The sequence below is a fragment of the Cellulosimicrobium cellulans genome, from assembly GCF_016921195.1.
Classification (GTDB): domain Bacteria; phylum Actinomycetota; class Actinomycetes; order Actinomycetales; family Cellulomonadaceae; genus Cellulosimicrobium; species Cellulosimicrobium cellulans_F.
Window position 1 is genome coordinate 1 of record NZ_JAFGYF010000015.1, and the last position, 57,671, is coordinate 57,671.

46 protein-coding genes and 2 tRNA genes (1 of these 48 running past the window's edge) are annotated in these 57,671 nt (G+C 74.6%); 28 read left to right on the forward strand and 20 right to left on the reverse strand.

The genetic code is table 11. From position 1 onward, the window contains the following. Positions 1-295 precede the first annotated feature (295 nt). From JN535_RS19200 to ddaH, 3 genes are read right to left on the reverse strand one after another with little or no spacing between them, the layout of a single operon-like run. Positions 296-1,579: an aminotransferase class I/II-fold pyridoxal phosphate-dependent enzyme gene (locus JN535_RS19200; protein ID WP_205207412.1), complete on the reverse strand. Its 1,284-nt coding sequence runs from the start codon at positions 1,577-1,579 to the stop codon at positions 296-298. Positions 1,580-1,589: 10 nt separating this feature from the next. Further along, positions 1,590-2,849: an ornithine--oxo-acid transaminase gene (gene rocD / locus JN535_RS19205; protein ID WP_205207413.1), complete on the reverse strand. Its 1,260-nt coding sequence runs from the start codon at positions 2,847-2,849 to the stop codon at positions 1,590-1,592. Next, entirely contained in the window at positions 2,846-3,763 is a 918-nt protein-coding gene (gene ddaH / locus JN535_RS19210) for a dimethylargininase (RefSeq protein ID WP_205207414.1), read from the reverse strand. The genes rocD and ddaH overlap by 4 nt, the downstream gene beginning before the upstream one ends. 305 nt (positions 3,764-4,068) lie before the next feature. Here ddaH and JN535_RS19215 point away from each other — a divergent pair, with 305 nt between their 5' ends. Further along, the gene (locus JN535_RS19215) at positions 4,069-4,917 is read left to right on the forward strand and encodes a PadR family transcriptional regulator (RefSeq protein WP_240201476.1); all 849 of its coding nucleotides are present in this window, start codon (positions 4,069-4,071) and stop codon (positions 4,915-4,917) included. A 148-nt stretch (positions 4,918-5,065) separates the two neighbouring features. Here JN535_RS19215 and JN535_RS19220 read toward each other — a convergent pair whose 3' ends face one another. From JN535_RS19220 to JN535_RS19240, 5 genes are all read right to left on the reverse strand, one after another. Further along, positions 5,066-5,527, reverse strand: a complete 462-nt coding sequence (locus JN535_RS19220; RefSeq protein ID WP_205207415.1) for an SRPBCC family protein — start codon at positions 5,525-5,527, stop codon at positions 5,066-5,068. A 50-nt stretch (positions 5,528-5,577) separates the two neighbouring features. Next, a complete protein-coding gene (locus JN535_RS19225) occupies positions 5,578-6,513 on the reverse strand; it encodes a hypothetical protein (RefSeq protein ID WP_205207416.1) in 936 nt (311 codons plus the stop codon). Positions 6,514-6,529: 16 nt separating this feature from the next. Then, positions 6,530-7,048 (reverse strand): OsmC family protein, encoded by a 519-nt coding sequence (locus tag JN535_RS19230; RefSeq protein ID WP_205207417.1) that lies wholly within the window; start codon positions 7,046-7,048, stop codon positions 6,530-6,532. 161 nt (positions 7,049-7,209) lie between these two features. Next, the gene (locus tag JN535_RS19235; RefSeq protein ID WP_205207418.1) at positions 7,210-8,646 is read right to left on the reverse strand and encodes an NAD(P)/FAD-dependent oxidoreductase; all 1,437 of its coding nucleotides are present in this window, start codon (positions 8,644-8,646) and stop codon (positions 7,210-7,212) included. Positions 8,647-8,824: 178 nt separating this feature from the next. Then, complete coding sequence (locus tag JN535_RS19240; RefSeq protein ID WP_205207419.1) at positions 8,825-10,438, reverse strand: MDR family MFS transporter; 1,614 nt, start codon at positions 10,436-10,438, stop codon at positions 8,825-8,827. 154 nt (positions 10,439-10,592) lie between these two features. On the opposite strand from JN535_RS19240, the gene JN535_RS19245 reads away from it, so the two are divergent. Beyond that, the gene (locus JN535_RS19245; RefSeq protein WP_307869000.1) at positions 10,593-11,408 is read left to right on the forward strand and encodes a thymidylate synthase; all 816 of its coding nucleotides are present in this window, start codon (positions 10,593-10,595) and stop codon (positions 11,406-11,408) included. Positions 11,409-11,413: 5 nt separating this feature from the next. Beyond that, positions 11,414-12,034 (forward strand): dihydrofolate reductase, encoded by a 621-nt coding sequence (locus JN535_RS19250; protein ID WP_307869001.1) that lies wholly within the window; start codon positions 11,414-11,416, stop codon positions 12,032-12,034. Between the two features lie 57 nt (positions 12,035-12,091). On the opposite strand, the gene uriH is transcribed toward JN535_RS19250, so the two are convergent. Then, entirely contained in the window at positions 12,092-13,060 is a 969-nt protein-coding gene (gene uriH, locus JN535_RS19255) for a uridine-preferring nucleoside hydrolase UriH (protein ID WP_205207420.1), read from the reverse strand. A gap of 116 nt (positions 13,061-13,176) precedes the next feature. Here uriH and JN535_RS19260 point away from each other — a divergent pair. After that, a tRNA-Arg gene (locus tag JN535_RS19260) sits at positions 13,177-13,249 on the forward strand. Positions 13,250-13,282: 33 nt separating this feature from the next. On the opposite strand, the gene JN535_RS19265 is transcribed toward JN535_RS19260, so the two are convergent. After that, positions 13,283-13,657 (reverse strand): hypothetical protein, encoded by a 375-nt coding sequence (locus JN535_RS19265; RefSeq protein WP_205207421.1) that lies wholly within the window; start codon positions 13,655-13,657, stop codon positions 13,283-13,285. A gap of 42 nt (positions 13,658-13,699) precedes the next feature. Beyond that, positions 13,700-14,788, reverse strand: coding sequence for a hypothetical protein (locus JN535_RS19270; protein WP_205207422.1), 1,089 nt, complete (start codon positions 14,786-14,788; stop codon positions 13,700-13,702). Between the two features lie 819 nt (positions 14,789-15,607). Here JN535_RS19270 and JN535_RS19275 point away from each other — a divergent pair. Both JN535_RS19275 and JN535_RS19280 read left to right on the forward strand, forming a co-directional pair. Continuing rightward, positions 15,608-19,702, forward strand: a complete 4,095-nt coding sequence (locus JN535_RS19275) for a hypothetical protein (RefSeq protein WP_307869003.1) — start codon at positions 15,608-15,610, stop codon at positions 19,700-19,702. 374 nt (positions 19,703-20,076) lie between these two features. Continuing rightward, positions 20,077-20,316: a hypothetical protein gene (locus tag JN535_RS19280; RefSeq protein ID WP_205207470.1), complete on the forward strand. Its 240-nt coding sequence runs from the start codon at positions 20,077-20,079 to the stop codon at positions 20,314-20,316. Between the two features lie 236 nt (positions 20,317-20,552). Here the strand turns inward: JN535_RS19280 and mscL are convergent, their stop codons facing one another. The 3 genes from mscL to JN535_RS19295 form a co-directional block, all read right to left on the reverse strand. After that, positions 20,553-21,020, reverse strand: coding sequence for a large conductance mechanosensitive channel protein MscL (gene mscL / locus JN535_RS19285; RefSeq protein ID WP_205207424.1), 468 nt, complete (start codon positions 21,018-21,020; stop codon positions 20,553-20,555). Between the two features lie 155 nt (positions 21,021-21,175). Continuing rightward, on the reverse strand, positions 21,176-21,910 hold the full coding sequence (locus tag JN535_RS19290) for an SAF domain-containing protein (protein WP_205207425.1): 735 nt from the start codon (positions 21,908-21,910) through the stop codon (positions 21,176-21,178). A 156-nt stretch (positions 21,911-22,066) separates the two neighbouring features. Next, entirely contained in the window at positions 22,067-22,372 is a 306-nt protein-coding gene (locus JN535_RS19295; RefSeq protein ID WP_205207426.1) for an FmdB family zinc ribbon protein, read from the reverse strand. 285 nt (positions 22,373-22,657) lie between these two features. Between JN535_RS19295 and JN535_RS19300 the strand changes: the two genes are divergently transcribed. Next, the gene (locus JN535_RS19300) at positions 22,658-25,201 is read left to right on the forward strand and encodes a penicillin acylase family protein (protein ID WP_240201483.1); all 2,544 of its coding nucleotides are present in this window, start codon (positions 22,658-22,660) and stop codon (positions 25,199-25,201) included. Between the two features lie 12 nt (positions 25,202-25,213). On the opposite strand, the gene JN535_RS19305 is transcribed toward JN535_RS19300, so the two are convergent. Beyond that, positions 25,214-25,846, reverse strand: coding sequence for a 5-formyltetrahydrofolate cyclo-ligase (locus JN535_RS19305; RefSeq protein ID WP_205207428.1), 633 nt, complete (start codon positions 25,844-25,846; stop codon positions 25,214-25,216). Between the two features lie 179 nt (positions 25,847-26,025). Between JN535_RS19305 and JN535_RS19310 the strand changes: the two genes are divergently transcribed. The 6 genes from JN535_RS19310 to JN535_RS19335 all read left to right on the forward strand — a co-directional run bounded on the left by JN535_RS19310 (position 26,026) and on the right by JN535_RS19335 (position 34,112). Beyond that, the gene (locus tag JN535_RS19310) at positions 26,026-28,272 is read left to right on the forward strand and encodes an NTP transferase domain-containing protein (RefSeq protein ID WP_205207429.1); all 2,247 of its coding nucleotides are present in this window, start codon (positions 26,026-26,028) and stop codon (positions 28,270-28,272) included. A gap of 79 nt (positions 28,273-28,351) precedes the next feature. Beyond that, positions 28,352-30,808 carry a GH36-type glycosyl hydrolase domain-containing protein gene (locus tag JN535_RS19315; RefSeq protein ID WP_205207430.1) on the forward strand — a complete coding sequence of 819 codons (2,457 nt, stop codon included), beginning with the start codon at positions 28,352-28,354 and terminating at the stop codon, positions 30,806-30,808. A 144-nt stretch (positions 30,809-30,952) separates the two neighbouring features. Beyond that, positions 30,953-31,603: a GNAT family N-acetyltransferase gene (locus JN535_RS19320; RefSeq protein ID WP_205207431.1), complete on the forward strand. Its 651-nt coding sequence runs from the start codon at positions 30,953-30,955 to the stop codon at positions 31,601-31,603. A gap of 61 nt (positions 31,604-31,664) precedes the next feature. Then, positions 31,665-32,933: a hypothetical protein gene (locus tag JN535_RS19325; RefSeq protein WP_205207432.1), complete on the forward strand. Its 1,269-nt coding sequence runs from the start codon at positions 31,665-31,667 to the stop codon at positions 32,931-32,933. Between the two features lie 74 nt (positions 32,934-33,007). After that, a tRNA-Ala gene (locus JN535_RS19330) sits at positions 33,008-33,080 on the forward strand. Between the two features lie 180 nt (positions 33,081-33,260). Next, positions 33,261-34,112 (forward strand): formylglycine-generating enzyme family protein, encoded by an 852-nt coding sequence (locus tag JN535_RS19335; protein WP_240201485.1) that lies wholly within the window; start codon positions 33,261-33,263, stop codon positions 34,110-34,112. Positions 34,113-34,193: 81 nt separating this feature from the next. Here the strand turns inward: JN535_RS19335 and JN535_RS19340 are convergent, their stop codons facing one another. Then, positions 34,194-34,688, reverse strand: coding sequence for a DUF4190 domain-containing protein (locus tag JN535_RS19340; RefSeq protein WP_205207434.1), 495 nt, complete (start codon positions 34,686-34,688; stop codon positions 34,194-34,196). Positions 34,689-34,877: 189 nt separating this feature from the next. Between JN535_RS19340 and JN535_RS19345 the strand changes: the two genes are divergently transcribed. Further along, on the forward strand, positions 34,878-36,506 hold the full coding sequence (locus JN535_RS19345; RefSeq protein ID WP_205207435.1) for a hypothetical protein: 1,629 nt from the start codon (positions 34,878-34,880) through the stop codon (positions 36,504-36,506). Between the two features lie 96 nt (positions 36,507-36,602). Next, a complete protein-coding gene (locus tag JN535_RS19350; protein WP_205207436.1) occupies positions 36,603-38,108 on the forward strand; it encodes a family 20 glycosylhydrolase in 1,506 nt (501 codons plus the stop codon). A 4-nt stretch (positions 38,109-38,112) separates the two neighbouring features. On the opposite strand, the gene JN535_RS19355 is transcribed toward JN535_RS19350, so the two are convergent. Continuing rightward, the gene (locus JN535_RS19355; protein ID WP_205207437.1) at positions 38,113-39,864 is read right to left on the reverse strand and encodes a dolichyl-phosphate-mannose--protein mannosyltransferase; all 1,752 of its coding nucleotides are present in this window, start codon (positions 39,862-39,864) and stop codon (positions 38,113-38,115) included. Between the two features lie 34 nt (positions 39,865-39,898). On the opposite strand from JN535_RS19355, the gene rsmI reads away from it, so the two are divergent. Beyond that, positions 39,899-40,789, forward strand: a complete 891-nt coding sequence (rsmI, locus tag JN535_RS19360; protein ID WP_205207438.1) for a 16S rRNA (cytidine(1402)-2'-O)-methyltransferase — start codon at positions 39,899-39,901, stop codon at positions 40,787-40,789. A gap of 19 nt (positions 40,790-40,808) precedes the next feature. On the opposite strand, the gene JN535_RS19365 is transcribed toward rsmI, so the two are convergent. After that, the gene (locus JN535_RS19365) at positions 40,809-41,408 is read right to left on the reverse strand and encodes an isochorismatase family protein (protein ID WP_205207439.1); all 600 of its coding nucleotides are present in this window, start codon (positions 41,406-41,408) and stop codon (positions 40,809-40,811) included. Positions 41,409-41,535: 127 nt separating this feature from the next. Between JN535_RS19365 and JN535_RS19370 the strand changes: the two genes are divergently transcribed. From JN535_RS19370 to JN535_RS19400, 7 genes are all read left to right on the forward strand, one after another. Further along, positions 41,536-42,006, forward strand: a complete 471-nt coding sequence (locus JN535_RS19370) for a MarR family winged helix-turn-helix transcriptional regulator (protein ID WP_205207440.1) — start codon at positions 41,536-41,538, stop codon at positions 42,004-42,006. 128 nt (positions 42,007-42,134) lie between these two features. Beyond that, entirely contained in the window at positions 42,135-43,316 is a 1,182-nt protein-coding gene (locus JN535_RS19375) for an aminotransferase class I/II-fold pyridoxal phosphate-dependent enzyme (RefSeq protein ID WP_205207441.1), read from the forward strand. Between the two features lie 58 nt (positions 43,317-43,374). Beyond that, positions 43,375-44,622, forward strand: a complete 1,248-nt coding sequence (locus JN535_RS19380; RefSeq protein ID WP_205207442.1) for a PQQ-dependent sugar dehydrogenase — start codon at positions 43,375-43,377, stop codon at positions 44,620-44,622. A 360-nt stretch (positions 44,623-44,982) separates the two neighbouring features. Next, positions 44,983-46,266 carry a G5 domain-containing protein gene (locus JN535_RS19385; RefSeq protein WP_307869007.1) on the forward strand — a complete coding sequence of 428 codons (1,284 nt, stop codon included), beginning with the start codon at positions 44,983-44,985 and terminating at the stop codon, positions 46,264-46,266. Positions 46,267-46,452: 186 nt separating this feature from the next. Next, positions 46,453-48,246 carry a methionine--tRNA ligase gene (metG, locus tag JN535_RS19390; RefSeq protein WP_205207443.1) on the forward strand — a complete coding sequence of 598 codons (1,794 nt, stop codon included), beginning with the start codon at positions 46,453-46,455 and terminating at the stop codon, positions 48,244-48,246. Positions 48,247-48,248: 2 nt separating this feature from the next. Beyond that, positions 48,249-49,271 (forward strand): TatD family hydrolase, encoded by a 1,023-nt coding sequence (locus JN535_RS19395; protein WP_205207444.1) that lies wholly within the window; start codon positions 48,249-48,251, stop codon positions 49,269-49,271. A 176-nt stretch (positions 49,272-49,447) separates the two neighbouring features. Then, a complete protein-coding gene (locus JN535_RS19400; protein WP_205207445.1) occupies positions 49,448-50,614 on the forward strand; it encodes a ubiquitin-like domain-containing protein in 1,167 nt (388 codons plus the stop codon). Between the two features lie 67 nt (positions 50,615-50,681). Here JN535_RS19400 and JN535_RS19405 read toward each other — a convergent pair whose 3' ends face one another. Beyond that, positions 50,682-51,080, reverse strand: a complete 399-nt coding sequence (locus JN535_RS19405) for a VOC family protein (RefSeq protein ID WP_205207446.1) — start codon at positions 51,078-51,080, stop codon at positions 50,682-50,684. Positions 51,081-51,210: 130 nt separating this feature from the next. On the opposite strand from JN535_RS19405, the gene JN535_RS19410 reads away from it, so the two are divergent. The 4 genes from JN535_RS19410 to JN535_RS19425 all read left to right on the forward strand — a co-directional run bounded on the left by JN535_RS19410 (position 51,211) and on the right by JN535_RS19425 (position 56,029). Then, positions 51,211-52,236 (forward strand): helix-turn-helix transcriptional regulator, encoded by a 1,026-nt coding sequence (locus JN535_RS19410; protein WP_205207447.1) that lies wholly within the window; start codon positions 51,211-51,213, stop codon positions 52,234-52,236. Between the two features lie 332 nt (positions 52,237-52,568). Continuing rightward, positions 52,569-54,020 carry a transglycosylase family protein gene (locus JN535_RS19415; protein ID WP_307869008.1) on the forward strand — a complete coding sequence of 484 codons (1,452 nt, stop codon included), beginning with the start codon at positions 52,569-52,571 and terminating at the stop codon, positions 54,018-54,020. Between the two features lie 123 nt (positions 54,021-54,143). Then, positions 54,144-55,082, forward strand: a complete 939-nt coding sequence (rsmA, locus tag JN535_RS19420) for a 16S rRNA (adenine(1518)-N(6)/adenine(1519)-N(6))-dimethyltransferase RsmA (RefSeq protein ID WP_205207448.1) — start codon at positions 54,144-54,146, stop codon at positions 55,080-55,082. Beyond that, the gene (locus JN535_RS19425; protein ID WP_205207449.1) at positions 55,079-56,029 is read left to right on the forward strand and encodes a 4-(cytidine 5'-diphospho)-2-C-methyl-D-erythritol kinase; all 951 of its coding nucleotides are present in this window, start codon (positions 55,079-55,081) and stop codon (positions 56,027-56,029) included. The genes rsmA and JN535_RS19425 overlap by 4 nt, the downstream gene beginning before the upstream one ends. A 69-nt stretch (positions 56,030-56,098) precedes the next feature. Here the strand turns inward: JN535_RS19425 and JN535_RS19430 are convergent, their stop codons facing one another. Further along, the gene (locus tag JN535_RS19430) at positions 56,099-57,130 is read right to left on the reverse strand and encodes an acetylxylan esterase (protein WP_205207450.1); all 1,032 of its coding nucleotides are present in this window, start codon (positions 57,128-57,130) and stop codon (positions 56,099-56,101) included. A gap of 365 nt (positions 57,131-57,495) precedes the next feature. Between JN535_RS19430 and JN535_RS21670 the strand changes: the two genes are divergently transcribed. Next, positions 57,496-57,671 carry the beginning of a DUF1349 domain-containing protein gene (locus JN535_RS21670; RefSeq protein ID WP_205207451.1) on the forward strand. The gene runs 1,696 nt beyond the window's last position, so the window shows 176 of its 1,872 coding nt (coding positions 1-176); the start codon lies at positions 57,496-57,498; the stop codon falls past the right edge of the window.

Sequence of the window (57,671 nt, forward strand, 5' to 3'; positions counted from 1 at the left end):
CGTCGTGGTCGGGCCTGGCGGGAGCCGCGAGGAACGAGCGGCGGATGGTAGACGCGGCACCACCACCCACCCCGACCACCCAACCCAGCCACACGCCGTCGGGCCCAAGAACCAGGGTTCTACCTCACGCGACCACGGTTCTATCCCGCGGGACCAGGGTTCTCTCTCGCGGGACCAGGGTTCTCTCTCGCGGGACCAGGGTTCTCTCTCGCGGGACCAGGGTTCTCTCTCGCGGGACCAGGGTTCTACCTCGTGGGACCGGGGTTCTATCTCGGGAGGCCGCGTGGCTCGACGACTACTGCGCGGCGGCCTCCGCGGCGGCGAGGAGGACGCAGGTCGCGACGCCGTCCATCGCGACGCGGACCTCCTCGATCGGGGGGAGCGTCGGGGCGAGGCGGAGGACCTTGTCCTCGGGGTCCTTGCCGTACGGGAACGGGGCGCCGGCGGGGGTGAGCGCGATGCCGGCGGCCTTCGCGAGCTCGACGACGCGCGACGCGGTACCGGGGACGACCTCGAGGCTGACGAAGTAGCCGCCCTGGGGCTCGGTCCACGACGCGACGCCCGTGCCGCCGAGTCGGTCCGCGAGGATGCTCGTGACGGCGTCGAACTTGGGGGCGATGATGTCGCGGTGCTTGCGCATGTGGGCGCGCACGCCGTCGGCGTCGCCGAAGAACAGCGCGTGGCGGAGCTGGTTGACCTTGTCCGGACCGATGGACTGCGCGGACAGGTGCTTCTTGTACCAGGCGACGTTGGCGGGCGACGACGCGAGGAACGCGACGCCCGCACCGGCGAAGGTGATCTTCGACGTCGAGGCGTAGAGGACGACGCGGTCGGGGTGGCCGGCCTCGGCGGCGAGCGAGATCGCGTCGGCGCTGCGGACCTCGTCGTCGGTGAGGTGGTGCAGCGCGTACGCGTTGTCCCAGAGGATGCGGAAGTCGGGCGCGGCGGCGGGCACGGACACGAGCGCGCGCGCGACCTCGTCGGTGACGACCGACCCGTCGGGGTTCGCGTAGGTCGGCACGACCCACATGCCCTTGATCGTCGGGTCCTCGGCCACCAGAGCCGCGACGGCAGCCGCGTCGGGGCCGTCCGCGGTCATGGGCACGGTGACCATCTCGATGCCGAGGGCCTCGCACACGGAGAAGTGGCGGTCGTACCCGGGCACGGGGCAGATCCAGCGGACCTTCTCCTCGCGGCCCCACGGGCGCTCGGACCCGGGGACGCCGAAGAGCGTCGCGTACGCGAGCGTGTCGTACATGAGCGTGAGGCTCGCGTTGCCGCCCGCGAGGAGCTGCTCGACGGGCACGCCGAGCAGCTCGGCGAAGATCTCCCGGAGCTGCCGGAGCCCGTCGAGGCCGCCGTAGTTGCGCACGTCGGTGCCGTCGGCGTCGGTGTGCACGCCCTCGCCCGGGAGCGCGAGCAGGGCCTCGGAGAGGTCGAGCTGCTCGGCCGAGGGCTTGCCGCGCGTGAGGTCCAGCTTCAGCCCCAGGGCCTGCAGGTCGGCGTACGCGCGACGCAGGTCGTCGAGGGACGACGCGAGGGTGGAGGTACCGGGTGCGGTGTGCTCGGGCGTGGTCACCCTCCGGACTCTACCGATCCCGCGCGAGGTCCGTCAGGGCGTCCTCCAGGGCGGACAGGCCGGTCTCGAGGTCGTCGGCGGAGATGGTCAGCGGGGGAGCGAGCCGGATGGTCGAGCCGTGCGTGTCCTTGGCGAGGACGCCGCGCGCGAGCAGCGCCTCGCACAGGTCGCGACCGGTCCCGCGGGCCGGGTCCAGGTCCAGCCCCGCCCACAGCCCGAGGCCGCGGGCGCCGGCGAGCAGCCCGGCGTCCACGAACCCGCCGAGCCGGTCCTGGAACCGCGCGCCGAGCTCGCGCGCCCGCCGCTGCGGCTCGCCCGTCGCCAGGAGGTCGACGACCGCGAGGCCGACCGCGCACGCCAGCGGGTTGCCGCCGAACGTGCTGCCGTGCGTGCCGGGCGTGAGCACCGCGAGCACGTCGCGCCGGCCCACGACCGCGGACACGGGCAGGATCCCGCCGCCGAGCGCCTTGCCGAGGGTCACGAGGTCGGGGCGCACGCTCCACGTCTCGGTCGCGAGCGTCGTACCCGTGCGGCCGAGGCCGGACTGGATCTCGTCCGCGACGAGCAGCACGTCGCGCTCGGCGGTGAGGGCGCGGACGCGCGGCCAGTAGTCGGCGGGCGGCACGACCACGCCCGACTCGCCCTGCACGGGTTCGAGCAGCACCGCGACGGTCGAGTCGTCGACCGCCGCGGCGACGGCGTCGGCGTCGCCGTACGGCACGACCCGGAAGCCCGGCGTGTACGGGTCGAACCCGCGGCGCGCGTCCTCGTCGTCGGAGAACGACACGATCGTCGTCGTGCGGCCGTGGAAGTTCCCGGAGCCGACGACGACCGTCGCCTCTCCCGGACGCACGCCCTTGACGTCGTACCCCCACTTGCGCGCGGTCTTGATCGCGGTCTCGACCGCCTCGGCGCCGGTGTTCATGGGGAGCACCAGGGAGTCGGGCCCGCCGGTGGTGAGCGGTCCGACGAGCGCGGCGAGCGCGTCGGCGAACGGGTGCAGGACGTCGTGGTCGAACGCGCGCGACGTGAGCGTGACGCGGCCGAGCTGAGCGGTCGCGGCTGCGACGAGCGCGGGGTGCCGGTGCCCGAAGTTGAGGGCCGAGTAGCCCGCGAGGAAGTCGAGGTAGCGGTGCCCGTCGACGTCGGTGACCCACGAGCCCTCGGCGGTCGCGACCGTCACGGGCAGCGGGTGGTAATTGTGGGCGAGCGCGTCGCGCGGGTTCCCGTCGGCCGTCCCGTCGACCGGGCGGACGTCCTGCGCGGTCACGACGCGCTCCCCGGCGTCGCCACCGGCGACCCCGGCGTCGCCTCGCGGATCTCCAGGGTGCAGCACTTGGCGCCGCCGCCCCCGCGCAACAGCTCGGACGTGTCGACCGCGAGCGTCTCGTAGCCGCGCTCGCGCAGCGCTGCGGCGAGCCGCTCGGCGCGCGGCGCGTGCACGACGTACCTCCCGTCGCTCACCGCGTTGAGGCCCAGCACGACGGCGTCCTCCTCGGTCGCGAGGAGCGCGTCGGGGTACCGCTCGCGCAGCACCTCCTGCGCTGCGGGCGAGAACGCGGGCGGGTAATAGACGACGTCCACGGACGCCTGGCCGGTGAGGCCTGGGTGCGTGCCGCCGTCGAGCGCCCGGGCACCCGCAGCCTCGCCGGAGTCTCCGCGCAGCACGGTGAGCGCGGTGTCGAGGTGGTAGAAGCGGGGGTCGACGAGCTCGAGCGTCACGACCTCGCGCCCCCACAGCGCGGCGGCCTCGGCGTGCGCGGCGCGGTCTGTGCGGAATCCCGTCCCGGCGAGCACGACGTCGCCCGCCACGAGCAGGTCGCCCTCGCCCTCGTTGACGTGCTCGGCGAGGTGGGTGACGTACCCGTGGTCGGCGAACCACTTGAGGTAGGCGGGGCCCTCGGGCCCGCGCTCGGGGTGCGTGAAGCGCGCGGAGTAGACGAGGCCGTCGACGACGGTCGCGCCGTTGGCGGCGTAGACCATGTCCGGCAGGCCCGGGACGGGGTCGATCGTCTCGACGGTGTGGCCGAGGTCGCGGAACGTGTCGCGCAGGCGCTCCCACTGGGCGACCGCGAGCGGGGTGTCGACCGGGGTGCGCCGGTCCATCCACGGGTTGATCTCGTAGCTCACGGTGAAGTACGTGGGCCGGCACATGAGGTAGTGCCGGGGCTGGCCTGGGCGCATCGCCGCCTCCTCGCGGGAGCCGGGCTCGCCGGGGTGGTGCGGCCCGGGTGGTGGCCGGACGGGGGAACCCGTCCGGTGCTGCTGGTGGGCTGCCGGTTGGCTGCTGGATGCCAGCGTACGTCCGCCGCCCGGGCGCGTCCTGGGACGACGCGCGCTGCCCCGGGATGTTGACAGCGATATTCTATCGATATATCGTTACCGTATCGCTGAGCCCGAGATGAGGCTCGCGTCCACCGCGAGGCCGCACCGGCCCGCCACCGCTCCGCGGATCACCCGGAGCCCCACGAACACAGGAGACACATCCCATGAGCTACGCACACCAGCACCGGGGCAGGACCCCGGAGAACGTCCAGAACATGTCCCAGCCGTTCGGCGAGCGTCCCGGGTCGCGCCCGGACCGCCGTCGTCGTGACGGCTTCCCGCCCGTGCCCGACGACGCGGCCTGGTTCCGCGGTGACGGCCCCTCCGGCCGTGGTCGGGGCGGCGCGCGCCGCGGCGGTGGCCGCGGGTTCGGCGGCCCGGCCGACGGCGGACGGGGCTTCGGCCCCGGCTTCGGCCCGGGTGGCCCCGGGTTCGGCCCGGGCCACGGCGGCCGCCGTCACGGGGGACGCGGCCCGGGCCGCGCCGGTCGCGGCGACGTCCGCGCCGCCGTCCTGCTGCTCCTCGCCGAGCAGCCCATGCACGGCTACCAGGTCATCCAGGAGATCGCCGAGCGGAGCGAGGGCCAGTGGCGCCCGAGCCCCGGCGCGGTCTACCCCGCGCTGAACCTGCTCCAGGACGAGGGGCTCGTCGAGCTCTCGGCCGACGGCGGGCGTCGCCTCGCGACGCTCACCGAGGCGGGCACCGCGTACGTCGCGGAGCACGCCGCCGAGCTCGGCGACCCGTTCGCCGACGCCGCCGGTCGCGGTGGGCGCTCGCGGCGCGAGCTGCGCGCGGGCGTCGAGGCCGTCGCCGCGGCGGTCCACCAGGTCGCCCGCACGGGCACGGACGGGCAGGCGAAGGCCGCGGCGGAGCTCCTCGAGCGCACGCGCCGCGAGCTCTACCTGATCCTCGCCGGCCCGGCCGCGACCGGCGCGGCGCCCGACGCGGGCGACCCCGCGTCGTCGGGCGCGCCCGTGGAGGACGCCCCGGTCGAGGACGAGCCGACGGCCTGACCTCGCCGACCGCGCCGACCCTGCCGAACCCGGGGTCGCTCCTCATCCGCAGCCGTGGGTGGGGAGCGGCCCCGGGTTCGGCGCGTCTCGGGAGGGCGCGCGGCCGCAGAGGCTCCGGACCCGGGCCTCCTGGCGCCGGCCGGCCGTGTCAGCGGTGGGCGGACAGGCGGGTCTCGAGGCGACGCAGCGAGACGTGCATCATCGCGCGCAGGGCGAGCCCGACGACGGGCGCGGTCGCCGCGCGGGGGACCGGGCCGGCGAGGTAGGCCTCCTCCCACCACACGACGCGGCAGCGGCCGCGGCCGAGCGGCACGACGTCGAACCCGGCGTCCCCGAGCAGCACCGGCCCGAGCTTGCGCACGCGCGTGGTCCCGGTGCGCTCCGCCGCGACGGACGGGCGGTCGAGCGACTCGACGACCATGCGGTCGGTGAAGCCGCGGCCCGTGCGCCCGACGCGCGGACCGCTCACCATCGTGAAGCGGTCGCCGACCTCCGGGCCGCGGGTCGCGGGGGTCGCCATGACGGTGAGGGGGATCCAGCGCGGGTGGGTGCGCGGGTCGGCGACCCACGCGAACGCCACGGACGCGTCGACGTCGAGCTCGCGCGCCACGGCGACCCGCCGTACGGGTCGCCGCGGTCGGGGCGCCCCGTCGGCGCCCGTCACTCCGCGTCGCGCGCGGGGGAGCGGTCCCGCCGCGCGCGCCCCGGCAGGAGGCGACGGCGTCGCCGCGGGGTCGCCGCGTCGTCGGGCACGGGGACGAGCCGCGGCGGCGCGTCCTCGACCGGTGACTCCACGACCTCCAGGAGCCGCCCGAACACCGTCGGCGGCGGCCCGAACGCGCGCCGGGACTGGCCGATCACGCCGTGCCCGAGCGCGCGTGCCCCCGCGACGCCGACCACGGCCCCGACGCCGAACGGCACCAGCCGCCCGATCGCGAGACCCGACTGCTTGGCGAGCTGCGTGCGCAGGAAGCGGTTGCCGAGCGCCTTGTTCACCTTGACCAGTGTCCCGGCGGGCATGCTCGTCAGCAGGACCTTGCCCCAGGCGAGGCCGGAGCCCTGGGTCGCGCGCTCGACGTCGCGCGCGCCCTTCTCGCCGAGCACCGTGGCGAGGAGCAGGGCGCGGCGGCGCGCGACGTCGTCCACGGCGATCCCGTGCACGTCCGCCACCGCGAGCGCGAACGCGGCCGAGGACGCGAAGAACGTCGCGATGTCGCTCGACGTCAGCGCGATCCCGACGCCCGTCCCGACCGCCGGGAACGCCGCCGCCGCACCGACGGCGCCGCCCGCGGCCTGGATGACCATCAGGTACTCGCGCTCGAGGATCCGCACGATCTGGGCCGGGCTCGCCTCCGGGTTCCGGCGACGGACCGCGTCCACGTGCGCGCGGACGACGTGCGACGGGATCGTCACGGCCTTGTCGAGCGCCGCGTCGAGCAGGGGCGTGGGCCGGTAGGCGGCCCAGTCGACGGCGTCCTGCGTCGAGACGTCCGCGCGCGTGCCCGCGGGCGGCGGCGTGCCGTACGCAGGCGTGCCGCCACGCGGCACAGGGGTTCTCGAGGGGTCCTGCTGGTGCGCCATGGCGTCTCCCGTCATCGCGTGCGGCTCCGCGTCACTCGCGGGTCTCGACCTCCCGGCCGGCGCCCTCCGGCTGGAAGAGGTACTCGACCTCGGCCCCGGCCTTGACCGTCCTCCCTACCGTGCACGCCTTGTCGATCGCTCGCGCGGCGACCGTGACGAGGCGGTCGCGCGCGTCGTCGTCGAGCGAGGTGAGGTCGATGTCGTACGTGCCGGTGATCTTCGGGTAGCGCTCCTCCTCGAGCAGCTTGGCGCCCTCGACGTGGATCGTCACCGCGTAGTCGTCGCCGAGCCGGCGCGCGAACGTCCGGTCCGTGCTCATGCCCGCGCACGCGGCGAGGGCGATCTTCAGCAGCTCTCCGGGGGTGAACACCGCGCCCTCGCTCGCCGGGCCGATCGACACCTGGGCGCCGCGCGCCGAGTGCCCCGTGTACGTGCGGGTGCCCGTGCGCTCGACCCAGAGCGCGTCGGCCGGCGCGGGGGACGGTGCGGGCACGTCGCGCTCCGCCTCGTCGGCGGGGCTCAGGCTGGTCTCGGAAGGCTGCGTCGTCATGCGTGAATCCTCGCACTCGTCGGGTCGCGGCGTCCGGGAGGTCCGCCCTCCGGGGAACGCGCGGCCGGCGCGGGCGATTCCCTCGTCCTGCCCGGACGAGGTCGGTCGAGCCGCCCGCGTCGCGTCGGTCGGGGCGGGCCGTGGCGCCCCGGACGGCGGGCTCAGGCCGCGCGGACGGGCTCCGGCGCGGGGCGCGGCCTCGCCGGTGCGGCGGTGTCGTCCTCGCCCGGGCGCTCGGTCCGGCGCTCGGCCGGTCGCGCGGTCGTGGCGCGCGAGGCGGGGGCGGCCGCCACGAACGCGTCGCGGGGGTGCTGCACCGCGGCGAGCGAGACGACGTCGCGCCCGAACAGCGCGCCCGTCGCCCACACGGCGACCACCCGGGCCGTGCGCTCCCACGTCGGGATCGCGAGCACGTGGTACCCGCGGTGCACGAGCCACGCGAGGCGCCCTCGCACGACGAGCCGGCGGAACTCGAACACGCCCGAGCCGAGGCCGAGCGTCGCGACGACGCCGAGGCTCTCGTGCACGTACGGCCGCGTCGGTCGCCCGCGGCGCGCGGCGACGAGGTTGCGGGCGAGGCGCCGACCCTGCCGCACCGCGTGCTGCGCGTTGGGGACGGTGAGCGCGCCCGGGCGCGGGACCGCGAGGTCGGGGACGGCCGCGCCGTCGCCCGCGGCCCACGCGTCGGGGACCGTGTCGTCCACCGTGCCGACCCGCAGGTCGGGTCGCGTGACGAGGTAGCCGCGCGCGTCGACGGGCAGGTCCGTGTGCGTCGCGACGACGGGGTTCGCCGCGTTGCCCGCGGTCCACACGAGCAGACCCGTGGCGAACGACTCGCCGGTCGAGAGCGTCACGACGCCGCCCTCGGCGGACACGAGGCCGGCCTCCAGGTGCACGTGCGCACCGCGGCGCTCGAGCTCGCGCACGACCCACCGTCCCGGTCGCTCCGTGACCTCCGGCAGGATGCGCGCGTTGCGCTCGACCAGGTGGAACCGCAGCTCCGCCGGGTCGATCTCGGGGTACACGCGCGTGAGGTCGTGCGCGAGCGAGAGGAGCTCCGCGAACCCCTCGACGCCGGAGAACCCGCCGCCGACGAACGTCACGGTCAGCAGGCGCTCGCGCTCCGGCCCCGCGGGCAGGCTCGCCGCGCGGTCGAACGACGTGAGCAGCCGGTCGCGGATCGCCACGGCCTCCTCGACGTGCTTCATGCCGATCGCGTGCTCGGCGACGCCCGGCACGGGGAACACGCGCGTCACGGCGCCCGCCGTGACGACGACCGTGTCGTACGCGAGGTCGTACGACTCGCCCGAGCGCGGTCGCACGACGACCGTGCGGCGCGCGTGGTCCACGCGCTCGACGGTGCCGTCCACGAGCCGCGTGCGGCGCAGGTGGCTGCGGTGCGCGACGGCGGCGTGCCGCGCCTCGACCGAGCCCGCGACGACCTCGGGCAGGAACGGCTGGTAGGTCATGTACGGGCGCGGGTCGACGAGCACCAGCTGGACCTCGCCGCGGCGCAGCTCGCGCCGCAGGCGCTTCTCGAGCTCCCGGGCCGCCGTGAACCCGGCGTAGCCCCCACCGACGACGACGATGCGTTCCATGACCGCCTCCTGTGCGGCGCGCCCTGTGCGCGCCTCACCCTGTCGACCGGGTGGCGGTCCACCTCGTGACATCGTGCGCCAGCGCGGTGCCGAGCGCCACGACCACCGGCGGCCACGCGAGGGCCGGGGAGCGGGGAGGCGTCGTCCGGTGACGACCGGCCGTGCGGCGGCGGGACGGCTACTGGCGAGCGCTCGCCGTCGGCGGCTGGGCTGCCCGGGACCGCTCGGCGCGCGCGACCAGACCCGCTGTCTCGGAGAGTCTCGTCTCCTTCATGAAGAACGCGATGACGAAGCCGACGACGCCGAGCGGGACGAGGTACCAGAACGCCGGGGCGAGCGCGTCCGCGTAGGCGTTCACGACGACGTCGTGCACCGCCCCGGGCAGGTGGTCCACGGTCTCGGGGGTGAGCGAGTCCGGTCCGAGCCCCTTCGGGACCTGCCCGGCCGGAACGCGTGCCATCGCGTCGTCCAGCGACGCCGTCAGGCGCGTGGTGAAGGCGGTCGAGAGGATGCTGGTCCCGACCGCCGCGCCGATCTCCCGCAAGAAGTTGTTGGTCGACGTGGCCACGCCGACGAGCTCCGGGGCGACCGAGTTCTGGACCGCGATGACGATGGTCTGGATCACGAGACCCAGGCCGAAGCCGAGGACGAAGATCATCGCGCCGAAGGTCGCCACGGAGATCTCCGCGGTGATCCGCGTGAGCCACACCAGGCCCAGTGTCGCGACCCCCATGCCGACGATCGGGAACACCTTGTACCGGCCCGTGCGCGCGATGAGCAGCCCGGAGCCGATCGCCGTGATCATCAGCCCGGCGGTCATCGGCAGCATGAGCAGGCCTGACTCCGTCGGGCCCACGCCGCGTGCCATCTGGAGGAAGGTGGGCAGGAACGACAGGGCGGCGAACATCGCCATCCCGAGCACGAAGGCGATGGAGACCGAGACGGAGAACGTCGGGCTGCGGAACAGGCCCAGGGGGATCAGGGGATCGCTCGCACGCGTCTCGACGAGCAGGAAGGCGGCCGCCGCGGCAAGGGTCGCCGCGACGAGCCCGAGGAGCAGCGGGTCCGACCAGTCGTAGCCGGGCGCATCCGTGAGCGACGTCCAGCTGGTCACCAGGACGATCCCCGCGGTGCCCACCGCGAGGAGGGCGGCGCCCAGCACGTCGAAGCGCCGGGTCGAGCGGTGGGACGGGATGCGCAGCTTGAACCACGCGATGCCGAACGCGGCGATCCCGACCGGGACGTTGATCCAGAAGCACCACCGCCACCCCGGACCTTCGGTGAACCATCCCCCCAGCAGCGGGCCCAGCACGGTGGCGATGCCGAACACCGCGCCCATGGGGCCCATGTACCTGCCGCGGTCTTGCGCCGAGACGATGTCGGCGATGATGGCCTGCGACAGGATGACCAGCCCGCCGCCGCCGAGCCCTTGGACGGAGCGCCACGTCACGAGCTCGACGAACGACCCCGACAGCGCGGAGCCGGTCGAGCCGACGACGAACAGGGCGATCGCGACGAGGAACGGGACGCGGCGCCCGACGAGGTCGCCGACCTTGCCGTAGATCGGCATGACGATCGCGATGGCGAGCAGGTAGGCGGTGACGATCCATCCCTCGTGCTCGACCGCCCCGAGGTCTCCGACGATCGTGGGCAGGGCCGTCCCGACGACGGACTGGTCGAGAGCCGACAGGAACATCGCCGCCATGAGAGCGGCGAAGATCACGTAGACGGAGCGCTTGGTGAGGGCGACGTCCGCGGCGTCTCCCGGAGATGCACCGACGGACGCTGTCATACGCGCCACGGTAGGGCGAGGGGGAACGCCGAACCACCGGAGGCCGCAGAATCACCCGGTGCCCGCCCGCTCTCGACAGGCCGACGACCGGGCGGACCGGCGGGCCAGGGTTCCGGGGGCTGCGGCGGGCGCGGCGGTGCCTAGACTGGCGGCCGTGGCCATCAACTCGAGCGGCATCCCTACCCCGTACGAAGACCTCCTGCGCGACGTCCTCGAGAACGGGACGCCCAAGGGCGACCGCACCGGGACGGGCACGCGCAGCGTCTTCGGGCGGCAGCTCCGGTTCGACCTGTCGCAGGGCTTCCCGCTCATCACGACCAAGCGCGTGCACCTCAGGTCGATCGCGTACGAGCTGCTGTGGTTCCTGCGCGGCGACTCGAACGTGCGCTGGCTCCAGGAGCGCGGCGTGAGCATCTGGGACGAGTGGGCGGACGCCGACGGCGAGCTCGGCCCGGTCTACGGCGTGCAGTGGCGCTCGTGGCCGACGCCGGACGGGCGGCACGTGGACCAGATCGCGCAGGTGATCGAGCAGATCCGGTCGAATCCCGACTCGCGCCGGCACATCGTCTCGGCGTGGAACGTCGCGGAGATCGAGAACATGGCCCTGCCGCCGTGCCACGCGTTCTTCCAGTTCTACGTGGCCGACGGGAAGCTGTCGTGCCAGCTCTACCAGCGCTCGGCCGACCTCTTCCTCGGCGTGCCGTTCAACATCGCGTCGTACGCGCTGCTCGTCCACATGGTCGCCGCGCAGACCGGGCTCGAGGTCGGCGACTTCGTGTGGACCGGCGGCGACGTGCACATCTACGACAACCACGTGGAGCAGGTGCGCGAGCAGCTCACGCGCGAGCCGTACCCGTACCCGACCCTGCGCCTCGCGCCGCGCGACTCGATCGACGCGTACGAGTACGAGGACATCGAGGTCGTCGGGTACCAGCACCACCCGACGATCAAGGCCCCGATCGCGGTCTGACGGCGGTGGGGGAGGAGACGCTCGGCGGGCCAACGCTCGGGCTCGTCTGGGCGCAGGCCCGCGACGCGGCGGGGAGGCCCGTCATCGGCGCGGGCGGCACCATGCCGTGGCACCTGCCCGAGGACCTCGCGCACTTCCGGCGCGTGACGTCGGGCCACCCCGTCGTCATGGGCCGCCGCACGTGGGACTCGCTCCCGCCCCGGTTCCGGCCACTGCCCGGGCGCGTCAACGTCGTCGTGACGCGGCAGCCCGGATGGTCGCCCGGCGAGGCCTCGCCGCGCGTCGGTGGGTCCGGTGGTGCGGTGCCCGACGGCGGTCGCCCGGCCGAGCAGGCCGACCCGCCCGTGCGCGTGGCCGGGTCGGTCGCCGAGGCGCTCGCAGCCGCCCGCGAAGCGGCGCGCGAGACCGGGTCGGGCGAGGTCTGGGTCATGGGCGGCGCGCAGCTCTACGCGTCGACGATCGCGGTCGCGGACCGCTGCGTCGTCACGGAGATCGACGCCGAGGTCGAGGGCGACACGTTCGCGCCCGCGGTTCCCGACGGGTGGGTCGCGCACCCGGGCGACTGGGCGACGTCGTCCACCGGCCTGCGCTACCGCTTCGTCACCCACACCCACGCCACCCGCTGAGTGCGTGGAACAGTCGCGCTCGAGCCTCCGGGGGCGACTTTCTCATGCACTCAGCGGTCAGGCGGGGTCGTCGAGGCGTCGGAGGGCGTCGACGACGAGGTCCCAGAAGCGGGTGTGGTCGAGGGTGACCGCGACCTGGGTGCGGCAGTCGTCGGGGCCGGGCTCGTCGCCGCGCAGGTCCGCGACGGTCATGCCGGTCGTCAGTGCGCCGTGGAGCTCGACGTCCAGCGGGGCCCGGCGCGTCGTCATGACCTCGGGGTCGATCACGGCTGCGACCGCGCAGGGGTCGTGCACGGGCGGGTACAGGAAGCCCTGCGCCGAGCGGTACGTCGCACCGTAGAAGTCGAGCAGCTCGCCGACGAACCGGGCGGGCGCGGTGTCGAACGCGGAGAGCCGGTCGCGCACGTCGGGCGTCGCGACGGCCTGGTGCGTGAGGTCCAGGCCGACCATGGTCACGGGCCACGGCTCGTCGAGCACCACGTGCGCGGCCTCCGGGTCGGCGAGGACGTTGAACTCCGCGACGGGCGTGCGGTTGCCCACGTGGTAGCCGCCGCCCATCATCACGACCTCCCGCACGCGTGGCACGATGCGCGGCTCCTTGCGTGCCGCCATGGCGACGTTCGTCAGCGGCCCCGTCGGCACGAGCGTGATCTCGCCGGGCTCCGCGCCCATGACCGTGTCGACGATGAGGTCCACCGCGTGACGGCGGTCGACGGCGCGGTGCGGGGCGGGCAGGACCGGCCCGTCCATGCCGGACTCGCCGTGGATGTCCGGCGCGACGATCCGCGGCCGGACGAGCGGTCGGTCGCACCCTGCCGCGACCGGGACGTCGATCCCGGCGAGCTCGGCGACCGCGAGCGCGTTGCGCGTGACCTTCTCCAGCGTCTGGTTCCCGGCGACCGTCGTCACGGCGACGAGCTCGACCGCGGGGCTGCCGTGCGCGAGGAGCATCGCGATCGCGTCGTCGTGGCCGGGGTCGCAGTCGAGGAGGACGCGGCGTGGTGCGTCGACAGGGGCTGTAGGCATGCGCCCATCCTCGCGCGGGGCCGGGTTCCGGCGCGCAGCCGGGACCGGAGCGTGGTGCGCTTCGCCTCGAACCGCCGCCGGCGGCTAGGCTGTCCCCGGTCCTGCCCCGGGGCCGCGCGCCTGTAGCTCAGGGGATAGAGCACCGCTCTCCTAAAGCGGGTGTCGCCAGTTCGAATCTGGCCAGGCGCACCGAACGCCCCTCTGCTCGCCGCGCGGGCCGGCTTAGCCGACGACGCGCACCGCGACCACCTGGCACTGCACCGGGTACGACTCCGCGCACACGTCGGCCCACACCTCCACGGCGTCGCCGTCGACCAGGGCGTCGCCGTCCACCCGCGCGCCGTCCGCGTCCAGGACCACGGTGCTCGCCGACAGGAGCGACATGCCCTCGTAGTAGGGGTCCGAGGCATCGACGAGCCGCGGCGCGCCCTCGTCACGGTCGACGGTCCCGTCGACGTCGGCGGGCCGGTCCGGAGGCGCGGTGGCCCCGTCGGGGTCGTCGGCTGCGCACCCCGCCAGCAGCGGGGTGAGCCCGACCAGGAGGGTCAGCGCGAGGGCGGTCGCGCGGAGGGCGGGAGCGTACGGGAACCGGCGCATCCTCGGATCCTCCCACCGCCGCCGTGGCGCGTCCGCGCGATCCTAGGCGGTGGCGGAAGCGGAGGCGGGCGTGGACGGTGCGGGGGTCGGCGCCGTGCCGGTGCTCCCGCCGGTCTCCGCCTCGGCACCCTCGCCCGTTCCTGCGCCCGTGCCCTCGCCGGTGCCGGGCACGGGTTCCGTCGGCTCGGGCACCGGCGTCGTGGGGTCCGGCGATGGCTCCTGCGTGGGTGCCTCGGTCGGCTCCGGCGTCGGCGTGGTCGTCGGCCCGTCGGTGGGTGCCGGGGTGGGCGTGGTCGACGGCGCGGGCGCCGGCTCCTGCGTCGGCACGGTCGACGGGTCCACGGCCGGGCTCGACGGCGCGGGCGTCGGGGGGTCGTCCGTGCCGGTCGAGCGCTCGCGGCTGATCGTCGTCCCCGAGCCCTCCACGCCTCGCACGGCGTCGGAGATCGGCTTGCCGATCGCGAGCTCGACCACGAGGACGACACCCATCACGACGACGAACAGCGCGAGCGCCGAGACGGTCAGCACCCGCCCGCGGCCGTAGCGGTCGACGAGCCGCAGCCAGGCGTTCTGCGGCTGCTCCGGGTCCGTGCCCGGCTCGAGCGGAGCGCCGACGTCGCCCCGGTCCACGGTCTTCCCCGTCGCGGTCGTGTCGTCCGGCTCGACGGCGGCCGTCGCGCCGGCGTCGGGCGCCGCGTCGTCCACGACGACCGTCCCGCGCGGCACGCTCGCGACGGCCGTCGTGACGCTGGTGGGCGTCGCACGGTCGCGCGAGGTAGTGCCACCGGTGGTCACCTGCACGACCTTGCCGACGACGGGCACGAGCTGCTCGCGGGTCTTCTGGATCGAGCGCGTGTAGACGTAGTTCGCGACGACGGTGAGGGCGCTCGCGATGCCGGCGCCGATGATCGTGCCGGCGGTCCCGAAGTACGAGAGCAGCACCGTGGTGCTCACGGCGGCGAGCGCGCTCGCGACGACCTGCGTGAGGGAGAGGCGGGCCGGGGCCTCGCGCTCCTTCGCGGGTGTCGCCTCCGCGGCGGCGCGCCCGGCCTCGCGGCCGGCGTCGCGGGGCGCGGGGCGGGGGTCGAGGGAGCCGTCGTCGTCGGGGCGGGGAACGGGGGGCGTCGTCACGTGGTGCGGGTTTCCGGTCGTCGGCGGGCAGGACCGCCCGCCGCCACCGGCCGTGCACGACGGCCGCGCGCCAGGGACCGGCGTCGGGCCACGGGCGTCCTCCCACGGTAGGCCGCTCGTGTGGACCTCGCTCACGGGCGCCGTGCCGGGGGCTCAGAGGAACGGGAGAGATCCTGTGACGCCGCCGTTCCGAGCGCCCTGCGGGCCCGCCGGGGCCCGTCGTCGCCCCCGGCGACCTCCGGCCGCTGGGCGACGCGGAGGGCGCCCGACGACGGCGATCTATCCTGCCGAGGGTCGTGTGGACCATCGCGGGCCCTCGGGAGCCTCGCCGTGGGACAGGCATGGTGGCGTGCGTCACAGCGTGGAGGCCGTCGGTCGGGGCGCGAATTCGCGGAATCGCGTGCATGTTGTGGACAGTCGTCCAGGTGGTTCTCAGACGCCTCGGGAGACTCCGGGTGATTCATGCGTCCAGGACCGCGGGCTGTGTTGACGCCTGGCATCCTGCCGTGCAAGATAGTCCTCGACAGCGCGCATCGCCTGCCCCCTGCGCGGTGCGCGCTGTTTCACACTTCTCCGGGAGAACACCCCGGAATAGCCCGGAACGACGGCCTCGGAACACGAATTCTCGTGATCCGGGGCCGTTCGTCGTCCCGCCTCCGACGCGTCCCACGCTCGACCCGTGGGTGGGCGGCCACGGACCGGCGCCCACCGCCGGACCGGGTCGCCGACCCTCCGGCGCGCCGCGCCGGGCCTCGCGAGGCGGACGGTTAGCGTCGGAGGGTGAATGCCGCAGCCCGCACCAGCTCAGCCGCCCGGAGCGTGGCCGATCCTGCTCGGCTGCCCGCGACCGCTCCCGACGGGACGGACCAGCCCGACGCGCCGGACGACGGCGTGACCCCGTCCCGCCCCGTGCTCGTCCCCGAGCCCACCACGGCCGACCTCGTCGGCGAGGCGGTGGCCCGGTGGCGCGCGGGCCTCGTCGAGCTCGCCGGAGGATCGTCGCTCGCCGACGTCTCCCTCCTGGGCGACGCCGTCGTGGACCTGACGGCGGCGCACCCCTCGGGCGTCGCGCAGCTCTTCGCCGGACGTCCGACACGCCTCTCCAACCTCTTCCGCGAGGGCGGGTCTCTCCCGGCCGCCCGCCGGCGGGCACGGGCCGTCGTGGTCCGCGCCGCCGAGCACGCCCAGCGCTACGGCGTCGCGCCGACGTACCTGGCGATCGGGGTCGCGACCTGGACCCAGAGCCTCGCGGCACCGCTGGCCGAGGACGACGTCGCGGCGCTCGCGCGGGTCGCGGGCCGCACCCCGGCGACGATCGTCCCGAGCGCCGGCGACGACGCGGCGGCCCCGGACGAGGCCGGGACCGGCAACCCCACGGACGGGGACGCGCAGGCACCCGCGGCCCCCGGCGCGCCGGGCGAGCCCGCCGGGCACGACGACGCACGGGTCCCCGACGCCGGGTACCACCTCCGGGGCGCGGTCGAGGAGACCGAGCAGGAGCCGACGTCCCGCACCGTGCGCGCCCCCGTGCTCCTGCGCCCCCTGACCGTGACCCCGCGCGGGGACGGCGAGACCGACTACGAGCTGACCCTCGAGCCGACGGCGGAGATCAACCCCCTCCTCGCGCGCACGCTGCGCGCGCACGGCGCGCTCCTCGACCCGGTGACGCTCGCGCGCTCGACGTTCACCGGTGCCGGGTTCGACCCCGGTGACGCGACCCGCCGGATCGCCGCGCTGGGCCAGGCCGTCCTCGACGACTTCGACCTGACCCATCGCGTCCTCGTCGGCACGTTCGTGCACCCCGGGCAGGTCCTCGTCGACGACCTCGACGAGCTCGCGCCCGCCCTCGAGCGGCACGAGGTCGTCGCGGCCCTCGCCGGGGACGAACGCTCCGCCGCGGCGCTGCGCGCCGAGCTGCCCGCCCCGCGCGTCGGCGACGCCGACCCGGTGCACGAGCGCGGCGCCGGCGACCTCGACCCGTCCCAGCGCCACGTCGTCGACGTGCTCGCGAGCGGGTCGCACCTCTTCGTCGACGCCCCGGCCGGGTCCGACGTCGCGGGCACGCTCGCCGCGGTCGTCGCGGAGGCCGCGGCGTCCGGGCGCCACGTCCTGTACGTCCCGGGGCACCGCCGGGCAGCGGACGCGCTCCTGGCCCGGCTCGACGAGCTGGGCCTGGGCGGCCTGGTGCTCGACATCGTCCCCGAGCCGACGTGGCGCGAGACGGCCTCGCACCGCCTGCTGTCGGCGATGGCCGCCGAGCCCGAGCCGGGGGAGGACGAGGACCTCGCGCGCACGCGCGACGCGCTGCTCGGCGCGCGCGCCCGGCTCGCGGGGTACATCGAGGCGCTGCACCTCGTGCGCGACCCGTGGGGCGTCTCCGCGTACGACGCGCTCCAGGCGCTCGCCCGGCTGACCGCCGAGCGCCCGGCCCCCGACACCCGGGTGCGGCTGACGACCGAGGTCGTGCTCGGGATCGGGCCGCAGCGGGAGCGGATCGCGGCCGAGCTGCGCGAGGCCGCGCTGCTCGGCGCGTTCACGGCGCGCGCGACGTCGACCCCCTGGTACGGCGCGTCCCTCACCACGGCGCAGGAGGCGCACGACGCGCTCGTGCGCGTCGAGCGGCTGCGCACGCACACGCTCCCGCAGCTGCGAGCCCAGGTCGAGCAGGTCGCGCAGCGCACCGGGCTGACGCCCGCGACGACGCTGCGCCAGTGGGGCGACCAGCTCACGATGCTCGGGGGGATGCGCGGGACGCTCGACGTCTTCCAGCCGCTCATCTTCGAGCGCACCGCGCAGGACATGGTCGAGGCGACCGCGACCAAGCAGTGGCGCGAGCAGCGCGGCGTCGAGATGGGCTGGTTCGCCCGGCGCCGGCTGCGCCGCCAGGCGCGCGACATGGTGCGTCCCGGCGTGCGCGTGCCCGACCTGCACGCCGCGCTCGTCGAGGTGCAGGCGCAGCGCGCGGTCTGGCAGGAGCAGTGCCCGCGCGGTGGCTGGCCGGTCCTGCCCGAGGGGTTGTCCGCCATCGAGGACACGCACGAGGCCGTGCGCATCGACGTCGAGGAGCTCGCCCCCGCGCTCGACGGCACCCCCGGCGGCAGCGACCTCCTCGACGCCCCGCTCGACGCGCTCGCGACGCGGCTGGACGCGCTCGCCGAGGACGCCGAGTCGCTCGACTCCCTGCCCGCGCGGACCGCGATCCTGCGCCGGCTCACCGACCTCGGCCTCGGCGAGCTCCTCGCCGACCTCGCGGCGCGGCGCGTCGAGCCCGACTTCGTGGGACCCGAGCTCGAGCTCGCGTGGTGGAGCTCCGTCTTCGAGCAGGTGCTCGCCCAGGACCAGGCCCTGGCCGGGCAGGACGGAGCCGGCCTGGACGCGCTCGCGCGCCGGTTCCGCGACCTCGACCGCAGGCACGTCGCGTCGCTCGCGGCACCCGTCCGCGCGGCGGTCCGCGACCACCTCGGGACCGCGATGCGCGAGCACCGCGACGAGGCCGAGGACCTGTTCACCGAGCTGCTCGAGGGCCGCCTCGTGAGCCTGCGGGAGACGGCCGAGAAGCACCCCGCCGTGCTGCGGCGCCTCCGTCCCGTGCTCGTCGCCACGCCGACCCTCGTGCCGCACCTCGTCCCCGCCACGCGCACCGTCGACCTCGTGGTGCTGGACGCGATCGAGCACGCGCCCGTCGAGCTCGTGCTCTCCGCGCTCGCCCGCGGCCGCCAGGTCGTCGCGGTGGGCGACCCGCGCGCCGCCTCGACCGACACCGTGCGCGCCCTCGCCGAGCTGCTGCCGTCGGTCCAGCTCCTCGCCGACGGGTCGCGCCGCGACCCGTTCGTCACGACGTTCCTCGCTGCGCACGGCTACGACGGCGTCCTGCGGCCGGCGCCCCTGCCGCGCGCCGAGGTCCTCGTCCAGCTCGACGTCGTCGACGGCGCCGGCATGCCCGACCCGACGTCCGGCGCGGTCGAGAGCACCCAGGCCGAGGTCGACCGGGTCGTCGAGGTCGCGATCGAGCACGCGCTCACGCGACCCGACGAGTCCCTCGCGATCGTCACGGTCACGCCGCTGCACGCCGACCGCATCCGCGACGCCCTCCTCGTCGAGGTGCGCCAGAACCCGGCGCTCGCCGGCTTCTTCTCCGGGTCGCGGGCCGAGCCCGTGGTCGTCGCCGACGTCTCCGGCGTCGCCGGGCTCGTGCGCGACACGATCGTCCTGTCCGTCGGGTTCGGCCGGACCCCGCACGGTCGCGTGCTCCACCGGTTCGGCATCCTCAACACCCCGGGCGCCGAGGCGATGCTGCTCGACTCCGTCGGCGCGACCCGGCGCCGCCTCCACGTCGTATCGTGCTTCACCGCGGGCGACCTCGACCCCGAGCGCCTGCGCGGCGCGGGCGCCCGCCTGCTCGCGGAGGTCCTCGACCTGGCCGAGCAGCGCAGCGGCGCCGCCGACCAGGTGACCCTCGGGAACGGCGTCGACCTCGGCGGCAGCCCCGACCGGCTCGTGCTCGACCTCGCCGAGCGCCTCTGGCGCGCCGGCCTCGTCGTCGAGACCGACTACGGCATCGGCGACGGCGACCGCATCCCGCTCGTCGTCGGCCACCCCGACCTGCCCGGCGAGCTCCTCGTCGCCGTGCTCACCGACGACGCCGCGTACGTCGCCGAGCGCAGCGTGCGCGTGCGGGACCGGCAGGTCGCCGAGCGCCTCGAGCGCATCGGGTGGACCGTCGCGCAGGTGTGGTCCGCCGCCGCGTTCCTCGACCCCGCCAAGGAGGCCGAGCGCATCCGTCGGGTCGTGCAGGCGGTGCGCGACGCGCGGCTCCCGGAGACCGGGGGCGTCGCGCAGACCGGCGGTGGCGACCGGATCGTCGTCGTGCCGGTGATCGACGACGACGAGCAGCACGGCGACGACGACCTCTGATTTCGGCCCGCCCGTTCGGGGTCGTCACCCTGGACGCGGGGTCGGGGAGCGACGGCCCGCGTGGTCGGGCTGGGTGCGGGTCGGGGGGACACCACCCGCGTGGTCGGGCTGGGTGCGGGGTGGGAGGCGGCGCCGGGTCTACATCCGCCGCTCGTACCTCGCGGCTCCCGCCAGGCCCGCCACGACCCGGCGCCGCCTCCCACCCCGCCACGTCGTCTCACCGTGGGCAGCGCTGCCGGCGAAGACGCGGTGCTCGCCGTTGTGCGGTGCAGCCTGTCGCGCGGCTCCCGTGTCGGGGCGTCCTCGCGTGTCTCGCCGGCTGGGGGCGGGTGTCGGGCTGACGTCGGGCGCTCCTGCGGTGCGACGATGGACGCGTGAGCACCGCGTCCGACCCGATTCCTGACCGCCCGCACGACGCGCCCGACGGCGCGGGGCCGCGTCGGCGGCCGCGCCGGGCCGTACGGCGGGGGAAGGAGAGCGAGGTCGTGTCCGGGGTGAGCGCCGACGAGCGGTCCGAGGGCTGGGGTGACGAGGCGGCGCCCGGACGTGGGGGCCGGGGCGAGAACGACGACCGGCTGCTCGGCGACGTCCCGCCGCACTACGGGCGGCACTGACCGTTCGTCACCGACCGCGCGCTCCTGAGCGTGCGCCACGACAGCGCCCACTGACGGCGGGCGCTGACGGCACTCGCGCGACGAGTCCCGCGGCCGGTCCGTGGCGGCGGTCGTCGGCCCCGCGCTGATGCGCCGAACCCGGGGTCGTTCCCCAATCTCGGCGTGAGGTGAGGAGCGACCCCGGGTTCGTCCGAGGGGCGCCGCGTGGGCTCGGGCGGCGGTGGGGTGGGGCGTGCTCAGAGGCCGCGCGGCGGTGTCGGGCCGCCGGGCGCTCCGCCCGGGCCGCTGCCCGCCTGGGCTGCGAGGAGGTCGCGGATCTCCTGGAGGACGCGCACGTCCTCCGCCGGCGCCTCGGGCTCGGGCTCGACGTCCTGCTTGCGGCGCTCGGCGAGCTTGTTCATCGGCAGGACGATGACGAAGTAGAGCGCGACCGCGATGATGAGGAACTGCAGGACCGCGTTGAGGATGCCGCCGACGGAGAGGACCGAGGCCTCCACCTCGCCATGGGCGGGTCGCAACGTGATGTCCCACAGGTTCGAGATGTCAGGCTTGCCGAAGATGGCCCCGATGATGGGGTTGATCAGGTAGGTGACGATCGCGTCGACGACCGAGGAGAACGCGGCTCCGATGACGACGCCGACCGCCAGGTCGATCGCGTTGCCGCGGAGCACGAACTCCTTGAATCCCTGGAACACGCCCTTCATGTGCTGCTTCCCTCTCAGGTCGGTGGTCCGCGTGGCGGCGGTGCCACGACAGGTGCACGCGCGATCCTCCCAACGCGGGTGCCGACGGGCAACGGCCCCGCCCGGCGGGTCGGGGACCGGCCGTCGGTCCGCCCGTCGGCGCTCGGGGTCGCCCGTCAGGGCACGAGGACGGCAGTGACGGGTGTCTGCCCGCTCACGGCCGCGAGCCGGACCGCCTCCTCGGGGCGCACGGCGACGAGCGTCACGACGTCCGTGCCTGGCCCGACCGCGCCGAGCAGCCCGCCCCCGCCCCCGCTCGCGGGCTCCGGTGCCGGCACGACGACGGCCGCACGGGCGAGGTACGGGTCGACGGTCACCGGGTCCTGGCCGTCGGTCGGCACGTCCGTCAGCGCGGTCGTGAGCGCATGGTCGCCCGCAGCCAGGAGGTCGACGCGGTCCCCCGGGCCGAGGAGGGCCGCGACGCCGGGGTCGAGCCGGACGGGCGCGACGACCGTGCCCGCGGGAGCTGCGGCGGCGAGCTCGCCGCCGGCGACGAGCGCGTCCTGGAGCAGGGTGCCCGCGGGCAGGGTGACGGTCGCGCGGCGCCCGACGACGTCGTCGGGCCGTGCCGCGGCGCCGGCCGGGACGACCTCGACGGACACGAGGTCCACGCGGAGGTCCGCCTCCGTCAGCACGGCCCCGGCCGGTACCTCCTGCGTCGTGACGACGGCGGGTGCGGTCGGTGGAGGGGGAGGACGGAGCGCCCCGACGACCACGGTGGCCGCGACCCCGCAGCACAGCGCGGCCACGACGAAGCGGGACCGCCACCACAACCCGCGCAGCAGCCGTCGCCGCGCGGGCGAGCGGTCAGGTCGCGGGTGGGGATCCGGCAGGCGGGACGAGCGGAGCATGGCGCGACGGTAGCCGCGCGCCGGGCGACGGCAGGCGCCGACCGTCGAGGACCTGTGGACGGGACGCGGCGTCGACGCCCGGACGCGCCGTGCGGAGCGGGCTGTGGTCGACCGTCACCGCCAGGGCCGTCGCGGACCAGGCCCCTGGGTGTCGGGTCAGGAGGCGGTCGAGCTTCCCGACGACGACGAGGTGCCGCTCGAGCTGCCGGACGTGCTGCTCGCGCCGGACGCCGCGGAGGCGGCGGCAGGCTTCGACGCGGCGGGCGACGTCGACGACTTCCCGCCCGAGCGCGAGTCCGTGCGGTAGAAGCCCGAGCCCTTGAACGTCACGCCGACCGAGGAGAACACCTTGCGCAGGCGGCCCGAGCACTCGGGGCACACCGTCAGGGCGTCGTCGCTGAACGACTGGTGGATGTCGAAGGCGTGACCGCAGGCGGTGCACGTGTACGCGTAGGTGGGCACGGGTTCTCCTCGTTCACGAGACGGCCGTCGGGACGGCCGCCGGCGGGTCGGGATCGGGTCGGTCTCGGCCGGGTCGTCGGTGTCAACACCGCCTGGCACTCGAAACTTCCGAGTGCTAATCATACGCGGACCGGCGCTCGCCCCGGGCCGGGTAGTCTCGCATCCGTGTCTGTGCACGAACCCGCCGAGGCCCCCGCCGGTGACACCGTCCCCGGTGCCGACCCCGCGACCCCGGTCGAGACCACGGCCCCGCCCCGGCGTCGACGGTCCGGCCGCCGGCGCGTCCTGATCGGCGTGGCCGTGCTGGTCGTCCTCGCGCTCGTCGCCGGCGCCGCTCTCGTCGTCGTCACCGTGCGTCGACCGCTGCCGCAGACCGCCGGCGAGATCGAGCTCCCCGGGCTCGAGGGCCAGGTCACGGTGCTGCGCGACGCCCTGGGCGTGCCGCAGATCTACGCGGACACCCCCGAGGACCTGTTCCGCGCCCAGGGCTACGTGCAGGCGCAGGACCGCTTCTTCGAGATGGACTACCGCCGGCACGTCACCGCGGGACGGCTCGCCGAGCTCGTGGGCGACAACCCCGACGCGATCGCCGCCGACACCGTGACGCGGACGTTCGGCTGGCGGCAGGTCGCCGAGGAGGAGTGGGACGTCGTCTCGCCCGAGACGAAGGCGTACCTCCAGGCCTACGCCGAGGGCGTGAACGCGTACCTCGAGACCCGCAGCCCGTCCGAGATCGCGATCGAGTACACCGTGCTCGGACTCCAGGTCGACGTCGTCGAGCCCGAGCCCTGGGACCCCGTCGACTCGCTCGCCTGGCTCAAGGCGATGGCGTGGGACCTCCGCGGCAACTACGACGACGAGCTGGAGCGCGCGCTGTCGTACAGCACCCTCCAGGACGCCGGGCGCGTCGCCGCGCTGTTCCCCGCCTACCCGTCCGACGTCAACGCGCCGATCCTCGATCCCGGCGAGCTCGACAACCCCCAGCAGGTCGCGCTCGAGCTCGGCCCCGAGGCTCGCGCCGCGTACGGCTCGGAGCACCTCCGGAGCGCGCTCGAGGCCGCGGACCGTGCGCTCGACGCCGTCCCCGTGCTTATCGGGCGCGGCGAGGGCACGGGCTCCAACTCGTGGGTCGTGTCCGGCGACCACACCGCCAGCGGCAAGCCGATCCTCGCCAACGACCCGCACCTGAGCCTCGGCGCCCCCGGGATCTGGGCGCAGGTCGGGCTGCACTGCAACGAGGTGGGGCCGCAGTGCGCGTTCGACGTCGCGGGCTTCTCGTTCGCCGGGTTCCCCGGCGTCATCATCGGCCACAACGCGCAGCTCGCGTGGGGCCTGACGAACATGGGCGCCGACGTCACCGACTTCTTCGTCGAGCGCGTGCGCGACGACACCTACCTGCGCGGGGACGAGTGGATGCCGCTCGAGACCCGCACCGAGACGCTGCGCGTCGCCGGGGGAGAGGACGTCGACCTCGAGATCCGCTCGACCGTGCACGGGCCGATCGTCTCCGAGGCGATCCCCGCGACCGAGTCCGCCGTCGAGACTCCCGCCCTCGACACGCGCCTGGGCGAGTACGCCGTCTCGCTCCAGTGGACCGCGCTCGAGCCGGGCCGCACCGCCGACGCGGTCTTCGCGTTCAACCTCGCGCAGGACGCCGACGACATGCAGGCCGCCGCCGCGCTGTTCGAGGTGCCCGCCCAGAACATCGTCTTCGCGACGGTGGACGGCCAGATCGGCTACCAGGCGCCCGGCAAGATCCCGGTCCGCCAGGCGGTGCCCGACGCCGAGGTGCCCTCGGACGGCACGTGGCCGCGCGACGGCTCCGACGAGCGCTACGACTGGCAGGGCTACGTCCCGAGCGAGCAGATGCCGCGCGTCGTCGACCCTGCCGAAGGGTTCGTCGTCGCCGCCAACCAGGCCGTCCTGCCCGCCGGCGTCGCGCCGTTCCTCACGACCGACTGGGACTACGGCTACCGCTCGCAGCGCATCCGCCAGCTCCTCGAGGCCGAGATCTCCGCCGGACGGCCCGTCGACGTCGACACGATGAACGAGATCCAGACGGACGACCGCAGCCCCTACGCCGAGGTGCTGGTGCCGCTCCTGCTCGACCAGGAGATCGACGACAGCTTCGCCGCCGAGGGGCAGGCGCTCCTCGCGGACTGGGACTACCGCACCGACACCGACTCCGCCGCGGCCGCCTACTTCGCCGCCGTCTGGCGCAACCTGCTCCAGCTCACCTTCTGGGACGACCTGCCCGAGTCGGCGCGGCCGAACGGCGGGAGCCGCTGGCTCGCCGTCGTGCAGAACCTCCTGGAGAACCCCACCGACCCGTTCTGGGACGACCGCCAGACCGTCAGCGTCGTCGAGACCCGCGACGAGGTCCTCACCCAGGCGCTCGTCTCCGCGCGCCTGGACCTCACCGTCGAGCAGAGCAAGCAGCCCTCCGACTGGGCCTGGGGCACGCTCCACGTGCTCGCCCTCGAGCACCCGGTCCTCGGCGGCGAGTCCATCCCCGGCCCCGTCCGCAACTGGGTCAACCCCGACCCCGTCGGCATGCCCGGCGGCTCGTCGATCGTCAACGCGACGGCCTGGGACGCGGCCTCCGGCTCGTTCGACGTGACGGCGGGCCCGTCGATGCGGATGGTCGTCGACCTCGACGACCTCGACCGCTCCACCTGGGTCACCGTCACCGGGACCTCCGGCCACCCGGCGTCCACGCACTACTCCGACCAGCTCAAGACCTGGGCCGGCGGCGAGACCTACGACTGGCCGTTCTCCACCCAGGCCGTCGCCGAGGCGAGCAAGGACGAGCTCACGCTCGTCCCGTAGTCCCGGGGTCGGCTACGGGAGCCAGCGCCAGCCGAGGGGGGTCGCGACGGCGTCGACGGTCTTGTCGTGCGACTCCACGGGGAGCGGGCGGTCGGACGCGTCGTAGACCTCCTCGGGGAACACGACGGCGACGACCTTGGTCCCGGGCCGCAGGTGCTCGAGGGCGCGGTCGTACCAGCCGCCGCCCTGGCCGAGCCGGACGCCGCGCGAGTCGACGGCGAGCGCGGGGGCGATGACGACGTCGGCCTGGGCGATGGCCTCGGCGCCGAGCGGCGGGGTGCCGGGTTCGGGCGGTCGGCCGGGGGCGCGCACCTGGAGGTCGGCCGGGCCGTCGTACAGGGCCCAGTCGCGCTGGAGGCCGGCGCCGAGCACAGGGAGCAGGACGCGCACGCCGCGCGCGGAGAGGCGTTCGAGCATCTCCGTGGTGCCGGGCTCCGCGGGGCGGGCGGCGTAGGTCGCGACGCACGTGGCGGCGGCGACCTCGGGGATGGTCTCGACGACGTCGGCGATCGCGGCGGCCGCTTCCTTGCGGAGCCGCTCGGACCGCGCCTGGCGGTTGGTGCGGATGGCCTTGCGGAGGATCTCCTTCGCGTCCTCGGCTTCGATGCTTCCGTGCAGGGGGTACGGCTGGACCGGGCCATTCATGTCCCTATTGTCACCCGGCCCGCGGTTCCGTGCGGACGCCGCGCGGGTGACCTTCGGCCGTGGTGGGCCGGATCGGGTTCCTTCGACGGGTCTCGGGTGCCTATGATCGGGGTGAGCCAGTAGTTCGGACTCCTGACAAATGAGTCGTTGTCCGACGGAGGTCGACCAGTGAGGACGCCATGACCGCGACGACGCCCGCGAAGCCCAGCGCCACGACCCCGCGTCCGCGCGGTGGAGCGCACAGCCGGACCGCGAGGGCCGCCGTCGTGCTCGCCGCGGGGCACGACGCCGCGTCGCGCCAGCTCCTGTCCCGGCCGCTGGGCAGCGCGACGGTCGTCGAGCTGGCCGTGGCGAACGTGCGCCGCGTGGTCGACGCGAGCCGCATCGTCGTCGTGGTGGCGCCCCACGACCCGACGGTGCGCGAGCTGCTCGGCGAGGACGTCGTCTACGTGGAGCAGGAGGCGCCGCTCGGCACGGGCGACGCGGTCCTCGCCGCGCGCGGGGCGGTCGCCTCCGTGCTGGGGCCCGGGGTCGAGGAGCCGGTGCTGGTCGCGTACGCGGACACGCCCCTGCTGCGCTCGGAGTCGCTCCTGGGCCTGCTCACGCGCCACACGCTCACCGGCGCGGACCTGTCGCTCCTCTCCGCCGTCGTCGACGACCCGGACGGCTACGGCCGCGTGGTGCGCGCCGAGGGCGAGATCACCGCGATCCTCGAGTCGTCCGAGGCGGGCGGCGTCGTCGAGCCGCGCACGGAGATCAACGTCGGTGCGTACGTCGCGGCGCCGGGCCTGCTGTTCGGCGAGCTCGAGCGCATGGCGTCCGACGGAGAGCATCGCCTCACCGAGCTGGCGCGCCGCGTCATCGGCGCGGGCAAGCGCATCTCGTCGTACCGGATCGTCGACGTCGACGAGGTGCGCGGCATCAACACGCCCGACGAGCTCGCCCAGGCGGCGGACATCGTCCTCAAGCGCCTGTTCGTCCCGAAGAAGAACACGGACACCAAGATCGTCTTCGGCACCGGCGGCTGGCGCGCGGTCATCGGCGAGGGCTACACGCTCGCGAACGTGCGCCGGCTGTGCCAGGCCATCGCGAACGAGACGATCCGCCGCGGCCTCGACGCCAAGGGCGTCGTGATCGGCGGCGACCGCCGCTTCCTCTCGCGCGAGTCGGCCATCGCCGCGGCCGAGGTCTTCGCGGGCAACAACATCGCCGTGACCCTCCTGCCCGACGACGTCCCGACGCCGCTCGTGACGTTCGCCGCGCCCTACCTCGGCGCGGCGTACGGGATCATCGTCACGTCGAGCCACAACCCGCCCGAGTGGAACGGCATGAAGGTGTTCCGTCAGGACGGCTCGCTCCCGCTCGACGACGAGACGGACCGCTACCAGGACGAGGCGAACGCGCTGTCCGTCGACGACGTCATCACGCTCGACATCGACGTGGCCCGCCGCACGGGCGTCGTCGTCGACCGGTCGCTCACCGACCCGTACGTCGACGCGATCGAGCGGATCATCGACGTCGAGGCCGTGCGCGGCTCGGACCTCCAGGTGATCGTCGACCCGATGTACGGCACGAGCCAGCTCACGCTCGGCACGATCCTGTCCGACATGCGCGTGCGCTCGGAGTTCATCCACGCGACGCACAACCCGCTGTTCGGCGGCGTCGCGCCCGCGCCGGACCTCCAGCGCCTGAGCACGCTCGTGACGATGATCCAGCAGGGCGGGGGACGCTACGACCTCGGCATGGCGACGGACGGCGACTCCGACCGCATCGGCATCGTCGACGAGACCGGCGAGTACATCTCCACGAACGACCTGCTCCTGCTCCTGTACTGGTACCTGCACGAGGTCCGCGGCGAGAAGGGCGGCGTCGTGCGCAACCTCGCGACGACGCACCTGCTCGACCGGCTCGCCGCCCACTTCGGCGAGGAGTCGCGCGAGGTCAAGGTCGGCTTCAAGCACGTCACCGCGGGCATGGAGGAGATCGGCGCCGTGCTCGGCGGCGAGTCGTCCGGCGGCCTGACGATCCGCGGCTGGATCCTCGGCAAGGACGGCATCTTCGCGTGCGCCCTGGTGGCCGAGATGCTGGCCCGCACGGGCAAGCGGATCTCCGAGCTGCGCGCGATGATCTACGAGATCACGGGTCGCCTCTCGACGCTCGAGGCGGGCGTGCCCGCGACCCCGGAGATGCGCGTCGAGGTGCCGCGGCGCCTCGAGGCGGAGCCGCTCACGCACGTCGGCCCGTACCCCGTCGTCTCGGTCTCCCACCTCGACGGCACCAAGATCCTCCTCGAGAACGACAACTGGGCGCTCCTGCGGTTCTCCGGAACCGAGCCCGTCCTGCGCATGTTCGTCGAGGCGGACTCGCCCGAGAAGGCCGCCGAGCTCCTCGAGTGGCTCCGAGGGTTCGTCACCGCCGGCGTCTGACGGCACCGGACCTTCCCCCACCCCCACCCCCACCCCCACAGCCCCTAGCCCCACCCCCACGACAGGAACCAGAGCAACGATGCGCTACGGCCACTTCGACACCGCGCACGACGAGTACGTCGTCGAGCGCCCCGACGTCCCGGTCTCGTGGACGAACTACCTCGGCAGCAAGAACCTGTGCACCGTGCTGTCGCACACCGGCGGGGGGTACTCGTACTACAAGAGCTCGCAGTACGGGCGGATCACGCGGTTCCGGCAGAACGGTGTCCCGGTCGACCGGCCGGGCCACTACGTGTACCTGCGCGACGACGCGGACGGCGACTACTGGTCGGTCTCGTGGCAGCCGGTCGGCAAGCCGTTCGTCGGCCCCGGCGAGGAGCTGGACCCCGCGGGCAAGGCGGGCCGGTGGACGACCCGGCACGGGCTCGGCTACTCGACGTTCCGCGCCGAGTACAAGGGTGTCGATGCCGAGCAGACGGTCTTCATCCCCGTGGACGACGACGTCGAGGTCTGGGACGTCCGGCTGACGAACACGACGGACGAGGTGCGCGAGCTCACCGTCGGGTCGTACGTGGAGTTCAGCTTCCACACGATCACGATCGACAACCAGAACCTGCAGATGTCGCTCTACGCGTCCGGTTCCTCCTACGAGGACGGGATCATCGAGTACGACTTCTACTACGAGCCGTGGACGTACCACTTCTTCACGTCGAGCGAGACGCCGTCGTCGTACGACTCGCTGCGCGACAACTTCATCGGCCCGTACCGCTCCGAGGCGAACCCGGTCGCGATCGAGCGCGGGCACGGTTCGAACGAGTCCGCGACGACGCAGAACCACTGCGGCTCGCTCCAGCACAAGGTCACGCTCGCGCCGGGCGAGACCAAGCGCCTCGTCTACATGCTCGGCTACGGCTCGCGCGACGCGGCCGGTCGTGCGATCCAGGCGAAGTACTCGGACGTCGCGACCGTCGACGCCGAGCGCGCGCGGCTCCGCGCCTTCTGGCGCGCCAAGCAGGACAAGCTGCGGATCCGCACGCCGCACGAGGGCATGAACACGATGATCAACTCGTGGACCCTCCTCCAGGCGGAGACGTGCGTGCAGTGGTCGCGCTTCGCGTCGTTCGTCGAGGTGGGCGGTCGCGCGGGCCTCGGGTACCGCGACACCGCGCAGGACGTCATGAGCGTCATCCACTCGAACCCGACGAAGACGCGCCAGCGCATCGTCGAGCTCCTGCGCGCGCAGACGGAGGCCGGGTACGGCCTGCACCTGTTCGACCCCCAGGCGTTCGACCCCGACGCAGAGAAGCTGCCCGACGTCCCGTCGCCGACGATCGTGCCCACGGTCGACCCGAAGGACCTCATCCACGGCCTCGAGGACACGTGCTCGGACGACCACCTGTGGCTCGTGCCGTCGGTCGTCGAGTACGTCAAGGAGACGGGCGACCGCGCGTTCCTCGACCTGGAGATCCCCTTCGCCGAGGGCACGCCCGCGACGGTGTACGACCACCTGGTCAGGGCGCTCGAGTTCTCCGCGCAGCAGGTGGGCCAGAACGGCGTCGCGCTCGGCCTGCGGGCCGACTGGAACGACTGCCTCAACCTCGGCGGCGGCGAGACGTCGCTCGTGACATTCCTGCACGCGTGGGCGATCGGCGCGTTCCTCGAGATCGCGGAGCCGCTCGCCGCGGCGGGCGACGAGCGGGCCGAGGCGGACGTCGCGCGGTTCACGGCGGAGCGGGAGCGCATCGCGAAGGTCGCGGACGCCCAGCTCTGGGACGGGCGCTGGTGGATCCGCGGTTACACGCGCGACGGCGTGAAGATCGGCTCGGCCGAGAACGAGGAGGGCAAGATCTTCCTCGAGCACCAGGCCTGGCCCGTCATCGCGGGCATCACGAGCCAGGAGCGCGGCGAGGCGTCGATGGACGCGGTGCGCGAGCTGCTCGGCTCCGAGTACGGCAACCACCTCAACTGGCCGGCGTTCACCACGGTCGACGACACGGTCGGGTTCGTCACGCGCGTCTACCCGGGCATCAAGGAGAACGCCGCGATCTTCTCGCACCCCAACGCGTGGCCGATCATCGCCGAGGCGATGCTCGGGCGCGGCGACGAGGCGGTGCAGTTCTACGACGCGATCCTGCCGTACCACCAGAACGACAACATCGAGGTGCGCGGCGCGGAGCCGTACGCGTACGTCCAGTTCCTCTACGGCCGCGACCACGAGTGGTTCGGCAAGGCGCAGAACCCCTGGCTCACGGGCACGGCCGGGTGGATGTACACCGCGGTGACCAAGTACGTGCTCGGCGTGCGCCTCGCGCTCGACGGCCTCGTCGTCGACCCGTCGATCCCGAAGGACTGGGACGGGTTCGAGGTGCGCCGCGAGTGGCGCGGCGCCGTCTACGACATCGAGGTCCGCAACCCCGACCACGTGTCGAAGGGTGTGCGCTCCGTGACGGTCGACGGCGTCGAGCACGACCCGGCCGCCCCGATCCCCGCGCTGCCCGCGGGCACCGAGGCGAAGGTCGTCGTCACGCTGGGCTGACTAGCGCGACTCCCACGGCACGACCCGACGGTCCGTGCGCCACCACACGGTGGCGCGCGGGCCGTCGGTGGTGTCACCCTGTGCACCGAGGACCGGGCGCCCGCCCGTGCCCGCCGAGAGCTCCCCGAGGACGGTCACCGCCGGATGACGCACAAGATCACGCGCGGCTGGACCGTCACCAAGCCGTGGCCCGTGACCCTGCGGGACGACACGCTGGGCGGGTCGATCGTGCTGCGCCCGCTGCGCCGTCGGGACGCGAACGCGTGGATGCGCCTGCGCGCGCGCAACGCGGAGTGGCTCGAGCGCTGGGAGGGCACGTCGCCGCGCCCCGGCAGCGGGGGAGGACCGCCGACGTTCGCCGAGTACGTCCGCGTCCTGTCCGCCCAGGCGCGGGCCGGGTCGTCGCTGCCGTTCGCCGTCGAGCTGGACGGCGAGCTGGTCGGGCAGCTCACGGTCTCCTCGATCACCTACGGGTCGCTGTGCGGCGCGAGCATCGGCTACTGGGTGAGCGAGCACGTCGCGGGGAGAGGCGTCATCCCGACGTCCGTCGCCATGGCGACCGACTACTGCTTCGCGGTCCTCGGCCTGCACCGCATCGAGATCAACATCCGCCCCGAGAACGGCCCGAGCCTGCGCGTCGTGGAGAAGCTGGGCCTGCGCGACGAGGGCGTGCGCGAGCGGTTCCTGCACATCCAGGGGGCCTGGCGTGACCACCGCACGTTCGCGATCACGAGCGAGGAGGTCCCGGGCGGTCTCCTCGCGCGCTGGCAGGCGACGCGACGCGAGACCATCTGAGCCAACCGACACGCCGGAGCGCGTGCGGAGCGTGGCCGCACGCCTCGCCTACGGTCGTGATGTGGAATCGGCCTCGGGGATCGTCGCGCTCGCGGTGTTCCTGCTGTGGGTCGGGTTCTACGTCCCGCACCGGGTGCGCCACCGGCAGCAGCTGCTGGAGGCGCGCACGGACGACCGCTTCTCCGGCTCCCTGCGCGTCCTGGCCGTCGCCGGCCCGGGCGGTGGGGGGATCGGCCGGTGGGACGCGCGGCTCGACGGCGTCACGATCGTCGCCGCGATCGCCTCCGGTCCCGCCGGCGGCGGGCGTCCCCTGCTCGGGGGATCGGGGACGCAGGGCCGGTCCGAGGACCGGACGCACGAGGAGGAGGGAACGCACGCCATGGGGAGCACCGTCAGCGCGTCACCCTCGCGCGGGGCACCGCCGCGCCGTCAGCCGGCACCCGAGCAGTCCCGCCTCGCCCTCCTCGAGCGGCGCGCCGCCGCGGCGCGCCGCCGGCTCGCGCTCACCGTCGTGCTGCTCCTCGCGAGCGTCGCGGTGTGGGTCGTGGCCGCGCTCGGGTACCTCCCGTGGTGGGCCGGCGTGGTCCCGACGTCGCTCCTCGCCCTCGTGCTCGTGCTGGGCCGCCGGGCGGTGCTCGCCGCGCAGCGGTCCGACGCCGCGTGGCTGGCCGAGCGTCGCGCTGCCGCCCGTGCCGCGCGCGGGACCGTGCTCGGCGCGCCGCCCGCGCCGCGGGGCGCACGTCCGCGTGTCACCGGCCGCGCCGTGCACGGGTCGCAGGTGAGCACGCAGATGATCCCGCGCGTCACACCGCAGGACCTCGCGCGGGCGAACGCCACCGCTGCGGCGCTCTCCGGGGCGTCCGCGGCTGCCGCCTCGTCGCCGCGCGAGCGCACCACCGCGTCGACCACGACGGCGGCCGCAGACCCCGGCTCCGAGGAGCCCGCCTCTGGTCGCGACGGCTCGGGCGTGGCGGCCGTGGTCGTCACGGAGGTCTCGGTCGAGGCGGCGGAGGTCGTCGAGGTCGAGCCCGTCGACGAGGACCACGTGCCCTCGGGCCGTGCCTGGGACCCGGTGCCCGTGCCGCCGCCGACGTACACGATGAAGCCCACGGCCCCGCGCCGCGAGCCCGCCCCGCTCACGGACGAGGACGTCGTCTCGCCCGCCCTGGCCGGTGCCGCGCCCGCTCCGGTCCCCGCGGCGGAGGTCGTCGACGCCGTGCCGTCGGGCGCGCCCGAGCCCGCCGCGGGCGACGAGCGCAAGCCGTCGACCGAGACGCTCGGTCTCGATCTCAACGAGATCCTCGCTCGTCGTCGGGCCGCGGGGCAGTAGCTCCGGCGGGCCCGGCGGCCGGGAGCCGGTTTGCGAGACCCCGCCCTCGGGGTGCTAGTCTGTACCTCGCTCAAGGGGCTATGGCGCAGTTGGTAGCGCGTCTCGTTCGCAATGAGAAGGTCGGGGGTTCGAATCCCCCTAGCTCCACCGGGTGAAGGCCCCGGACCTCACGGTCCGGGGCCTTCGTCGTCCGCCAAAAGTGCTCGGACGGGGTCTCACCGGTCGGCGCGGCGCTCGCGGAGGCGCCGCGCAGGCGTGCGAGCGCCCACCTATGCTGGCCGCGTGGCCCTCACCGAGCTCGTCCCGGTCCCCGGCGGGACGTTCCGCATGGGTTCCGACCACCACTACCCCGAGGAAGGGCCCGCGCACGACCGGGAGATCGAGCCGTTCCTGCTGGAGCGGCACGCGGTGACGAACGCGCAGTACGCGGCGTTCGTCGCGGACACCGGCTACGTGACCGTCGCGGAGCGCGCGCTCGACCCGGCCGACTTTCCGGGTGCTGACCCGGCGGACCTCGTACCCGGGGGGCTCGTGTTCACCCCGACGGCCGGTCCGGTCGACCTGCGCGACTGGCGGCAGTGGTGGCGCTGGCAGCCCGGGGCGTCGTGGCGCTCGCCGCAGGGACCGGGCTCCGACGTCGACGACCGCCCGGACCACCCGGTGGTGCTCGTCGCGTTCGAGGACGCGTCGGCGTACGCGGCGTGGGCGGGCCGCCGCCTGCCGACGGAGGCCGAGTGGGAGCGTGCCGCGCGCGGCGGGCTCGAGGGCGCCGAGTTCGCGTGGGGCGACGAGCTCGCGCCGGGCGGACGGCCGATGGCGAACACGTGGCTGGGCCGGTTCCCGTACCTCAACGAGGGCTGGGGCGGGACGTCGCCCGTCGGCTCCTACGAACCGAACGCGTACGGGCTGGTGGACCTCGTCGGGAACACGTGGGAGTGGACGGCCGACACGTTCACCCCCCGTCACGTCGTTCCCGGGACGCGCGGGCCGGACGCCGGTGCGCGGCCGAACCTCCTGGCCCCGACCACGTCGCCCCAGGTCATGCGCGTCACCAAGGGCGGGTCGCACCTGTGCGCGCCCGAGTACTGCCGCCGGTACCGGCCCGCGGCCCGGTCACCGCAGTCGGACGACAGCGCGACGACCCACCTCGGGTTCCGCTGCGCCGCAGACGCCGGTTGACGGACGACGAAGGCCCCCACCGACGGCGGGGGCCTTCGTCGTGTGCGGAGAGCGGACGGAGCGCTCCGTGCGGTGAGCGTGTCAGCCGCAGGTGTACGTGACGCCGTCCTCGAAGTGCGTGCCCGGGCCGAGCTCGGCGCACTTCTCGAGGACCGCGGACGTGGTGACGCCGATGATGATGCCGACGACGATCGAGATCACCAGCATGACGGCACCGACGATGATGCCCGCGAGGGCGACGCCGTTCTTGTAGCCGGCCTTCTTCGACTTGTTGTAGGCGATGATGCTGAGGATCAGGCCCACGATCGAGAGGCAGCCGAGGAAGGACAGGACGAGGCCGACGATGCCCATCGTCTTGCCGGGGTCCTGGGCCGGGGCGGAGTACCCGGGCGTGCCGCCCTGCGGGGCGTTGTACTGCGGCGCGTGCGGCGCGCCGTACTGGGGCGCCTGCGGGGCGCCGTACTGCGGGGCCTGCGGCTGCTGGGGCTGGCCGGGCTGCGGAGCGCCGTGCGCGGACGGTCCGGACGGCGTCCCGCCGGGCTGTGGGGTCTGGTCGGGCTGGTCGGGGGTCGACATGCGATCTCCTCGGCGATGGGTTCGGGCCCGGCCAGTATGCCGGTCGAGGTCGCTCGGCGTCCCGAGCGCCCGCGGCGCGTCCGGAACACGGGTGGCCGGTTCCTCCGCCGTCCACCCGACGGGCCGACCGTCACGACTCCCACACATCCGTGGGTCGGCGGGGCGTGGGGCATGCGCGATGATGGGGGCGTGAACTCTCGGAAGGTCCGATTCGTCCCTGTCGTCCTCCCCGTCGTCCTCAGCCTCGGTGCCGCTGCGGCGCTCGGTGGCTGTGCCGCGGAGGCCGCGAAGGCCGACGGACCGTCCTCGGGCGAGACCGGGCTCGTCGCGCGTGCCGCGGAGCCCAGCGACGGCGTCCTCGTGCTGGACTCGACCGACCCCGCGGAGCTCGCACTGACGAGCAGCCAGGCGTTCTTCACGTCCGCGCCCGTCGTCGTCCTCGCCGTCGCCGACGACGAGGCGGCGCGCGCCACGGCGGCCGCCGCGGCGGTCGAGCTCGCCGCGCCCGTGCTCCTGGTCGGCGGTGCCATCTCCGACGGAGGGCTGCGCACCGAGCTCGCCCGGCTCGGCACGGTCGCGGTCGTCGAGGTCGGCGAGGCGGACGCGCCCCCGGGGCAGGAGGACGCGGGCGAGACCCCGGAGCGCGCCACGCTCGGCGACGTCGAGGGCGTCGAGCGGGTCCTGCTCGACGTGGGCGCGCTCGGCGCCGACGGGGCGCTCGACCCGCACGACCTCGACGACGTCCGCGCCGCGCTGCCCGAGCGCGGCGAGCCGGAGACGCTCACGGAGGTCCTCGCGCTCACGGAGCAGGGGAGCCTCGACGCGCCCGGCGGCCCGCAGTCCGCGGCGATCGCGACGGCCCGCGCGGCCGGGGCGGTGCCGCTCGAGGTGCCGCAGGGCGACCCGCGCTCCTCCGCCGAGGTCGTCGACGCGATCGCGGCCGCGAAGGCGCTCGCGGTCGTGGGCATCGGGGAGAGCTTCGGGTCGGCGGACGAGCTCGCGTGGCGGCTGCGCACGGCCGAGGCCGGCGACCTGCTCCCGAGCGGGTCGCAGCTCGTGCTCGCCGACGGCGTGCGGTACGTGGCGGTCGAGGCGGACGCCGTGACCTCCGGGCTCCGAGCGGTGGGGGAGCAGGCGCTGACCGACGCCGTCACGCGCGCCGAGGACGCGGCGGCGTCGTACGCGGAGGCGGTGCCGGAGGAGACCGTCGTCCCGGTGCTCGAGGTCCCGGCGACCCGGGCGTCGTCGAAGCCCGGCGAGGACCGGGACTACTCGACCGAGATCCCGACCGAGGAGCTGCTGCCGCTCGTGGACGCGGCGGCCGCGGCGGGGGTCATGGTCGTGCTGCGCCTCGAACCGGGCCGCGCGTCGTTCGACGAGCAGGTGGCCGAGTACGCGGACGTCCTCGCCCGCCCGACGGTGGGCGTGGCGCTCGACGTCGACGCGCGCCGGGTCGGTGACGGTACCCCGAGCGGCACCGTGGACGCGGCCGAGCTGGGCGCGGCGATCGACGCGGTCGGCGAGGTCGTGCGAGCCGAAGGGCTGCCGCAGAAGCTCGTCGTGCTGCAGCGCTCGGACGCGGACGCGATCCGGGGGGCGTCGGGCCTCGACCTGGGGTCGGGGGAGGCGGCCGTGGTCCTGCGGTCCACCTCGGGAGACAGCTACGGCGCGCGGGTGCGGGACTGGGGGCTGCTCCTCGACGGGCTGCCGCAGGGCGTGGCCGCCGGTTGGACGACGGGTTCGTCGGACCCGGCTCGCGACGTCGAGGGCGTCCTCTCGCTCGACCCGAGCCCGCGCTACATCGCGCCCTCGCGCTAGGCCGGAGGGGCTTGGCCGCGCCCCGAGCGGCGGGTTAGGGTGTGTCGCTCGCAAAAGCCGAATCGATTCGATCCCAGCCAGACGACGAGGTACCCGATGGTCTCGGTCATCCCCCAGCCCCAGCAGGTCGAGCCCGGGACGGGCCACGTCCCCGTCGTCACGCTGGAGGTCCACGCGCTCGGTCTCGAGCGGACCGCCCCGTGGCTCGGGGACCTGGCCGCCGCGCTCCTGAGCGGCCTCGACGGTGTCGCCGCGACGCACGACGACCCGGCGTCCGGCGCCGCGGCGGGTGCCGCGTCGCGCTCCGCGACCCCCACCGCGCTCGTGCTCCGGATCGACGAGCTGGCCGGTCCGGAGGGCTCCACGAGCCCGGAGCGGTACAGCCTGGTCGTGGACGAGGCCGGCGTGACCGCGACCGCCGCCGAGCCCGCCGGGCTGCTCCACGCGGTGCAGACGCTGCGGCAGCTCGTCGAGGCGCCCGGCCCGGGCGACGAGCCCGCGCGGGTGCCGCACGTCGTCGTGCACGACGCGCCCCGGTACCCCTGGCGCGGCCTGTCCGTGGACGTCGCGCGGACGTTCTTCGGCCTCGACGCCCTGCGTACCGTGATCGACGTCGCCGCGGCGTACAAGCTCAACGTGCTCCACCTGCACCTCACCGACGACCAGGGCTGGCGCATCGAGTCCCCGTCCCGCCCCGAGCTCGCCAAGCTCTCCTCGGGGAGCGACACGTCCGGCGGGAAGGGCGGCCACCTGTCGCTCGCGGACTTCCGCGCGCTGCAGGACCACGCGGCGGAGCGCTTCGTGCGTGTCGTGCCGGAGATCGACGTCCCCGGCCACATCAACGCGGCGACGCACGTCTACGGCGACCTCATGCCCGACGGCGTCGCGACCGACGCGTACTCGGGCATCGAGGTCGGCTTCTCGCGTCTCACGTTCGATCTGCCCGCGACGGAGCCGTTCCTGCGCGACGTCTTCACGGACCTCGCCCGCGCGACGGACGGGGAGCACGTGCACCTCGGCGGTGACGAGGTGCTGAAGATGGAGCCCGCCGAGTACGCGCAGTTCGTCGAGCTGTGCGAGCGCCTGATCCTCGAGGCCGGGAAGAAGCCGGTCGCGTGGCAGGAGGCAGCCAAGGCGCCGCTGCGCCCGGGCACTCTCGTGCAGTACTGGGACACGCACCCCATGGACCTCACGTACCTGGTCGACGCCGCGAAGGCCGGGGCGCGCGTCATCCTGTCGCCCGCGAACCGCGTCTACCTCGACATGCGCTACACGGCGGACTTCGACCCCGCCCTGGGGCAGGAGTGGGCCGGTCTGGTCGACGTGCGCGACTCCTACGACTGGGAGCCCGAGGAGGTCGTGCCCGGACTGCCGGTCGACACGATCGAGGGCGTCGAGGCGGCGGTGTGGACCGAACGCGTCCCGACGCTCGACGCGCTGTTCACCATGCTCCTGCCGCGCCTGAGCGCCGTCGCGGAGGTCGGCTGGACCGCACCGGAGCGCAAGGACTGGGACGGCTTCCGTCGCCGCGTCGCCCGCGAGGCGCACGCCTGGCGCCGCGCGGGGATCGCGTTCCACGAGTCCGCGCAGGTCGAGTGGTGACCCGTCAGATCCAGGTGGGCAGCCACATGTGCAGGCGCCAGAACCAGTACGGCACCTGCCACGCCGTCCAGATCGGGTAGAAGAACACGCTGACGGCGCCGATCGTCGTGAGCAGGACCGTGAGCCCCACCCGCACGCGCGCCCGCGCGACCGGGCGGTGCTCGGTGCGTTCGAGCGCGAGCGTCATCGCGTACACGAGCGTGAGCACGACCCACGGCGTGAACACTATCGAGTAGAACGTGAAGATGGTCCGCTCGGCGTAGAGGAACCAGGGCGCCCACCCGGCGACGATGCCGCTGAGCACGGCGAGCGCCCGCCAGTCCTTGAGCCGCACGAGCGCCCAGAGCGCGACGAGGACGGCGAGCGCCGCCGTCCACCACAGCACGGGGTTGCCGAGCGAGGTGATCGCCCGTGCACAGCGCTCCGCCTCGCAGCCGGCCTCGCCGGGGTCGTAGGAGCGCCAGTAGAACGACGTGGGGCGCCACTGGAGGATCCACCCGAGCGGGTGCGCCTCGTACGTGTGCTCGGACGTGAGCCCGTTGTGGAAGTCCCACATCTTCAGGTGGTACTCCCACAGCGACCGCAACCCGGGCGGGAGCCACTGGACCCCCTCGCCCGGGTGGTCGAGCGCCCACTGGCGCATGTACGCCCCGGGGGAGCGCAGCCACGACGTCCACGACGCGAGGTAGGCGAGCGCCGCCGTCGGAAGCATGACGAGCGCGGCCGGGATCGCGTCGCGCACGAGCGCGTCCTCCCACCAGCGCCCGACGCCCGCGGTGCGGCGCGCCGTCGCGTCCCACAGCACCGACACGACGGCGAAGACGGCGAGGAAGTACAGCCCCGACCACTTGACCCCGCACGCGAGACCGAGCGCGACCGCCGCGGCGAACCGCCACCACCGCCACCCGAGCCCGGGCCCGTAGCGCCGGATCGTCCCGCCCGCGTCGAGGATCGCCGCGCAGCGGTCGGCGAGGCGGCGCCGGGCCTGCTCGCGGTCGAGCAGCAGGCACCCGAAGGCGACGAGCACCCAGACCATGAGCATGTTGTCGAGCAGGCCGGTGCGCGAGTGCACGATCGCCTCGCCGTCCACGGCCATGAGCGCGCCGGCGACGATCCCCATCGCCGTCGACGCGAACAGGCGCCGGGCGATCCGCGCCACGAGCACCACGGCCACGACCCCGACGACCGCGGACGCGATGCGCCACGACCACGGGTTCTCCGCCCCGCCGAAGAACCTCATCCCGAGGGCGATCATCCACTTGCCGAGCGGGGGGTGGACCACGTAGTCGGCCGTCGGGAGGAACGAGTTCACGTCCCCGGCCTCGAACGCCGGGTTCGGCTCCTCGGGCCAGTCCGCCTCGTACCCGACCTGGAGCAGGGTCCATGCCTGCTTGACGTAGTACGTCTCGTCGAACACGAGCGTGCCCGGACGGCCGAGGTTCCACAGCCGCAGCACCGCCGCGACGGCCGCGACGATCGCGACCCCGAGCCACCCCCAAAGCCGGTCGTGCGCGGTCGCCCCGAGCGCCAGACGGCGGGGCCCGAGCAGCGCGAGCAGGAGGCGCTCGCGGTGGCTCAGGTCGGGCGCGTCGTCGGCGTCCTGCCCGGAGCCGGTGGCCGGTGCGTCGGCGCCGGAGCGGGCGTCGTCGGGCTCGGCGCCGGACGCCCGGCCGGACGCGTCGGGCTCGTCGGGGACGTCGGTCGCGTGCCGAGGTCCGGGGTGCGCGTCGGCGGGCGGCTGGGACACGCAGGCCATCGTAGGGGCACCCGGGTGTGGAACCCTGGGAGCCATGTCCTCCTCGACCGACGCGCCCGACGCCGACCGGCCCACGACCCCGCGGGAGGCCGGGCACCTGGTGCTGGGCGGCACCCCGATCGGGAACGCGGAGGACGCGAGCCCGCGGCTGCGGCGCCTCCTGGCGGAGGCGGACGTCGTCGCGGCGGAGGACACGCGCCGCCTGCACGCGCTCGCGCATCGGCTGGGCGTGCCGGTCGGCGGGCGCGTCCTCAGCTTCCACGAGCACAACGAGTCCGACCGCGCGGACGACCTCCTCGACGTCGTCGACGGCGGCGGGACGGTGCTCGTCGTGTCGGACGCAGGCATGCCGAGCGTGTCCGACCCCGGCTTCCGCGTCGTCGCGCGCGCGGTCGAGCGCGGGGTCCCGGTCACGACGGCGCCCGGGCCGAGCGCCGTCCTCACCGCCCTGGCGCTCTCGGGGCTCCCGACGGACCGCTTCTGCTTCGAGGGCTTCCCGCCGCGCAAGGCGGGCGACCGGTCGCGCGCGCTGGCCGCGCTGGCCGACGAGCCGCGCACGCTCGTGTTCTTCGAGGCGCCGCACCGCGTGGCGGAGACCCTCGCCGCGATGGCCGACGCGTTCGGCGCCGACCGGCCGGCCGCCGTCGCGCGCGAGCTCACCAAGACGTACGAGGAGGTGCTGCGGGGACCCCTGGCCGAGCTCGCGGAGCGCGCCGCCGAGGAGCAGCTCCGCGGGGAGATCTGCGTCGTGGTCGGCGGTGCGCCGCCGCGCGGCCCCGTCCCGCTCGCCGAGCTCGTCCCGGGCGTGCTGGCTCGCGTCGACGGCGGGGAACGGCTCAAGGAGGTCGTCGCGGACGTCGCCCAGGACGCGGGGGTCGCGAAGCGGGACCTCTACGCGGCGGCGTTGGAGGCGCGCCGCCGCTGAGGCGGCGGGAGAGGAGCCGTCAGCGCCCGACGGCGGTGCTCGGCTCGAGCGCGACGCCCGCCGCGGCGAGCTCCTCGCGCGCCGCGGCGCCCAGCTCGGGCGTGACCGGCACGGTGAGGTCGGTGAGGACCCGGGTGGCGAGGCCGAGCGCGTGCGCGTCGAGCGCCGTCGCCCGCACGCAGTGGGACTCGGCGATGCCGACCACGTCGACGGCCTCGATCCCGGCGTCGCGCAGGAGGTCCGCGAGGGGGCGGCCGCCGACGTCGACCCCCTCGAAACCGGAGTACGCGGCCTGGTACTCGCCCTTCTTCACCCCGGCGTCGGGCGCGAGGTCGGCGAGCGCGGGGTGCAGCTCGGCGTTCGGGGTGCCCGCGATCCCGTGCGGGGGCCACGTGTCGACGAAGTCCGGCTCCGGGCTCCAGTGCTCGCCCGGGTCGACGTGCCAGTCCTGGGTCGTGACGACGAGGTCGTAGGCGTCGCGGTGGTCGCGCGCGTGGTCGGCGATGCGCTGCGCGACGGCGTTCCCGCCCTCGACCCCCAGCTCCCCGCCCTCGCAGAACGTGGGCTGGACGTCGACGACGATCAGCGCGCGGCGCACCGCGGGAGTGTTCTCGCTCATGCGCCCACTCTGCCACCCGGGACGGGGTGTGGGGAGCCTGCGGGCGGGGCGTCGAGCCCGCCGGGCGCGTCCCGCGCGCGGGTGCGAGAGTGGGAGCAGTCGTGACCCGAGCATCCGGGAGGACCCGATGAGCGACGACCCGACGCCCGCCGCGACCCCTCCGGCCGGCACGCCGGAGCGGCCCATCGGGTACTGGCTCAAGCTCGTGGACCGGCTCATCGACGAGAGCCTCGACGGCGTGTTCCAGCACTCGGGGCTCACGCGCCGGCACTGGCAGGTGCTCAACACGATCCGGGACGGCGTGAGCGAGGAGGCGAGCGTCGACGGCGTCCTCTCGCCCTTCACGGGAGCGGGGGCGGGGCACGGGGCCGGCGCCGTGACGGCGGAGATCGACGACCTCGTGCGGCGGGGCTGGGTCGCGCGCGACGGCTCCGGCCTGCTCTCCGTGACCGTGGCCGGCAACCACGCGTACCACGACCTGCTCGACGCCGTGTCGCTCGCGCGCGAGCGCGTCGCCGAGGGCGTGAGCCGCGAGGAGTACGCCCAGACGGTCGCGACGCTTGAGCGGATGGCGCGCAACCTCGGCTGGACGGGCTGACCCCCGCCCGCGGCGAGCATGCCGCGAGACGCGGCCACGCGGCGTCGGGCAGCAGGCGTACCCTGCGAGACCCGCGACCCGTGCGCACCCCCGCGCCCGGGAGCGCCGCACAGAGCTGGAGCACTGCGATGGAGTTCCGCCGGATCCCCGGTCTGCCGCCCTACGTCTTCACGATCATCGACGGGCTCAAGATCGAGGCACGCCGAGCGGGGCGCGACGTGGTGGACCTCGGCTTCGGCAACCCCGACCTGCCCAGCCCGCAGGTCGCGGTCGACAAGCTTGCCGAGGCCGCCCAGAACTCGCGCAACCACCGCTACTCCGCGTCGCGCGGCATCCCCAAGCTCCGCGAGGCCGTCGCCGGGCTGTACCAGCGCCGGTTCGGCGTGAGCCTCGACCCGGGCACCGAGATCATCTCGACCATCGGTGCCAAGGAGGGCTTCAGCCACCTCATGTGGGTGCTGCTCCAGCCGGGCGACGTCGCGCTCGTCCCCACGCCCAGCTACCCGATCCACATCTGGGGCCCCTACTTCGCGGGCGCCGACGCGCGCCAGGTCCCCATCGGCGACGGCACCGACGCCGCCGGGTACATCGACCGGATCATCGAGGCGTGGGAGCTCGGTTGGCCCAAGCCGCGCGTGGTCGTGCTGTCGTTCCCCCACAACCCGACGACGACGGTCGCGACCAAGGAGGACCTCCAGCGCCTCGTCGACTGGGCCCGGGACAAGGACGTCGTGCTCGTGCACGACCTCGCGTACGCCGACATGACGTTCGACGGGTTCCGCCCGCCCTCGATCATGGAGTGCGAGGGCGCGCGCGAGGTGGCGGTCGAGCTGTACTCGATGACGAAGTCGTTCTCCATGGCGGGCTGGCGCGTCGCGTTCCTCGTGGGGCGCCGCGACGTCGTCGGGGCGCTCGCCAAGCTCAAGAGCTACCTCGACTACGGCACGTTCCAGCCGATCCAGATCGCCGCGACCGTGACGCTCAACGAGGCGACCGAGTTCCCGCAGGAGATCTCGTCGGTGTACGAGTCGCGGCGCGACGCCCTGTACGACGGGCTCCAGCGCATCGGCTGGGACATCCACAAGCCCGGCGGCACGATGTTCGCGTGGGCCCGGATCCCCGAGCCCTACCGCGACATGGGCTCGATCGAGTTCGCGACGCACCTCGTCGAGGAGTGCGACGTCGCCGTGTCCCCGGGCGTCGGGTTCGGCCCCGGCGGCGACGAGTTCGTCCGGTTCGCGCTCATCGAGAACGAGCACCGCATCGGGCAGGCGATCCGCGGCCTCAAGCGCGGTCTCACCCGCCTCTGACGGTCGAGGCGACGCCGGGGCACGTGCGGCCGCGAGCGCGGCGCGCGACGATGGGCGCATGCCCACGACCCGGTCGACCGCGCGACGGGCGTGGCCCTCGGTCGCGGTGAGCGCCGCCGTCGCGCTGCTGGCGGCGTGCACGCCCGACGACGGTCCGGAGCCCGCCCCGGGCCCGTCGGTCACCACGGCCACCGCCGCGCCGAGCGAACCCGCGGAGACGAGCTCGCCCGCGCCGGAGCCGGGGCTCGTCGTCGTGCCCGAGGTGCGGGTGGACGTGGCCGAGGTCGCGGCGGGGCTGCCCGCGCCGTGGGGGCTCGCGGCGCTCGCGGACGGGACGCTGCTCGTCTCGCTGCGCGACGAGCGCCGGCTGGTCGTCGTGGACCCGGCGACGGGCGCCGTCGAGCCGGTCACGGGACCGGGCGCGGACGACCTGCGGGACGGCACGGTCGCGCGCGGCGAGGCGGGCCTCCTCGGGGTCGCGGTCGGACCCGCCGACGGCGCGGCGCCGGGGGAGGTGTTCGTCTACCGGACCGCCGCAGGCGGGAACGAGGTGCTGCGCGGGACGCTCACGGGCCGCGAGCTGTCGGCCCTCACCCCGATCGTCCAGGGGATCCCGGCGGCGTCCACGCACGACGGCGGCCGGCTCGCGTTCGGACCGGACGGCTACCTGTACGTGACGACGGGGGACGCGCAGCAGCGCGGCGCGTCGCAGGTCGCCGGCGCGCTCAACGGCAAGATCCTGCGACTGACGGTGGACGGCGGCCCCGCGCCGGGGAACCCGGACCCGGCGTCGCCGGTGTGGAGCCTGGGGCACCGCAACGTCCAGGGCGTCGCGTGGGACGTGACGGGCCGCATGCTCGTGTCGGAGTTCGGGCAGGACACGTTCGACGAGCTCAACGTCGTCGTGCCGGGCGGGAACTACGGCTGGCCGGAGGTCGAGGGGGTCGGCGGCGCGTCGTCCGGGTTCGTCGACCCGGTCGCGACGTGGGCGACGTCGGACGCCTCGCCGAGCGGGCTGGCCGTGACCCGCGAGGGCGCGTACCTGGCCGGCCTCCGGGGCGAGACGCTGTGGCGCGTGCCGTTCGCGTCGCCCGAGGGCGGGGCGTCGGCCGACGCGTTCGGCGCACCCCAGGCGGTGCTCACGGACCGGGGCCGGTTGCGCGCGGTCCTCGTGGACCCGGCGACGCCGCTCGGGGACGACGGCAGGGCGGTGCTCTACGTGCTGACGAACAACACGGACGGTCGGGGAGACCCGCGCGACGGCGACGACCGGTTGCTCCGGGTCGCGGTGACGCCGGCAGGGTGAGCCCGTCGGACCGTGGGTCCGTGACCGCCGTCGCGGGATCGGCGAGCGTCCGAGATCGACCCTCGAGGGTCGACGTCGCACCGTGGCGGTCGCTCCCCGCGGATGCACGGGCTGACCAGTCGGTTTGGAGTGCGATAACGAATCGGTTACGGTCGAGTGTCTCGCGTTGCCGCCCACCGGGGACAGGTGTATTGGCCGGCCGTGGGATGCGGCCTCTCTCGGGCGCCCAGGGCGCCGGTGGCCGCAGGACGCCGGATCGGCTGGTCGAACCGGGCGCGCCCGCCACGCTGCGGAGCGCCCCCGAGGCGCGTGCGCGCCGGCGACCCCCGTGCCCGGGAGCCCCCGACGACTTGGACCACTGTGCACAACCCCTTCCGTTCCCGCACGCCCCAGAACCCCGACATCGAGACCCTCGCCCCGGACGTCGCCCCGTCGACCGAGGCGCCCGAGACCACTCCGACGCCGAGCCGCCGCGCCGCCCGCTCCACGCGGGCGCTGCGCTCGACGCGCCGCCGCCGCTGGTCGATCGTCACGGCGGTCACCGCCGTCGCGCTCGTCGGCTCCGGCGCCGTCGCGTACGGCGAGGCCGACAAGACCGTGACGATCGACGTCGACGGCGAGACGACCACCGTCAGCACCCTCGCCGGCTCGGTGGGCGGCGCGCTCGACGCCGCCGGCATCGAGGTCGGGGCGCGCGACCAGGTCGCGCCCGACCCGGGCTCGGCACTGGACGACGGTGACGAGGTCGTGGTGCGCCTCGCCAAGCAGGTCACCGTCCAGACCGACGGCGCGCAGTCCGACGTCTGGCTCACCGCGCTCGACGCCGACGAGGCGCTGCAGACCCTCGCGGAGCGCGGCGGCGACGTACGCCTCGTCGCGTCCCGGTCGGGCGAGCGCGCGTCGCTCGACCTGCGCCTCGACACCGACGGCCCGGTGAACGTCGTGGCCGACGGCAGGACGACGGTCGCGCCCGACGGCAGCATCGGCATCCCCGCGATCCTCGAGCAGCAGGGCGTCGAGCTCGGCGAGCTCGACCGCGTGAGCGTCCAGCGTGTCGAGGCGGCCGAGCCGGGCGCCCCGACGGTCTCGCTCGTCGTGCAGCGCGTCGTCGTCGAGCAGCAGCAGACGACGACCCCCGTCCCGCACGGGACGGTCCAGCAGACCGACGACTCGAAGTACACCGACGAGTCCGCCGTCGCCCAGGCCGGCGCCGACGGCGTCACCACGACGACGTTCGAGGTCACCCTCGTGGACGGCGTCGAGGAGTCGCGCGAACAGCTCTCCCAGGAGGTCACGACGGCGCCGGTGGACGAGGTCGTCGTCACGGGGACCAAGGAGCGGCCGAAGGACCCGCGCGCGATCGGGCAGGCGATGGCCGCCGAGCGTGGCTGGACCGGGTCGCAGTGGACGTGCCTCGAGAAGCTGTGGACCAAGGAGTCCAACTGGAACCCGACGGCGGACAACCCGACGTCGAGCGCCTACGGCATCCCGCAGTCGCTGCCCGGCTCGAAGATGGCGAGCAAGGGCGCCGACTGGGCGACCAACCCCGCGACCCAGATCGCCTGGGGCCTCGACTACATCGCCGGCTCGTACGGCTCGCCCTGCGGCGCGTGGTCGCACTCCCAGGCGACCAACTGGTACTGAGGGCCGATACCGACGGCCGGCACCGACGACTGGTGCCGAGGCGTCCGAGCCGGACCGCTCCGAACGGGCCCGCGACCCCGAGGTCGTGGGCCCGTTCGCCTCCCACGTGACCACGGGCGGACCACGCGTGGTCATGACCCGGACCGCGCCCCGACCGGGCGACGGTCCCGACTAGGATCGGGCACCATGACCCACATCCTCTCGGCCGTGGCGTGGCCCTATGCCAACGGACCGCGCCACATCGGCCACGTCGCAGGTTTCGGTGTCCCGTCGGACGTCTTCAGCCGGCACATGCGCATGGCGGGTCACGACGTCCTCATGGTCTCGGGCACGGACGAGCACGGGACGCCCATCCTCGTGCAGGCGGACAAGGAGGGCGTGACGCCCCAGGAGCTCGCCGACCGGTACAACCGGGTCATCGTCGAGGACCTGCACCAGCTCGGGCTGTCGTACGACCTGTTCACACGGACGACGACGCGCAACCACTACGCCGTCGTGCAGGAGATGTTCCGCACGGTCCACAAGAACGGGTACATGGTCGAGCAGACGACCATGGGCGCGATCTCGCCGTCCACGGGCCGCACGCTGCCGGACCGCTACATCGAGGGCACGTGCCCCATCTGCGGCTACGACGGCGCGCGCGGCGACCAGTGCGACAACTGCGGCAACCAGCTCGACGCGATCGACCTCATCAACCCGCACAGCCGCATCAACGGCGAGACGCCCACGTTCGTCGAGTCGAACCACTTCTTCCTCGACCTGCCCGCGTTCGTCGACGCGCTGGGGGACTGGCTGCGCACGCGCACCGCGTGGCGCCCGAACGTCCTGAAGTTCTCGCTCAACCTGCTCGACGACGTGCGCCCGCGCGCCATGACGCGCGACATCGACTGGGGCATCCCCGTCCCGCTGCCCGGGTGGGAGCAGAACTCGAGCAAGCGCCTGTACGTGTGGTTCGACGCGGTGATCGGCTACCTCTCGGCGTCGATCGAGTGGGCGCGGCGCAGCGGCGACCCGGACGCGTGGCGCGCGTTCTGGAACGACCCGGAGGCGCGGTCGTACTACTTCATGGGCAAGGACAACATCACGTTCCACTCCCAGATCTGGCCGGCCGAGCTGCTCGGCTACGACGGGCGGGGGAGCAGGGGCGGGGCCCCGGGCCCGTACGGGAACCTCCAGCTCCCGACCGAGGTCGTGTCGAGCGAGTTCCTCAACGTCGAGGGTCAGAAGTTCTCCTCCTCGCGCGGCGTCGTCATCTACGTCCGGGACATGCTGGCCCGCTACCAGCCGGACGCGTTCCGGTACTACGTCGCGTCGGCCGGGCCGGAGACGCAGGACGTCGACTTCACGTGGGCGGACTTCCAGCGCCGTACGAACGACGAGCTCGTCGCGGGCTGGGGCAACCTCGTGAACCGCACGGCGAACCTGGTGCACAAGAACTTCGGTGCCATCCCCGAGCCGGGGCAGCGCCAGCCGATCGACGAGGGCGTCCTCGCCGCGACGACGACCGCGTTCGGCCGCGTGGGCGAGCTCATCGCGACGCACCGCCAGCGCGCCGCCGTCGCGGAGGCGATGAAGACGGTCGGTGAGGTGAACAAGTACGTGTCCGACACCGAGCCGTGGAAGCTCAAGACCGACCCGGACCGCCTCGCGACCGTGCTGCACACCGTGACCCAGGCGGTCAGCGACCTCAACACGATCCTGTCGCCGTTCCTGCCGCACTCCGCGCAGCAGGTGCACGAGGCGTTCGGCGGCACGGGCACGTTCGCGCCGCAGCCGCGCATCGACGAGGTGACGGACCTCGACGACGACTCGCGCCACTACCCGGTCATCACGGGCGACTACCGCGCCGCGGGCCTGGCGACGTGGGAGCCGAAGCCGGTCGTGCCGGGCACCCCGGTCGGCAAGCCGACGCCGGTGTTCACCAAGCTCGACGACTCGATCGTCGAGGAGGAGCTCGACCGCTTGCGCGAGACCGCCTGACGGTGGCCAAGCAACGCGAGCGCGGGTGGCCGCCGGACCCGGACCCGCTGCCGGTCCCGGTGGTGGACAACCACACGCACCTCGACTCGATCGCGCACGTCCTGCCCGACGACGTCCCCGCCCCGAGCGTCGCGGACCACCTCGCGCGGGCGGCGTCCGTGGGCGTGGACCGGGCCGTCCAGGTCGGCTGCGACCTCCCCGCCGCCCGCTGGACGGACGCCCTGCTGCGCGGCGCCCCCGCGGCCTGGGAGACGACGTCGGGAGCCGCGCCCGAGCATGGGCTTACCGCCCGTCCGGGTACGGTGACGGGCGACAACCCCATGCTCGGCGGGGGGCCGGCGGAGGGCGCGCGGTTGCTCGGGGCCGTCGCGATCCATCCGAACGAGGCGGTGCTGCACGGTGGGGTGCGGGAGGTCGGGCCGGACGGGCTCGAGCCCGACCCGCAGGCGCACCACGACGTACCGCTCGACGACGCCGTCGCGGAGATCGCGGCGATCGCGCGCGGCAACGAGCGCGTGCGGGCGATCGGCGAGACCGGGATGGACCTGTTCCGGACCGGTGCGCGGGGCGAGGCCGTCCAGCGCGAGGCGTTCCGCGCGCACGTCGCGCTCGCGAAGGAGCTGGGTCTCGCGCTGCAGATCCACGACCGCGACGCGCACGCCGAGGTGCTCGACGTGCTCGCGCGCGACGGCGCCCCGGAGCGGACGGTCTTCCACTGCTACTCGGGCGACGCCGCGATGGCCCGGTTCTGCGCGCAGCAGGGCTGGTACCTGTCCTTCGCCGGCCCGGTGACGTTCCGCGCGAACGAGGAGCTGCGGGCGGCGCTGCGCGCGGTGCCGCTCGACCAGGTCCTGGTCGAGACGGACGCGCCGTACCTCACGCCGCACCCGTACCGGGGCCGGCCCAACGCCCCGTACGTGCTCCCGACGACCGTCCGTACCGTCGCGGAGGTGGTGGGCATGCCGCTCGCGGACGTGTGCGCGCGGGTCGCCGCGACGTCGGTCGCGGTCTACGGGCCCTGGTGACGCGGGCGCGAACGGGGACCGGGCCCACCGCCCCATCCGGGCGAACCGGAGGTTTCGTCCTGGGTCACGTTTCGGCTACGGTCGAGTTCGTGCGTCGCGCGCCGTGCGCCGACGACGCGCCCCATCCGTTCTCGGCGGTCGCCGAGGGACGATCCCCCGCAGAAGGGACCGCGCGCGTGCTCGCACCTGACGGAACCGGTCGCCGGCGCCTGCAACGGCTGGCGGCCCAGGGCGTCGTCGTCGCGAGCCTCGTGGTCGTCACGGGTGCGTTCGCCTCGCTCCACAAGAGCGTCACGCTCGACGTCGACGGCGAGCTGCACGAGGTCTCCGCGTACGGGCGCACGGTCGCCGAGGTGCTCGACTACCAGGACGTCCGGGTCGGTGCGGACGACCTCGTCGAGCCCGGACTGGCGGAACCCGCGCGCGACGGCGGCACGATCGTCGTCCGGTCGAGCCACGACGTGACGGTCGAGATCGACGGCCAGGTCCAGACGATCTCGACGACCGCCCGCACCGTCGGGGAGCTCCTCACCTACCTCGGTCCGCGGGCCGAGGGCGCCGTGACCGAGGTGTCCCGCACCCAGGCGCTCGGCCGCGACCCCATCCGGGTGTCGACGTTGAAGACCGTGCACGTCGCCGTGGACGGCGCGGTCATGCCCATCACGACGGCGGAGCCCACGGTGCGCGGCGTCCTCGCGACGGCAGGCATCGTGCTGGCCGAGGGCGACAGCACGTCCGCCCCGCTCGACGCGGCCGCGGTCGACGGCATGCTCGTCCTCGTGAGCAGGGCCGCCGCGTCGGCGACGACCGTCACGGAGGTGCTGCCCTTCGAGACGGAGGAGGTCGAGGACCCGAACCTGCCGCAGGGGCACCGGGTCGTCGTCCAGTCCGGCCGCGTGGGCGAGGCGACCACGACGTACGCCGTCCAGACGCTCGGCGGCGCCGAGGTGTCGCGCACCGTCCTCACGCGCACGGTCACGACGGAGCCGCGGAACGAGATCATCAAGGTCGGGACGATGGACGTCTCGGTCTCGGTCGACCCGGGCTCGGCGCGGGCCATCGGCCGCTCGCTGGCCGCCCAGCGCGGCTGGGGCGACGACCAGTTCGTGTGCCTCGACAAGCTCTGGACCAAGGAGAGCAACTGGCGCGTCGACGCCGACAACCCGAGCTCGAGCGCGTACGGGATCCCGCAGGCGCTGCCCGGGTCGAAGATGTCCAGCGCTGGGGCCGACTGGCGCACCAACCCCGCGACCCAGATCACGTGGGGCCTCGGCTACATCGAGGGCCGGTACGGCACGCCGTGCTCGGCGTGGTCACACTCGGTGGCCAAGGGCTGGTACTGACGACGGCGCGCGCCCGCGGTCCGCGAGCGCCACGCCTCGGGGGCGGCTCGACGGAGCCGACGGCCAGCTAGCGCGCGAGCATCTCGAGGTAGTGCGGGTTCTGCATGATCCCCAGCACGTTGCCGAACGGGTCGACCACGGACGCCGTGACGAAGCCGGTGCCCTCGCCGCGCTCGACGACCCCCTCGTACTCGGTGGCGCCGAGCGCGAGCAGCCGGGCGAAGGCGTCGCGCACGTCGTCGACGTGCCAGTTCACGATCGCGCCCCCGGGCGTCTCCGGCTGCGGGCGTGGTGACCACGGCCGGGCGATGATCCCCAGCTCGTCCTGGCGGTCACCGACGCGGAACTCCACGTACCCGCCCGGCACCACGTAGTAGGGCTCGGTCCCGAGCACCTCGGCGTACCACGCGGACGCGGCCTCGAGGTCGTCGGCCCACAGGTTCAGCGTCGCCATCCCACGCAGCATGCTCGTCTCCTCGTCGTCGTCCGGGCGCACGGCCCGGGCCTGCGGTCGTCGACCCCGGCGGGACCGACACCACGACCGTAGGGGGCCATGCGGAACGTGCGGTTCCGCATGGTCGGGCAGGATGGGATCCGTGCTCGACACCTCGGTCCGACTCCTGCGCCTGCTCGCGCTGCTCCCGTCGCGGCCGACGTGGTCGGGCCCCGAGCTGGCCGAGCGGCTCGGCGTCACGACCCGCACGGTCCGCAACGACGTCGAGCGGCTGCGGCTCCTGGGGTACGAGGTGCGTTCCGCACCCGGGACCGCGGGCGGCTACCGGCTCGGGTCGGGGGCCGCGCTGCCGCCACTCCTGCTCGACGACGAGGAGGCGGCCGTCGTCGCGGTGTCGCTGCGGGCCGCCGCCACGGGGTCCATCGCGGGGGTCGAGGACGTCGCGCGTCGCGTCCTCGTCAAGCTCGACACCGTGCTCCCTGCGCGGCTGCGCGCGCGGGCGGACGCGCTGCGTGCCGCGGTCGCGAGCGCGCCGGCGGGAGGGCCGGCCGTCGACCCGCGGGTGCTCGCCGACGTCGCGGCGGCCGTCGCCGCGAGGACGGGCCTGCGGCTCGAGTACCGGGCGCACGACGGCGAGACCACGTCCCGCGCGGTGGAGCCGTACCGGCTCGTCCACGTCGGTCGGCGGTGGTACCTGCTGGCGTTCGACCTCGACCGGGACGACTGGCGGACGTTCCGGGTCGACCGGCTCCGCCTGCGCACCCCGGGTGGTCCGCGCTTCGTGCCGCGCCCCGTACCGGGTGGCGACGCGGTCGCCCACGTGGTGCGCGGCGTGGCGTCGATCGCGTGGGCGCACCCCGCGCGCGTGCGTCTGCACGCGCCGGCGAGCGTCGTGGCGGACCGGATCGCACCGGGCACGGGGGTGCTCGTCGACGACGGCCCGGACGCCTGTGTGCTCGAGACCGGAGGGACGTCGCTCGCCGAGCTCGCGGGGTTCCTGCTGGGCCTCGACGTCGACCTCACGGTCCTGGACCCGCCCGAGCTCTCGGAGACGCTGTCGCGGGTGGGGCTCAGGGCCGTGCGGTCCGGGGGTGCCGGCCCGGGGCGTGCGGGATCGGGCTCGGCGGAGGGCGGCCCCGGGAGTGACGCCGACGGTGACACCGGGTGAGAAGCGCGTGGAGGCGCGGGCGACATAGGTGCAGAAATCTGGACAGAACCTCCTAGCGTAGCGACTCAGGGGTTGGACTTCGATAACGGATCGGTTACGGTCGAACGTCGCTCGCGCGTGAACGGCACGCTGCCACGGTCCGTCCGGACCGCGGGAGACGTGCCCGGACCACGCGGGCGGTGCGCCGTCGTCGGGCCCTGGGGAAGGGGTGCCGGGGTGGCGCCGGCAGCCGGATCGGCCGCTCGAGACCCGCGGACGCACGTGTGCGCCCGCCGCGGAGGACGTACGTCCGCCGCGGGCCGCGGGTGGTGCTCACGCGCCGTCGAGCCACCGTGCCCGGGACGCACGACGACTGGACCCGAGTGAAGAACCCCTTCCACCGGACCGCTGACGCGGCCGGCGCCCCCGAGAGCGCCGACACGAACCTTCAGGACCCCCTGACCACCTCCGAGACCCCCGCCGGCGGCCTCGCGGAGAGCCACGAGAGCCCCGCGACCACCACCCGCCGTCGCCGCTGGCCCCTCGTGGCCGGCGCCACCACCGTCGTCCTCCTCGCGACCGGCGCCGTCGCCTACGGCAACGCGCGCAAGACCGTCGAGCTCGACGTCGACGGCCAGATCACCACCGTGACGACGTTCGCCGGCTCCGTCGAGGGCCTGCTCGCCGAGCAGGACGTCGCCGTCGGCGACCGCGACCTCGTCGTCCCGGACATCGACTCCGCCCTGCGCGGCGGCGGCGACGTCGTCGTGCGCTACGGGCGCGAGGTGCCCGTCCAGGTCGACGGCTCCCAGTCCTCCGTCTGGCTGACCGCGCTCGACGCGGACGAGGCCCTGACGACCCTCGCCACGCGCGGCAGCGACGTGCGCCTCGTGGCGTCGCGCTCCGGCGAGCGTGCGTCCCTCCCGATCCGTCTCGACGCGGACGGCCCCGTGAACGTCGTCGCGGACGGCGAGACGAAGGTCGCGCCCGACGGCAGCATCGGCATCGACGCGATCCTCGACCAGCAGGGCATCCAGCTCGGCGAGCTGGACCGCGTCCACGTCGAGAAGACCGAGCAGCTCGCCGCGACCCAGGCCGACGCGGCTGCCGAGGCCGCGCCCGCCGCGGACGCCACCGCTGCCGCGGACGCCGACGCGACCGAGGACGCCGAGGCTGCGGCGGACGCTGCGCCGGTCTCGCTCGTCGTGCAGCGCGTGAAGGTCGAGGAGGTGCCCACCGAGAAGGCCGTCCCGTTCGAGACGGTCACCGAGGAGGACGCCAACCGCTTCAAGGACCTCGACCCGGTCGTGAAGCAGGAGGGCGCCGAGGGCGTCCACACGACCGTGCACCGCGTCACGACGGTCGACGGCGTCGAGGAGTCGCGCGAGCTCGTCTCCGAGGGCGTCACCACGCCCCCGGTGAACAAGATCCTCGTGCAGGGCACCAAGGAGCGCCCCAAGCCGCAGCCGAAGGTCGAGACGCAGCAGCGCTCGTCGTCCTCCTCCTCGTCCTCCTCTTCCTCGTCGGGTGGTTCGTCCGCGCCGGCCGCGGACCTCGGCTCCGCTCCCGGCGGTGTCTGGGGTGCGCTCGCGCAGTGCGAGTCCGGCGGCAACCCCGCGACGAACACGGGCAACGGCTACTACGGCCTCTACCAGTTCTCGCTCTCGACGTGGCGGGCGATGGGCGGCTCCGGCCTCCCGTCGGAGGCCTCGGCCGCCGAGCAGACGCAGCGCGCCCAGGCGCTCCAGGCCCGCTCGGGCTGGGGCCAGTGGCCCGCGTGCGCGCGCAAGCTCGGGCTCCTCTGACCCGGTAGGAATCTCGCGGCCGCTCGGTGGCCGCACCGCCGAGGGCGGGGCGCGCAGCGCCCCGCCCTTCGTCGTGCCGCGCCGCGGTTCCCGGCACCCGGCGGGTCGGTAGGCTTGCCTGTCATGAGCGACGCCCGAGGAGCCCTGCTGGGTCCGGCCGAGATCCGTGACCTGGCGGGGCGCCTCGGCGTCCGCCCCACCAAGACCCTCGGCCAGAACTTCGTGCACGACGGCGGCACGGTCCGCAAGATCGTGCGGGCCGCGGACGTGCGCCCGGGGGAGCGCGTCGTCGAGGTGGGACCGGGGCTGGGCTCGCTCACCCTGGGACTCCTGGAGGCCGGGGCGAGCGTCGTCGCCGTCGAGATCGACCCGGTCCTCGCGAAGCAGCTCCCGACGACGGTCGCCGCGCACGTCCCCGACGTCGGCGACCGCCTTCAGATCGTGGGCGCCGACGCGCTGGAGGTCACCGCCCTGCCCGGGGAGCCGCCCACGGCGCTCGTCGCCAACCTCCCGTACAACGTCGCGGTGCCCGTGCTGCTCACGTTCCTCGAGCGGTTCGACTCGCTCGAGCGCGTGCTCGTCATGGTGCAGGCGGAGGTCGCCGACCGGCTCGCCGCCCCGCCCGGGTCGCGCACCTACGGGGTCCCGTCGGTCAAGGCCGCCTGGTACGCCGACGCCCGCCGCGCCGGGACGATCGGTCGCAGCGTGTTCTGGCCGGTGCCGAACGTGGACTCCGCGCTCGTCGCGCTCGACCGCCGCGAGCCGCCGGCCACGACCGCGACGCGCGAGCAGGTGTTCGCCGTCGTCGACGCGGCCTTCGCGCAGCGGCGCAAGATGCTGCGGTCCGCGCTGTCCGGTCTCGCCGGGTCCGCGAGCGTGGCTGCCGAGGTCCTCGAGGCCGCCGAGGTCGACCCGCAGGCGCGCGGCGAGGTGCTCGACGTCGCGGCCTTCGCGCGCGTCGCGGAGCACCTCGTCCTGCGCGGCGGCCTCGCCGAGCGCCCCGCCCGTGGCGCGGCACCCGCGGAGCGTCGCACCGGGCGACCTGGCACAGTGGACGCGTGACACCCCCGCGTCCGCCGAGCATCGCCCTCGCGCCACCCCCGTCCGTCCGCGTGCGCGCACCCGGCAAGGTCAACCTGTCGCTGCGGGTCGGGGCGCTCCAGGACGACGGCTACCACCCGCTCGTGACGATCTTCCAGGCCGTCGGGCTCAGCGAGGACGTCGTCGCCCACCAGGTGCCGCCGGGCTCGGGCGTCTCGCTCAGCGTGACCGGTCTCCAGGCCGACGTGGTGCCGACCGACGAGACGAACCTCGCGTGGCGGGCCGCCGTCGCGCTCGCCGAGCACGTCGGCGTCGACCCGGACGTCCGGCTCGAGATCCACAAGGAGGTCCCCGTCGCGGGCGGCATGGCGGGCGGCTCCGCCGACGCCGCGGCCGCGCTCGTCGCGTGCGACGCGCTGTGGGACGCCGGGGTGCCGCGCGCCGACCTGGTCCGCCTCGCCGCGGGGCTCGGGGCCGACGTCGCGTTCGGTCTGGTGGGGCACACCGCCGTCGGGACGGGACGCGGTGACCTGCTCACGCCGGCCATGACGCGCGGCGAGTTCCACTGGGTCTTCGCGGTCCAGGCGGAAGGGCTCTCGACGGCCCAGGTCTACCGGACGTACGACGAGACCGTCGGCGGCCCGGCCGAGCTCGACCTCGCCGAGGACACCGCGCTCATGCAGGCGCTGCGCGCGGGCGACGCCGTCGGGCTCGGGCAGGTGCTGCGCAACGACCTCCAGGGCCCCGCGCTGGCCCTGCGCCCCGAGCTCCAGCGGACGATCGACGTCGCGACCGAGGCCGGTGCGCTCGGCGCGATCGTCTCCGGCTCCGGCCCGACCGTCGCCGCCCTCGCGCGCAGCCGCCAGCACGCGCTCGCGATCGCCGCGTCGTGGACCGCGAACGACGCGTGCGACACCGTCTGGTGCACCACCGCCCCCGCCGCCGGTGCCCGCGTCGTCGCGCACTGACCCGCCGCGCACGGAACGCCGAGGGCCTGCCCCCGCGCGACCCCGGTTCGTCGGCGACGTGCGGGTCGGCTACCGGGCGTGCTCGCGGAGCCAGGCGAGCTGGCGGGCGAAGCGGTAGGCCTGCCCGCCCTCGTGCTCGTTGAAGCGGTAGACGTCGATCGCGCGCGCGACGTCCCGGGCCTGGCCACCCGCACCGGCGGCCCAGCCGTTGTAGGCCGCGTACACGGTCGAGGGCGGGCAGACCGGGTCCATGAGGGCGACCGAGAACAGGCCGGGGGCGGTCGCGCGGCGGGCGAGGCTCGCGCCGTCGAGGTAGGAGAGCGTGCGGAAGACGGCGTCCTCGTGCTCGCGGTGGACGGCGAGGTAGCGCGTGATCTCCGAGTACGGCGGGCGGTCGGTGATCTCGACGGCGCGGCGGTAGTGGCTGAGGAACGGGACGTCGGGCATCGCGGCGACCAGACCCTCGGTGAGGCCGGCGACGGCGATGGTCAGGCCGCCGCCCTGGCTCACCCCGGTCACGGCGACGCGCGCGGGGTCGATCCCGTCGACCGCCCGTACCGCGTCCACCGCCCGTACGGCGTCGGTGATGACACGGCGGTAGTAGTGCTCGTGCGGGTCGAGGATGCCGCGGGTCAGGAAGCCCGGCGTGGCCGGTCCCGATCCGACGGGGTCGGGCGTGTCGCCCCCGGCCCCCCATCCGCTGCCCTGACCGCGCGTGTCGACGACGAGGTGCGCGTAGCCCGCGCTCGCCCACAGGAGGTGCTCGTGCGGCAGCCCGCGCCCGCCGCCGTACCCCAGGTACTCGACGACGGCCGGGAGCGGCGCGGTTTCTCCGGCCGCGACCGCGCGATCGGCCGCGGTCGGCCGGACGAGCCAGCCCTTGACGGGCTGGCCACCGAAGCCCGCGAACGTGACGTCGTCGACCACGACGGTCTCCAGGCCGGCGTCGACGCGCTCCAGCCGGATCGTCTCGGCGAGCTCCCCGCCCGCCGCGCGGGACTCGGCGAGAGTCTGCGCCCAGAACGCGTCGAGGTCGGCGGGCTCGTCGAGCGCGGGCGCGTAGGTCTCGAGCTCGGCGAGGGGCAGGTCGAAGAGCGGCACGGTGGCGATCCTCCGGGGGCGCACAAGTCTGATGTCGGACATCGGTGTCGGGTCGGGACGACTCTAGCGCCGCCACGAGGACCGCCGCGCCGCGCTAATAATGCGCATCATCCCTTTGACCGGTGCAGGGCCGGTGCGGCGAGACTGCCACCAGCCGCCGCCGCGCGCGCGGCGCCCGGTCGGCGACGAGGCCGCCGGTGAGGAACCGATGGAGGTCCCCTGTGAGAACCCGAGCAGCAGCACCACGCCGCAGACGCGGTGTCGCGCCCGCGGCGGTCGCCGCCCTGACCGTGATGCTGGCGGCCGGCGCGCTCGTCCCAGCCGTCGCCGCACCGTCGCCGGCCACGACAGCCGGACCCGTAGCGGTGAGCACCGCGGCGGCCGACGTCCCGTCCGCCGCCGACCTCCCGGTCTTCGAGTACCGCGGCGTGATCACCGACAAGGAGTCGATGAGCTACAACCCGACGGACGAGTTCATCTTCCCGAGCGTCTTCCACGCGGGCGCCTACCTCGACGACCCGTTGGGGGAGTGGTACCTCTA

Coding starts and splice junctions, on each gene's coding strand:
- ddaH (WP_205207414.1), bottom strand. CDS start 3,763: ATGCGCCCAGGCCAGCCCCGGCACTACCTCATGTGCCGGCCCACGTAC.
- JN535_RS19365 (WP_205207439.1), bottom strand. CDS start 41,408: ATGAGCGAGAACACTCCCGCGGTGCGCCGCGCGCTGATCGTCGTCGAC.
- JN535_RS19310 (WP_205207429.1), top strand. CDS start 26,026: ATGACCGCGACGACGCCCGCGAAGCCCAGCGCCACGACCCCGCGTCCG.
- JN535_RS19355 (WP_205207437.1), bottom strand. CDS start 39,864: ATGGCCTGCGTGTCCCAGCCGCCCGCCGACGCGCACCCCGGACCTCGG.
- JN535_RS19230 (WP_205207417.1), bottom strand. CDS start 7,048: ATGACGACGCAGCCTTCCGAGACCAGCCTGAGCCCCGCCGACGAGGCG.
- mscL (WP_205207424.1), bottom strand. CDS start 21,020: ATGAAGGGCGTGTTCCAGGGATTCAAGGAGTTCGTGCTCCGCGGCAAC.
- rsmI (WP_205207438.1), top strand. CDS start 39,899: ATGTCCTCCTCGACCGACGCGCCCGACGCCGACCGGCCCACGACCCCG.
- JN535_RS19335 (WP_240201485.1), top strand. CDS start 33,261: ATGGGTTCCGACCACCACTACCCCGAGGAAGGGCCCGCGCACGACCGG.
- JN535_RS19340 (WP_205207434.1), bottom strand. CDS start 34,688: ATGTCGACCCCCGACCAGCCCGACCAGACCCCACAGCCCGGCGGGACG.
- rsmA (WP_205207448.1), top strand. CDS start 54,144: ATGAGCGACGCCCGAGGAGCCCTGCTGGGTCCGGCCGAGATCCGTGAC.
- JN535_RS19370 (WP_205207440.1), top strand. CDS start 41,536: ATGAGCGACGACCCGACGCCCGCCGCGACCCCTCCGGCCGGCACGCCG.
- JN535_RS19305 (WP_205207428.1), bottom strand. CDS start 25,846: ATGAATGGCCCGGTCCAGCCGTACCCCCTGCACGGAAGCATCGAAGCC.
- JN535_RS19240 (WP_205207419.1), bottom strand. CDS start 10,438: ATGACAGCGTCCGTCGGTGCATCTCCGGGAGACGCCGCGGACGTCGCC.
- JN535_RS19350 (WP_205207436.1), top strand. CDS start 36,603: ATGGTCTCGGTCATCCCCCAGCCCCAGCAGGTCGAGCCCGGGACGGGC.
- uriH (WP_205207420.1), bottom strand. CDS start 13,060: ATGCCTACAGCCCCTGTCGACGCACCACGCCGCGTCCTCCTCGACTGC.
- JN535_RS19315 (WP_205207430.1), top strand. CDS start 28,352: ATGCGCTACGGCCACTTCGACACCGCGCACGACGAGTACGTCGTCGAG.
- JN535_RS19265 (WP_205207421.1), bottom strand. CDS start 13,657: ATGCGCCGGTTCCCGTACGCTCCCGCCCTCCGCGCGACCGCCCTCGCG.
- metG (WP_205207443.1), top strand. CDS start 46,453: ATGACCCACATCCTCTCGGCCGTGGCGTGGCCCTATGCCAACGGACCG.
- JN535_RS19405 (WP_205207446.1), bottom strand. CDS start 51,080: ATGCTGCGTGGGATGGCGACGCTGAACCTGTGGGCCGACGACCTCGAG.
- JN535_RS19375 (WP_205207441.1), top strand. CDS start 42,135: ATGGAGTTCCGCCGGATCCCCGGTCTGCCGCCCTACGTCTTCACGATC.
- JN535_RS19215 (WP_240201476.1), top strand. CDS start 4,069: ATGAGCTACGCACACCAGCACCGGGGCAGGACCCCGGAGAACGTCCAG.
- JN535_RS19225 (WP_205207416.1), bottom strand. CDS start 6,513: ATGACGGGAGACGCCATGGCGCACCAGCAGGACCCCTCGAGAACCCCT.
- JN535_RS19290 (WP_205207425.1), bottom strand. CDS start 21,910: ATGCTCCGCTCGTCCCGCCTGCCGGATCCCCACCCGCGACCTGACCGC.
- JN535_RS19380 (WP_205207442.1), top strand. CDS start 43,375: ATGCCCACGACCCGGTCGACCGCGCGACGGGCGTGGCCCTCGGTCGCG.
- JN535_RS19235 (WP_205207418.1), bottom strand. CDS start 8,646: ATGGAACGCATCGTCGTCGTCGGTGGGGGCTACGCCGGGTTCACGGCG.
- JN535_RS19320 (WP_205207431.1), top strand. CDS start 30,953: ATGACGCACAAGATCACGCGCGGCTGGACCGTCACCAAGCCGTGGCCC.